The 57,671-nt window shown below is 65.0% G+C and carries 54 protein-coding genes and 1 pseudogene (1 of these 55 running past the window's edge); 31 read left to right on the top strand and 24 right to left on the bottom strand.

Annotated elements, in window-relative coordinates:
• The 5 genes from VJV41_RS11400 to VJV41_RS11380 all read right to left on the bottom strand — a co-directional run.
• Positions 1-856, bottom strand: the 5' portion of a protein-coding gene (locus VJV41_RS11400; RefSeq protein ID WP_325333699.1) for a hypothetical protein. The gene continues 350 nt to the left of window position 1, outside the view; 856 of the gene's 1,206 nt are visible here — the first part of the coding sequence; the start codon lies at positions 854-856; its stop codon lies beyond the left edge, outside the window.
• A 135-nt stretch (positions 857-991) separates the two neighbouring features.
• Positions 992-1,795: an alpha/beta fold hydrolase gene (locus VJV41_RS11395; protein WP_325333697.1), complete on the bottom strand. Its 804-nt coding sequence runs from the start codon at positions 1,793-1,795 to the stop codon at positions 992-994.
• Positions 1,779-3,041 carry an LLM class flavin-dependent oxidoreductase gene (locus VJV41_RS11390; RefSeq protein ID WP_325333695.1) on the bottom strand — a complete coding sequence of 421 codons (1,263 nt, stop codon included), beginning with the start codon at positions 3,039-3,041 and terminating at the stop codon, positions 1,779-1,781. The genes VJV41_RS11395 and VJV41_RS11390 overlap by 17 nt, the downstream gene beginning before the upstream one ends.
• Positions 2,927-3,700, bottom strand: coding sequence for a dienelactone hydrolase family protein (locus VJV41_RS11385; protein ID WP_325333693.1), 774 nt, complete (start codon positions 3,698-3,700; stop codon positions 2,927-2,929). The genes VJV41_RS11390 and VJV41_RS11385 overlap by 115 nt, the downstream gene beginning before the upstream one ends.
• 80 nt (positions 3,701-3,780) lie before the next feature.
• Complete coding sequence (locus VJV41_RS11380) at positions 3,781-4,284, bottom strand: flavin reductase family protein (protein WP_325333691.1); 504 nt, start codon at positions 4,282-4,284, stop codon at positions 3,781-3,783.
• A 400-nt stretch (positions 4,285-4,684) separates the two neighbouring features.
• Here VJV41_RS11380 and VJV41_RS11375 point away from each other — a divergent pair, with 400 nt between their 5' ends.
• From VJV41_RS11375 to VJV41_RS11340, 8 genes are read left to right on the top strand one after another with little or no spacing between them, the layout of a single operon-like run.
• A complete protein-coding gene (locus VJV41_RS11375) occupies positions 4,685-5,449 on the top strand; it encodes an ABC transporter permease (protein WP_325333741.1) in 765 nt (254 codons plus the stop codon).
• Positions 5,446-6,291 carry an ABC transporter permease gene (locus tag VJV41_RS11370; protein ID WP_325333690.1) on the top strand — a complete coding sequence of 282 codons (846 nt, stop codon included), beginning with the start codon at positions 5,446-5,448 and terminating at the stop codon, positions 6,289-6,291. Before VJV41_RS11375 ends, VJV41_RS11370 begins: the two co-directional genes overlap by 4 nt.
• 3 nt (positions 6,292-6,294) lie before the next feature.
• The gene (locus tag VJV41_RS11365; protein WP_325333689.1) at positions 6,295-7,680 is read left to right on the top strand and encodes an MCE family protein; all 1,386 of its coding nucleotides are present in this window, start codon (positions 6,295-6,297) and stop codon (positions 7,678-7,680) included.
• 28 nt (positions 7,681-7,708) lie between these two features.
• Positions 7,709-8,737, top strand: coding sequence for an MCE family protein (locus tag VJV41_RS11360; RefSeq protein WP_325333687.1), 1,029 nt, complete (start codon positions 7,709-7,711; stop codon positions 8,735-8,737).
• Positions 8,734-10,038, top strand: coding sequence for an MCE family protein (locus VJV41_RS11355; RefSeq protein ID WP_325333685.1), 1,305 nt, complete (start codon positions 8,734-8,736; stop codon positions 10,036-10,038). Before VJV41_RS11360 ends, VJV41_RS11355 begins: the two co-directional genes overlap by 4 nt.
• Positions 10,035-11,375, top strand: a complete 1,341-nt coding sequence (locus tag VJV41_RS11350) for an MCE family protein (RefSeq protein ID WP_325333683.1) — start codon at positions 10,035-10,037, stop codon at positions 11,373-11,375. The genes VJV41_RS11355 and VJV41_RS11350 overlap by 4 nt, the downstream gene beginning before the upstream one ends.
• A complete protein-coding gene (locus VJV41_RS11345) occupies positions 11,372-12,505 on the top strand; it encodes an MCE family protein (protein ID WP_325333681.1) in 1,134 nt (377 codons plus the stop codon). Before VJV41_RS11350 ends, VJV41_RS11345 begins: the two co-directional genes overlap by 4 nt.
• Before the next feature lies 1 nt (position 12,506).
• Positions 12,507-13,964, top strand: a complete 1,458-nt coding sequence (locus tag VJV41_RS11340) for an MlaD family protein (RefSeq protein ID WP_325333678.1) — start codon at positions 12,507-12,509, stop codon at positions 13,962-13,964.
• A 610-nt stretch (positions 13,965-14,574) separates the two neighbouring features.
• Here VJV41_RS11340 and VJV41_RS11335 read toward each other — a convergent pair.
• The 3 genes from VJV41_RS11335 to VJV41_RS11325 all read right to left on the bottom strand — a co-directional run bounded on the left by VJV41_RS11335 (position 14,575) and on the right by VJV41_RS11325 (position 16,210).
• On the bottom strand, positions 14,575-14,790 hold the full coding sequence (locus VJV41_RS11335) for a hypothetical protein (RefSeq protein ID WP_325333676.1): 216 nt from the start codon (positions 14,788-14,790) through the stop codon (positions 14,575-14,577).
• A 10-nt stretch (positions 14,791-14,800) separates the two neighbouring features.
• Entirely contained in the window at positions 14,801-15,604 is an 804-nt protein-coding gene (locus VJV41_RS11330) for a hypothetical protein (protein ID WP_325333674.1), read from the bottom strand.
• A 123-nt stretch (positions 15,605-15,727) separates the two neighbouring features.
• Positions 15,728-16,210, bottom strand: a complete 483-nt coding sequence (locus VJV41_RS11325; RefSeq protein ID WP_325333672.1) for a hypothetical protein — start codon at positions 16,208-16,210, stop codon at positions 15,728-15,730.
• 162 nt (positions 16,211-16,372) lie between these two features.
• Here VJV41_RS11325 and VJV41_RS11320 point away from each other — a divergent pair, with 162 nt between their 5' ends.
• Both VJV41_RS11320 and VJV41_RS11315 read left to right on the top strand, forming a co-directional pair.
• Positions 16,373-17,017 carry a TetR/AcrR family transcriptional regulator gene (locus tag VJV41_RS11320; protein WP_325333670.1) on the top strand — a complete coding sequence of 215 codons (645 nt, stop codon included), beginning with the start codon at positions 16,373-16,375 and terminating at the stop codon, positions 17,015-17,017.
• Complete coding sequence (locus VJV41_RS11315; RefSeq protein WP_325333669.1) at positions 17,017-18,255, top strand: glycosyltransferase; 1,239 nt, start codon at positions 17,017-17,019, stop codon at positions 18,253-18,255. Before VJV41_RS11320 ends, VJV41_RS11315 begins: the two co-directional genes overlap by 1 nt.
• A 535-nt stretch (positions 18,256-18,790) precedes the next feature.
• Here the strand turns inward: VJV41_RS11315 and VJV41_RS11310 are convergent.
• A pseudogene (locus VJV41_RS11310) lies at positions 18,791-19,089 on the bottom strand (transposase); the annotation flags it as partial.
• A gap of 119 nt (positions 19,090-19,208) precedes the next feature.
• Here VJV41_RS11310 and VJV41_RS11305 point away from each other — a divergent pair.
• The 4 genes from VJV41_RS11305 to VJV41_RS11290 all read left to right on the top strand — a co-directional run bounded on the left by VJV41_RS11305 (position 19,209) and on the right by VJV41_RS11290 (position 22,575).
• Positions 19,209-20,168, top strand: coding sequence for a hypothetical protein (locus VJV41_RS11305; RefSeq protein ID WP_325333667.1), 960 nt, complete (start codon positions 19,209-19,211; stop codon positions 20,166-20,168).
• A gap of 38 nt (positions 20,169-20,206) precedes the next feature.
• Positions 20,207-20,518, top strand: a complete 312-nt coding sequence (locus VJV41_RS11300) for a DUF732 domain-containing protein (protein ID WP_325333665.1) — start codon at positions 20,207-20,209, stop codon at positions 20,516-20,518.
• Positions 20,519-20,581: 63 nt separating this feature from the next.
• Positions 20,582-21,376 (top strand): hypothetical protein, encoded by a 795-nt coding sequence (locus tag VJV41_RS11295; protein WP_325333663.1) that lies wholly within the window; start codon positions 20,582-20,584, stop codon positions 21,374-21,376.
• Positions 21,377-21,669: 293 nt separating this feature from the next.
• Positions 21,670-22,575, top strand: coding sequence for a hypothetical protein (locus tag VJV41_RS11290; protein WP_325333661.1), 906 nt, complete (start codon positions 21,670-21,672; stop codon positions 22,573-22,575).
• A gap of 408 nt (positions 22,576-22,983) precedes the next feature.
• On the opposite strand, the gene dnaB is transcribed toward VJV41_RS11290, so the two are convergent.
• From dnaB to VJV41_RS11245, 9 genes are all read right to left on the bottom strand, one after another.
• A complete protein-coding gene (dnaB, locus tag VJV41_RS11285) occupies positions 22,984-24,366 on the bottom strand; it encodes a replicative DNA helicase (protein ID WP_325333659.1) in 1,383 nt (460 codons plus the stop codon).
• 482 nt (positions 24,367-24,848) lie between these two features.
• Positions 24,849-25,304, bottom strand: coding sequence for a 50S ribosomal protein L9 (gene rplI / locus VJV41_RS11280; RefSeq protein WP_325333657.1), 456 nt, complete (start codon positions 25,302-25,304; stop codon positions 24,849-24,851).
• 16 nt (positions 25,305-25,320) lie between these two features.
• Entirely contained in the window at positions 25,321-25,575 is a 255-nt protein-coding gene (gene rpsR / locus VJV41_RS11275; protein ID WP_325333655.1) for a 30S ribosomal protein S18, read from the bottom strand.
• A 41-nt stretch (positions 25,576-25,616) separates the two neighbouring features.
• Positions 25,617-26,126: a single-stranded DNA-binding protein gene (locus tag VJV41_RS11270; RefSeq protein ID WP_325333653.1), complete on the bottom strand. Its 510-nt coding sequence runs from the start codon at positions 26,124-26,126 to the stop codon at positions 25,617-25,619.
• Positions 26,127-26,234: 108 nt separating this feature from the next.
• Positions 26,235-26,525, bottom strand: a complete 291-nt coding sequence (rpsF, locus tag VJV41_RS11265) for a 30S ribosomal protein S6 (protein WP_325333651.1) — start codon at positions 26,523-26,525, stop codon at positions 26,235-26,237.
• Between the two features lie 125 nt (positions 26,526-26,650).
• Complete coding sequence (locus tag VJV41_RS11260) at positions 26,651-27,289, bottom strand: DJ-1/PfpI family protein (RefSeq protein ID WP_325333649.1); 639 nt, start codon at positions 27,287-27,289, stop codon at positions 26,651-26,653.
• Between the two features lie 13 nt (positions 27,290-27,302).
• A complete protein-coding gene (locus VJV41_RS11255; RefSeq protein ID WP_325333739.1) occupies positions 27,303-28,958 on the bottom strand; it encodes a glycosyltransferase family 87 protein in 1,656 nt (551 codons plus the stop codon).
• Positions 28,959-28,978: 20 nt separating this feature from the next.
• Positions 28,979-31,309, bottom strand: a complete 2,331-nt coding sequence (locus VJV41_RS11250; RefSeq protein ID WP_325333647.1) for a transglycosylase domain-containing protein — start codon at positions 31,307-31,309, stop codon at positions 28,979-28,981.
• Between the two features lie 166 nt (positions 31,310-31,475).
• A complete protein-coding gene (locus VJV41_RS11245) occupies positions 31,476-31,901 on the bottom strand; it encodes a DUF5318 domain-containing protein (protein ID WP_325333645.1) in 426 nt (141 codons plus the stop codon).
• 112 nt (positions 31,902-32,013) lie between these two features.
• Here VJV41_RS11245 and VJV41_RS11240 point away from each other — a divergent pair, with 112 nt between their 5' ends.
• From VJV41_RS11240 to VJV41_RS11195, 10 genes are all read left to right on the top strand, one after another.
• Positions 32,014-32,871, top strand: coding sequence for a DUF1707 domain-containing protein (locus VJV41_RS11240; protein WP_325333643.1), 858 nt, complete (start codon positions 32,014-32,016; stop codon positions 32,869-32,871).
• Between the two features lie 123 nt (positions 32,872-32,994).
• Positions 32,995-33,540, top strand: coding sequence for a PadR family transcriptional regulator (locus tag VJV41_RS11235; protein ID WP_325333641.1), 546 nt, complete (start codon positions 32,995-32,997; stop codon positions 33,538-33,540).
• Between the two features lie 54 nt (positions 33,541-33,594).
• Complete coding sequence (locus VJV41_RS11230) at positions 33,595-34,671, top strand: inositol-3-phosphate synthase (RefSeq protein ID WP_325333639.1); 1,077 nt, start codon at positions 33,595-33,597, stop codon at positions 34,669-34,671.
• A 28-nt stretch (positions 34,672-34,699) separates the two neighbouring features.
• Positions 34,700-35,596, top strand: a complete 897-nt coding sequence (locus tag VJV41_RS11225) for an alpha/beta hydrolase (RefSeq protein WP_325333636.1) — start codon at positions 34,700-34,702, stop codon at positions 35,594-35,596.
• 55 nt (positions 35,597-35,651) lie between these two features.
• Positions 35,652-37,730, top strand: coding sequence for a PhoX family phosphatase (locus VJV41_RS11220; protein WP_325333634.1), 2,079 nt, complete (start codon positions 35,652-35,654; stop codon positions 37,728-37,730).
• Positions 37,731-37,740: 10 nt separating this feature from the next.
• Entirely contained in the window at positions 37,741-38,529 is a 789-nt protein-coding gene (locus VJV41_RS11215; protein ID WP_325333632.1) for an LLM class F420-dependent oxidoreductase, read from the top strand.
• A gap of 42 nt (positions 38,530-38,571) precedes the next feature.
• A complete protein-coding gene (locus tag VJV41_RS11210; protein WP_325333630.1) occupies positions 38,572-39,276 on the top strand; it encodes a GntR family transcriptional regulator in 705 nt (234 codons plus the stop codon).
• 49 nt (positions 39,277-39,325) lie between these two features.
• Positions 39,326-41,086 (top strand): ABC transporter substrate-binding protein/permease, encoded by a 1,761-nt coding sequence (locus tag VJV41_RS11205; RefSeq protein WP_325333628.1) that lies wholly within the window; start codon positions 39,326-39,328, stop codon positions 41,084-41,086.
• Positions 41,086-41,817: an amino acid ABC transporter ATP-binding protein gene (locus VJV41_RS11200; protein ID WP_325333626.1), complete on the top strand. Its 732-nt coding sequence runs from the start codon at positions 41,086-41,088 to the stop codon at positions 41,815-41,817. The genes VJV41_RS11205 and VJV41_RS11200 overlap by 1 nt, the downstream gene beginning before the upstream one ends.
• A gap of 56 nt (positions 41,818-41,873) precedes the next feature.
• Positions 41,874-42,317, top strand: coding sequence for a MarR family transcriptional regulator (locus tag VJV41_RS11195; protein ID WP_325333624.1), 444 nt, complete (start codon positions 41,874-41,876; stop codon positions 42,315-42,317).
• Here the strand turns inward: VJV41_RS11195 and ggh are convergent, their stop codons facing one another.
• Positions 42,318-43,655, bottom strand: coding sequence for a glucosylglycerate hydrolase (gene ggh, locus VJV41_RS11190; RefSeq protein ID WP_325333622.1), 1,338 nt, complete (start codon positions 43,653-43,655; stop codon positions 42,318-42,320).
• A gap of 53 nt (positions 43,656-43,708) precedes the next feature.
• On the opposite strand from ggh, the gene VJV41_RS11185 reads away from it, so the two are divergent.
• Positions 43,709-44,374 (top strand): SDR family oxidoreductase, encoded by a 666-nt coding sequence (locus VJV41_RS11185; protein WP_325333620.1) that lies wholly within the window; start codon positions 43,709-43,711, stop codon positions 44,372-44,374.
• 48 nt (positions 44,375-44,422) lie between these two features.
• Here the strand turns inward: VJV41_RS11185 and VJV41_RS11180 are convergent, their stop codons facing one another.
• The gene (locus VJV41_RS11180; protein ID WP_325333737.1) at positions 44,423-45,139 is read right to left on the bottom strand and encodes a glycoside hydrolase; all 717 of its coding nucleotides are present in this window, start codon (positions 45,137-45,139) and stop codon (positions 44,423-44,425) included.
• Positions 45,126-47,975 (bottom strand): leucine--tRNA ligase, encoded by a 2,850-nt coding sequence (gene leuS / locus VJV41_RS11175; RefSeq protein WP_325333619.1) that lies wholly within the window; start codon positions 47,973-47,975, stop codon positions 45,126-45,128. Before leuS ends, VJV41_RS11180 begins: the two co-directional genes overlap by 14 nt.
• A gap of 212 nt (positions 47,976-48,187) precedes the next feature.
• On the opposite strand from leuS, the gene VJV41_RS11170 reads away from it, so the two are divergent.
• Together VJV41_RS11170 and VJV41_RS11165 are read left to right on the top strand one after the other, a co-directional pair.
• Entirely contained in the window at positions 48,188-49,129 is a 942-nt protein-coding gene (locus VJV41_RS11170; RefSeq protein ID WP_325333618.1) for an LpqN/LpqT family lipoprotein, read from the top strand.
• An 81-nt stretch (positions 49,130-49,210) separates the two neighbouring features.
• Positions 49,211-49,552, top strand: coding sequence for a hypothetical protein (locus VJV41_RS11165; RefSeq protein WP_325333616.1), 342 nt, complete (start codon positions 49,211-49,213; stop codon positions 49,550-49,552).
• 18 nt (positions 49,553-49,570) lie between these two features.
• On the opposite strand, the gene VJV41_RS11160 is transcribed toward VJV41_RS11165, so the two are convergent.
• Positions 49,571-50,176 carry a YqgE/AlgH family protein gene (locus tag VJV41_RS11160; protein WP_325333614.1) on the bottom strand — a complete coding sequence of 202 codons (606 nt, stop codon included), beginning with the start codon at positions 50,174-50,176 and terminating at the stop codon, positions 49,571-49,573.
• A 130-nt stretch (positions 50,177-50,306) separates the two neighbouring features.
• Here VJV41_RS11160 and VJV41_RS11155 point away from each other — a divergent pair, with 130 nt between their 5' ends.
• Together VJV41_RS11155 and VJV41_RS11150 are read left to right on the top strand one after the other, a co-directional pair.
• Positions 50,307-51,596 carry an MFS transporter gene (locus VJV41_RS11155; RefSeq protein ID WP_325333612.1) on the top strand — a complete coding sequence of 430 codons (1,290 nt, stop codon included), beginning with the start codon at positions 50,307-50,309 and terminating at the stop codon, positions 51,594-51,596.
• Between the two features lie 10 nt (positions 51,597-51,606).
• On the top strand, positions 51,607-52,383 hold the full coding sequence (locus tag VJV41_RS11150; RefSeq protein ID WP_325333610.1) for a TIGR03084 family metal-binding protein: 777 nt from the start codon (positions 51,607-51,609) through the stop codon (positions 52,381-52,383).
• 1 nt (position 52,384) lies between these two features.
• Here VJV41_RS11150 and VJV41_RS11145 read toward each other — a convergent pair whose 3' ends face one another.
• Both VJV41_RS11145 and VJV41_RS11140 read right to left on the bottom strand, forming a co-directional pair.
• Positions 52,385-52,873 carry a pullulanase gene (locus VJV41_RS11145; protein WP_325333608.1) on the bottom strand — a complete coding sequence of 163 codons (489 nt, stop codon included), beginning with the start codon at positions 52,871-52,873 and terminating at the stop codon, positions 52,385-52,387.
• 18 nt (positions 52,874-52,891) lie between these two features.
• Complete coding sequence (locus tag VJV41_RS11140) at positions 52,892-54,328, bottom strand: CCA tRNA nucleotidyltransferase (RefSeq protein ID WP_325333606.1); 1,437 nt, start codon at positions 54,326-54,328, stop codon at positions 52,892-52,894.
• An 85-nt stretch (positions 54,329-54,413) separates the two neighbouring features.
• Between VJV41_RS11140 and VJV41_RS11135 the strand changes: the two genes are divergently transcribed.
• Together VJV41_RS11135 and VJV41_RS11130 are read left to right on the top strand one after the other, a co-directional pair.
• The gene (locus tag VJV41_RS11135; RefSeq protein WP_325333605.1) at positions 54,414-55,187 is read left to right on the top strand and encodes an NUDIX hydrolase; all 774 of its coding nucleotides are present in this window, start codon (positions 54,414-54,416) and stop codon (positions 55,185-55,187) included.
• Positions 55,132-57,671, top strand: a 2,540-nt coding sequence (locus tag VJV41_RS11130) for a DUF6049 family protein (RefSeq protein ID WP_414684935.1), incomplete at its 3' end; no start/stop codon positions are given. The genes VJV41_RS11135 and VJV41_RS11130, both read left to right, overlap by 56 nt.

Below are 57,671 nucleotides of genomic sequence, written 5' to 3'. Positions count from 1 at the left end.
CCGAAGCCTTCATCGTCGCTTCCCCCACCTGCAAATGGACGATCGGTGCTTCGGAGGCCCTCAAGTAGTCGGTGTGAGTGATCTTGCGGCCAGGAAGCTGCTCCACAAAAACCTCGAGCGCGCCATCGGCGACCCCGGAGGGAATGAGGGCCAAGAAGTTGCTAAAGACCATGTAGGGCGGGGGGCCATAGTAGGGATTGTTGGCCTGACGCTTTGATTCGTTCGCCGAATCTCCGCCAAACAAGTCGTTTCTATTCGACAGCAACCTATGGCTGGGTACGAAAATATCACCGCAGGTAACCGACCAACTTGCTGTGCCTCGGGCGCCTGTGACGTCCCAGTCGTTGACGAGTTCGAGGTCCGAGATGGGGAATGCGATCCACAGTCTGGTTTCGCTGCCATCGGGCTCGTCAACGACGGCGCCTAGCAAATCCCAGTCGCCATCCGGGCAACCACTGTTGAAGCCCCATCGGCCTCCGCCGACGATCTCGATGCCGCCGGACACGCGCTTGGCCCGCGCGCCGAAGGAGCCGAACACCGACGGGATCAACGCATTGGGGTTGTCACCAAAGATCTCGTCCTGGAGTTCGTCGCAGCAGCGCGCAACCAGCCAATTAATCGACGTAAGGGTGGTCGCCCATCCGATGCTTGGACACGCAGACACAATGGTGCGCAGTGTCTCGAAGACCGTCGGGAACGGGGTCTCGTATCCGCCATAGTATTTGGGCGTCATCATCTTCCAGACGCCTGCTTCCTTCAACGCGGCCAGGCTGCGCTCGGGGATTCGTTGGATGCGGTCGTTCTCGAGCGCGTCCGCACGCAGGAGTGGCTTGAGCTGTCGAACACGCTCGAGCACACCATCACCGGAGTCCGCGGCATCCGCCGCAGTCGTGGCGACTGTTGTCGTCATCGTTGGGTTTCTCCAATCTAGGAGCGCGGACACCACGACGGCTGTCGATGGGGCGCGGGCCCGCACAGGTTTCGTTACGGGTTACGGAAAGAGCAGCGATGACTCCTGCGCCACTGCGAACGCGGGGCCTCGGTCTAAGAAGTCGCCGATGATCTCGGCGCTAGCCTCGGGACGTTCAACCTCGATGCTGTGCCCCGCGTCGTACACGATGGCCAAGTACGCATCCGGCAGCAACTCGACATACAGCCGGCCGAGTTCGACGGGGGTGAGGCGGTCCACGTCGCCGAACAGGACAAGCGTCGGCGCCGAAAAAGTGGAGAGCCGCTTCTCCAGCTCAGAATCGCGCCCGGGCCCGAGAAGTTTCAGCAGCCAGGCATTCCTCTCGGCCGACTCCGGAGTGACTTCGGGTAGTTCATGCTGGTCGGGGTGAGCGAAAAACAGTGCCTTCAACTCTTCTGGGGAAGCCGCCGATGGCAACTGCGCACCCTCCGGCCGAATCGCTGCGGGACTAATCAGGACGAGCTTGTCAACGCGGCCGGGCGCCTGCGTCGCTACCCAGCCCGCGAGGGCTCCGCCGAACGATGTCCCCATGAGCGAGAATCGGTCGAGCTCCAGCGCATCGGCAATCGCGAGGACCGTCTGGGCCAGGTCGAGAAGCGAGCTGCTTCGATTACTGATCGATGACCCGCCGAATCCAGGAATCTCAATCGCAATGACCCTGTTCGTTGCCGCCAACAGATCATGCGTCCGGTTGTGCTGCAGTCCGCTGCCGCCGTGCAATACCAGCAGCGGGTTGCCCTGACCACCGTCGAGATAGCGGACCTCGAACCCATCGGCATCGATAGTTGCTTCCGTGAACACCACGGTCTTAGTCGGATGAGACACCAGCGACCTCCATCTTGTTGTTCGACGCGTCGATCGCGCGCACGGCGGGGATCACGTGCTCACCGAAGCGCCGCAGCGAGTCGAAGCATTCATCGCCGCGGAGACCACCGCCGTTGAACCCGATATCGAGAACACCGACCCCGGTCAACTCGGCGAAATCAACGATCTGATTGACCACCGTGTCGGCAGACCCTTGGAAAGCCAATGTGCCGAGCCCGAATCCTGAAGCGCTCTTGTCCTTTTGGTCGCTGTCGATCCGCTTCGGTGGGTTCGCGAAGCGCAGATCGCCGAGCGTGTGGCGTCCGCGGCCGGTAAAGCCCAGGAGAAAGGAGTTCCTTTTTCCGAAGAAGCGACTCGCTAGGTCCGCTGCATGCTCGTGGGTCTCACCGACGGCGCCAAAGCCGCGGTACGCGATCCAGTCGGAGCTCGGTTCCCAACCGAATCGCTCACATTCGGTCTTGTAGAACGCGACCAGATCAGCAACCAACTCCGGCGGATAGAACGAGATTGCCAGGCCGTAACGGTTCTGGGCGGCGAATGTCGCGGACTCAAGGCTGTTGCCCGAGGACATGATTGGGAATAGCGGCTTTTGCGTCACCGACGGCCACATCGACACGCTCCGGTATTTGTAGTAGCGCCCTTGCCAGGAAAAGGGTTGGGGCTCGGTCAGCGCGCGCTGAATCAAACCATAGGCCTCTTGTGTCCGATCCCTTGTTTCGTCTGCCCGGACACCGTAGACAAGAAACTCGTTGGGTGTTCCGCGCAGGAACAGACAGATAAGTCGTCCATTTGAAAACTGATCCAGCATCGCGCACTCCTCAGCAATACGGATCGGGTTGTTCATCGACACCAACGGACCCATCCACGCGAGCTTGACTCGCGTGGTGACCGCGGCAAATGCTCCGAGCAACACGGCTGCGTTCGGACTTTGCAGCATCGGCCACCCATGATGTTCCGAGACGGAGATCCAATCGAACTTGTCGTCGGCGTACCGCGCCATCTCGAGATGGTTCTCGAATGACTTGACACCAATTTCGGAGTCGTAGAACTTCAACGGGACCGGATAGTTGAGGCCGTTGTCGTCCAACAGCTTTGGATCCTCATATGTGTTCTGGCTCAAGAACGAAAAAATCATGCCGTTGTCTCCTTCGGGCGTTGTGGATGAAGATGACGCCCAAAGATCTCGAGCGTTTTGTTCCAAGACGAGACGGACGCGTCCGGGTCGTAGCCCGGCGTTTCTGGCCACATATACCCATGCCCCGCCATGAAGTGCATCTCTACGACCGCACGCGGGCCGAGTGCTCGAAGTTCATCGATCAGCGCCCCTTGTTCCATAAGTGGGGCCAGACGATCCTGGGCGCCAAATCCCGCGTAGATCTCGCCACAGATCTTCTTGACGAACAGGTGTGGCGAGTCCGGGTCGTCAGTGATCATCATGCTCGGATGCAATAGTGAGCCCGCTGCGAACTCCTCGGGCATCTCGGCCATCGCCCGAACCACTGCTCGGGCCGAATGACAAAAGCCGATACAAGCTTTCGGTCCTTTGCGGGCAGCAGGTTCCGCATCGAGCGCCTGTACCAGAGCGCGGGTGTCCTCGACCATGAACTCGGGCGTGGTACTCACCATCGCGCTCATGACTCGCTCTGTTTCGGGCGAATTCGGATTGTTCGCCAGTTCCTCGCGGTCGAAGGTGATCAACTCACCAATTCGGTGATACAAGTCGGGAAGCGCCGTGTAGTAGCCTTCGCCAGCAAGTCGGCGAGCAGTCGAAAACATCAGTTCATCCAACCCAGGGCCGTGGTGATAGCAGACAACCACGGGAAATGGACCGTCGCCCTCGGGCTGAAAGACCACAGTCGTCATTGGCCCGTCATGTGTTTCGACGATCGAGCGCTTCTCGAGCATCCTTTACACCTCACTTCTGGCGCGAATGGTCTTTCTGATCAACGGATTTCGCGACGACCCCCGCACGTAGCTTGAGCCGCTCAGCGTGCGACCTCTACGGGGTAGGGCTGAAATGCGCGTCGGAAGTAGGAGATCGGACGCCTCTCCAATGGGCCCGCTTCGCCGTGGCGCACCAGACCGACCAGGACAATGTGGTCGCCCATCTCGATGTGTTGGTGGAGCGCGCACTCCGCCCAGGCCAGGGTGTGCTCATGCAGAACCGGGAATCCTGAAGGACTTTCGGTCCAGCAGACGCCGTTGAACTTTTCTTCGGCCTTGGACGCGAACAAGCAGCATATGTCCTCGCTGTTGTCGGCCATGAAGTTCACCACGAATGCGCCTGCCTCGATGAGCGCGGGTAGCGTCCGACTGTTCTTGTCGACGCACACCAGAAGGAGAGGTGGACTGGCCGAGGCGCTGGTCACCGCATTGCTGGTCAGACCACGCCGCGCACCGCTCCCGTCAACGGTCGTGATGACTGCGACGCCGGTCGGGAACGCGGTCATTATCTTGAGGAACGTTTCCCTATCGACGGGCGCCTCCATACTTACTTCCTCCCGTCTCCCACGGTCAGTGACCCTTCCTGTCGTCCATTTCGCCGATCCTCCGGCACCGGAAATCGGGTACGCGAACGACAGTAATGTATCACTGCTTATGAGTAAAACGTCAACAGGAAAGACTGGACGAGGCCTGCCCGACGGAACGTCGCCGCCGCGGCGGTCCATCTCCCGCTTCCGAAAGTTTCGACGCAGCCGAGCGGCACGTCAACATGCCTAAATCGGGATAAAGACCCAGCACAATGCCCGGACAAGTTGATGTATTAGACGGCCGTTCGTGATACAGCACTGTTGACTTTTAAGGTTGCGCCAGTGTGTACTCTGTCGCATGCAGCAGACAGTCGAGGCTGCCGGCCACCAACGGCGCCATCGATTTCCGACCCCCGCGATGAACGCGACGACCTTGAGTCGGCCGTTGCGCGGGGTGGGTGGGTTCTTCGCCATGTCGGTCGACACGCTGATGCTGGTGCCCCGCCGACCCTTCGCCTGGGAGGAATTTCTGCGGCAGTCGTGGTTCGTCGCGCGGGTGTCATTGCTACCGACGGTGCTGCTGGCTATCCCGTTCTCCGTGCTGCTGGCATTCACCTTCAACATCCTTCTCACCGATTTCGGCGCTGCTGACTTCTCCGGAACCGGCGCCGCCTACGGCGCTGTCACCCAAATCGGGCCAATGGTTACCGTGCTCGTCGTCGCCGGTGCCGGCGCGACCGCGATGTGTGCAGATCTCGGAGCGCGCACCATCCGCGAAGAAATCGACGCGATGCGAGTCATGGGCATCAACCCGTTGCAAGCACTGGTAGTCCCGCGCGTGCTTGCGGCGACGTTCATCGCGGTCATGCTGTCGTCGGTCGTCATCCTGGTGAGCCTGATCGGAAGTTTCGTCTTCACCGTCGTAATCCAGCACGTCACGCCCGGAGCATTCGTGGCTGGAATCACCGTGCTCACAGGAGTGGGTGATCTCGCCGTCGGCTTGATCAAGGCAGCATTGTTCGGCCTCAGCGCCGGGCTCATTGCCTGCTACAAGGGCCTGTTTGTCGGCGGAGGTCCCGCCGGGGTCGGCTACGCCGTCAACGAAACCGTCGTCTACACATTCATGGCCCTGTTCGCCATCAACATCCTCGCCTCAGCGGTCGGGATCGAGGTGCTGCGTTGAGTGCGGCAAGCCCCCCGTTTCGGTTGCAGCGCCACTTCTCCCAATGGGGAACGAGCCTTGACCGGCTTGGTCTGCAAACGCTGTTCTATGGCCATACCCTGCGTTCGAGTGGCGATGCCGTCCTGCACTATCGGACAGAGATCCTGCGACTGATCGCGGAGATGGGATTTGGCGTCGGCGCGCTCGCTGCCATCGGCGGCACGGTGGTCATCGTCAGCTTCCTTACGTTGTCTGTCGGCGCCTTGGTGGCGGTGCTCGGGTACAACCAGCTGTCCACCGTGGGGGTGGAGGCCCTGACCGGGTTCATCTCGGCTTTCTTCAACGTCCGCCTGATCGCGCCGCTGATCGCCGGGGTGGCCTTGGCCGCCACGATCGGCGCCGGTGCGACGGCCCAACTGGGCGCGATGCGGATCAACGAAGAAATCGACGCCCTGGAGGTCATGGGCGTGCGCGCGATCTCATACTTGGCCTCGAGTCGGCTGATCGCGGGTGTCATGGTGGTGATCCCTCTGTACTGCGTCGCGCTGATGAGCGGGTTCGTTTCCGCCAAGGTGGGGACCACGGTGTTTTACGGCCAATCCGCCGGCGTCTACAACCACTACTTCAACACGTTCCTGGACCCCGACAGCGTGATCTGGTCATTCCTGCTGGCCGTCACGATGGCGACCGTCATCATGCTGGTCCACACCTACTACGGGTTCAACGCCGCCGGCGGTCCCGCCGGGGTGGGGGAAGCGGTCGGCCGAGCGGTGCGCGCGTCGCTGGTGGCCGCGACCGTTATGACGATGTTCGTATCGCTGGCCATCTACGGCCAGTCCGGCAACTTCCACTACGCGGGCTAGCCGATGGATCGGTCCCGACATCGACGCCGCATCCGCCCCGCGTGGTGGTCACTCGCTTTATGCGCAGTGCTCGTAACCATCATGCTTGTGTGCTCTGGGTTCTTCGCCGGCACGTTCGGGGATTTCGTCCCAGTCACCTTGACCTCGAACCGGTCCGGCTTAGTTATGGAATCGGGTGCCAAGGTAAAGCTGCGTGGCGTCGAAGTCGGCCGAGTCGCCGGCGTCGAAGGCGGGCGCGAGCCTGTCAGCCTGAGGCTGCAGATCTTTCCCGATCAAATCAGCCACATTCCGGCCAATGTCGAAGCAGAGATCCGCTCCACAACGGTTTTCGGCGCGAAGTACGTGGACCTGATCGACCCCGAACACCCCAGTGCCGAGCGGCTGGCTGCCGGTGCGGTGCTCGTATCGCGCAACGTCAGCACCGAAGTCAACACGGTCTTTGAAAATCTCGTCGACCTGTTCCATCACATCGACCCAGCCAAACTCAACGCGGTGCTGACCGCGTGGGCTGATGCCCTTCGCGGGCGCGGCCAGCGCCTCGGCGAAGCCATCACCGCCTCCAATCAAGTGCTGCAGGCGGTCAATCCGCTGATGCCTGCGGCCCAACGGGATTGGCAGTCGCTGAGGGAATTCGCTGAGGCCTATGCCGACGCCGCACCGAACATTCTGGCGGCACTCGAAGCGGCCAGCACTACGAGCACCACGATCACCACACACGCCCGTGACTTGGATGCGTTGCTGCTCAGTGCGATTGGCTTTGCAGACGCCGGCATCAACCTCCTGGGGGCGACCCGTGACAGCTTCCCAGACGCAGTGAATGTGCTCGAACCCACCACTGCGCTGTTGTTGCAATACAACCCGGAATACACGTGCCTGTTGCAGGGGGGGAACTGGCTGCTCGACAACGGGTTGCGCGAGGCCTTTGGGGGCAACGGCAGGTCGATTGTGTTGGACGCCGGCCTGTTTTGGGCCTCCGATCAGTATCGCTATCCCGACAATCTGCCGATCGTTGCGGCGAAAGGCGGTGCCGACGGCAAGCCCAGCTGCGGGTCGCTGCCCGACGTAACAAAGAATTGGCCCGTACGCCAACTTATTTCGAACATCGGCTGGGGTACCGGCCTGGATTTCCGGCCCAATCCTGGCATCGCGCACCCATGGTGGGTGAACTTCCTTCCGGTCACCCGTGGTGTGCCCGAGCCGCCCAGTATCCGGGGTATGGGACCGCCGGCGATCGGTCCAGTGCCATATCCGGGCGCGCCGCCATATGGCGCTGCGCAGTACGGCCCGGACGGGGTCCCGCTGTACCCACCACCGCCGGGATCCCCGCCCGTTGCGGACGGGCCGACACCGCTGGTCCCGGAAAGCCCCGGGCCGCAACCCAACCCGTGATTCACGCCGCGTTGCAAAGGACCTGTCCATGAGAAGTGACCTGCCAGGCGTGGCCATCCGTCTGGGCGTCTTTACGGCCGCATGCGCGGCAGGGACGTTCGCGCTGATCATGGTGTTTGCTCAGCTCAGGTTCGCTCCGGCGACCACCTATAACGCCACGTTCGAAAATGTGAGTGGTCTCAAAGCCGGGCAGTTCGTTCGCGTCGCCGGTGTAGAGGTGGGCAAGGTTGGCCGGATCGTGGTCAACGACGACAACACCGCGACCGTCACGTTCACCGCGGACCAGTCGGTGCCGCTGAACGAGGGGACCCGCGCGTTGATCCGCTACGACAACCTCGTCGGCGATCGGTACCTGGAACTGCAGGAAGGCGCGGGCGGGGTGCGGCCGCTGCAGCCCGCCGACACGATCCCGGTGCAGCGAACGCAGCCTGCGCTGGACCTGGACGCGCTGATCGGTGGGTTCCGGCCGTTGTTTCGGGCGTTGAACCCCGACCAGGTCAACGCGCTGAGCTCCCAGCTGATCCAGGTGTTCCAGAACCAAGGAGCCACGATCAACTCCTTCCTGGCCCAAACCGCGCAGCTGACATCGACGCTGGCCGACCGCGATGAGCTGATCGGGCAGGTCATCACCAACCTCAACACTGTGCTCGGCACGCTGAGCGCTCAGAGCGACCAATTCGGTGGAGCGGTCACCTCTTTGTCACAACTAGTCGAGGGGTTGGCCGCCCGTAAGGCCGATATCAGCAATGCCGTGGCGCACTCCAACGCGGCGGCCGCGTCGATCACTGATCTGCTGCAACGAATCCGGCCGGCGTTTGCCAATACTGTCACTCAGTCCGACCGTGCGAACAGCATCGTGGTGGCAGACCACGACTACCTCGACAACCTGATCGCCACTCTTCCCGACACCTACAAGATCCTGGCGCGCCAGGGCCTTTACGGCGACTTCTTCTCCTACTACCTCTGCGAGATCGTGCTCAAAGTCAACGGGAAGGGCGGTCAGCCAGTGTATGTCCGGGTAGCGAATCAGGTCTCGGGGCGGTGCACGCCAAAATGAAGCCCCTCCTGGAGCGAAACCTCGCCGTGGTCGGTGCGGTCGGCGTCGGTGTGACTGCGGGTGTGGCATTGGCCGCGTTGCAGTACGACAAACTGCCGTTCTTCAACGGGGGGCGTACGTATTCGGCGTACTTCACCGAGGCCAGCGGCCTACAGGCAGGCGCCGATGTTCTGGTCGCCGGCTTCACGGTCGGTCACGTGTCCAGTGTCGACCTTGACGGCGCCCGGGTGCTGGTCACCTTCGACGTCGACAAGCACCTACGGATCGGCGACCGCACCGAGGCGGCGGTCAAAACCAAAAGTCTGCTCGGGGTGAAGGTTTTGGCGGTCACTCCACGCGGCGACAAAGAGTTGGCGCAAACGATTCCGACCGATCGGACGAGACCGGCCTACCAGCTGCCGGATGCCCTGGGAGACTTGTCGACAACCATTGCCAACCTCAACACCGATCGGCTCAACGCGTCGCTGACCACGCTGGCGCGCGAATTCGCCGACACCCCACCGGATCTGAAAGCCGCCATCGCAGGCGTGGCGCGATTCTCGACGACTCTCGGCGACCGCGACAAGCAACTGCGGGAGCTACTCGGCAACGCCAGAGCGGCCACCCACGTGTTGGCCGAACGCACCGATCAAGTCGTCAGCCTGATTGAGAACTCGAACGCGCTGCTGGCAGAGCTGCAGACCCAGAGCGCAGCGTTGGACACGATCTCGGGGAATATCTCCAGGCTGGCAAAACAACTGGCGGGCTTCATTGCCGACAACCGCACTGCGCTGCGCCCTTCATTGGACAAACTCGACGCCGTTCTGACCTTGCTGGATAACCGCAAAGACAAACTGCAGGAGTCCATCAAACTGTTGAACCCCTTTATGATGTCGCTCGGCGAGAGTCTGTCCTCCGGGCCGTTTTTCAAGCTTTACCTTGCCAATCTGCCTCCGGGGCAATTCATGCAGCCGTTCGTCGACGCCGCGTTCTCCGACTTGGGTCTCGACCCTCACGTCCTGCTGCCCTCACAACTGAGCGATCCCCAAACCGGTCAGTCCGCGACCCCGCCGTTGCCGGCCCCATACCCACGCACCGGTCAAGGCGGCGAACCCCCCTTGACCCTGCCCGACGCGATCACCGGTACACCCGGTGATCCGCGATATCCCTACCGCGAACCCCTGCCCGCCCCGCCACCGGGAGGTCCGCCACCGGGTCCGCCCGCCAACGTCCCGCCACCCCCCGCCCCGACGCCACTGTTGGTACCCGCCCCTGGTGAGGTACCGACGGGAGGTACACCACCGACGGGAGGTGCACCGTGACCCGCTCCCGCAGATTCAGGGTGGCCGTGGCACTGGTATTGGGAATCACCCTGGTCGCCGGCATCGGAATGGCGGCACGGCCCTGGTGGAGATCGGTGCTCAGCACCCACCTGGTCGCCTACTTCGACAACAGCACTGGGATCTATCCCGGCGATAGTGTGCTGATCCTCGGAGTGCGGGTGGGCAAGATCGAGAAGATCGATCCGGAGCCCCAGCGCGCACGGATCACCTTCACGGTAGATCGTAAGTACCGCATACCGGCCGACGCGCGCGCGGTCATCATCGCTCCGACCTTGGTGACGTCTCGCTCGATCCAACTCACTCCCGCCTATACCGGCGGTCCGACACTCGGCGACAACGCCGTCATCGCGCAAGACCGGACCGCCGTACCCGTCGAATACGACGACCTACGCGCCCAACTGCAGAAATTGAGCGAAAGTCTGGAGCCCACCGCGCCCGGTCAACCCAGCCCCCTAGGGGCCTTCATCAACACCGCCGCCGACAACCTGCGCGGCGAAGGCGACCAGATCCACGATGCAATCATCCGGCTGTCACAAGCCGCTTCCGCATTCGGCGACCATAGCGATGACATCTTCATCACCGTCAAGAACCTGTCGGTGCTCATCTCGGGGATGCAGTCCAGCACCACGTTGATGCGAGAACTCAACACCAACTTCGCCGCCGTGACGCGCGTGCTGGCCAACGACCCCGACGAGGTCGGCCACGCCGTCGCCGACATCGACGCCGTCGCCGCAGACATACAACACTTCGTCGCCGAGAACAAAGAACCCCTCGGCGTTGCCACTGACAAATTCAGCTCCCTGTCCACCGCCCTGGTCGAGAGCCGCGACGACATCAAACAGCTCCTGCACGTGGCACCCAACGCGCTGGGCAACCTCAACAACATCTACACACCAGCGACCGGCGCTGTGACGGGAGCGCTGGTGCTCAACCAGTTCGCCAACCCGATCAACTTCATTTGCGGCGCTATCCAGGCAGCATCCCGCCTAGGTTCCGAACAGGCAGCGAAACTGTGCGTGCAGTATCTCGCGCCCATCGTCAAAAATCGCCAGTACAACTTCCCGCCGATCGGCACCACGATCGGTCTGGCTGCACCCATCCCCGTCGTCGGTGCGATGGCACGACCTAACGAGGTCACGTACAGCGAGGACTCGATGCGCCCCGACTACCGGCCCACCCCACCACAGCCAACGGGGGCGCAAGCCGAGCCTGGGCCCCCGCTCGCCGCTGAAGCGCCGGCGCCGAATGCGGCGATCAGCACCGACCCCGCCGCCGGGCTGCCCGGCCTGATGGTCCCGCACGGTGATGGACAGTGACCGGCGTTCGCCGTGGGATCGCGGCAACGGTCGCCGTGCTGCTGATCACCGCCCTGTCGGGGTGTGGTTGGCGCGGTCTGAATTCGTTGCCGCTACCGGGCACCGCCGGTAGCGGACCGGGCGCGTACACCGTCACTGCGCAACTACCCGACGTCACCAACATCCAGCCCAATTCCCGCGTCCGCGTCGGTGACGTCACCGTTGGCAACGTCGTGAAGATCGAGCGGCAAGGCTGGCATGCATCGGTAACGATGAAGCTCGACGGTGACGTTGAACTCCCCGGTAACGCCACCGCAAGCGTCGGCCAAACCAGTCTGCTGGGCACCCTGCACGTCGAGCTTGCCCCGCCAACCAACGCGCCTCCGGTTGGCCGACTGCATGAGGGCTCACAAATCCCGCTATCCAACGCCCGCGCCTACCCGACGACCGAGCAGACATTGGCATCACTGGCACTGTTGTTCAACGGCGGCGGGATCGGCCAAATACAAGACATCACAGAGGCATTCAGCACGGCGCTGCGCGGCCGCGAACAAGACCTGCGAGGGTTCAATGACCAGATCAACCGCTTCGTGGGCCAACTCAATGGGCAACGCCAGGACATCATCGCCGCGACCGACAGCATGAACCGCCTCGTCGGCCAATTCAGTGTGCAGAAGCCGACTGTCGACAAGGCGCTGAAGACCATTCCTGACGCACTCGCTGTTCTCAAAGACGAGCGGGAGAACATGGCAAATGCTTTCGCCCAGTTCGGCAAGCTCAGCGCACTGACCACAGACACGCTCAACAAGAGCAAGGACAACCTGATCAAGGAGTTCGACGCCATCGGACCTGTATTCGAGTCGCTTGCTAACGCGGGACCGGCCCTGACCCGGTCGGCGAGCCTCTTCTCTTCCTTCGGGTTTCCTAAGGAGCAGGTCCCCGCGGCGTTTCGCGGTGACTACGGGAATAGCACGCTGGTTGTCGACCTGACGTTGAGCCGCTTGGACGCGGGATTGTTCACCGGCACTCGCTGGGAAGGCAACCTGACCGAACTCGAACTTCAGTGGGGTCGCACCATCGGCCAACTGCCCAGCCCCTATACCGCCGCCAATCCATTGCTCGCCCCCTACCACCCCCATCAAGGGCCGTAACATGCGTCTGAACCGGCGGATTCGAATCCAATTGGCGCTTTTCGCCATTGTGGCGCTCGGGGCCCCAGCGGTCTTGGGCCTGGGCTACCTCCACGCACCCGCGACGTGGTTCGGCGTCGGGCATTACACAGTGACCCTCGAACTGCCCGAAGCTGCCGGGCTTTACAAGACCGGAAACGTCCTCTACCGCGGCACGGAAGTTGGCCGCGTGCAGGATGTTCGACTCACCACCACCGGCGTCAAGGCCGTGCTGTCGCTGCGATCGGACACGCCCATTCCGGCCGATTTGGACGCCGCCGTCCACAGTGTCACCGCCATCGGAGAGCAATACGTGGCCCTCACACCGCGTTCGGATTCACCTCCTCTCCGCGACGGTGCTGTGATACCCCGAGACCGCGTATCCGTACCTCCCGATGTCAACGCGCTGCTCGAGAGCACCAACCGCGGCCTGCAGGCTATTCCGCACGACAACTTGGCCACAGTTGTCGACGAAAGTTACCGCGCCTTCGGTGGTTTGGGACCTGAGCTATCCCGAATCGTGGATGGATCGACGCGGCTGGCCATCGACTCTCGCAGGAATCTCGAGTCGTTGGTAACCCTCATCGACGGGTCAGCCCCGATCCTGGACACGCAGGTCGACACCTCCGATGAAATCCACGCGTGGTCGGCGCATGTCGCTGACATCGCCGGGCGACTCCAGACGCACGATGCGGCGGTGGCCGGTGTGCTCCAGAAGGCGGGCCCGGCCGCCGAGGAGGGCCGAGCGCTGTTCGAGCGGATTCAACCCACCCTTCCGGTGTTGTTGGCCAACCTTGTCACAGTTGGACAGATCGCCGTCACCTACCAACCTGCGCTCGAGCAACTGCTCGTGCTTCTCCCGCCGTATGTAGGAGGGCTCCAAGCCGGGATCGTAGCCAACAAGGACACCAAGTCGCCTTATCCAGGGGCCTACGTGAACTTGGGGCTCAACTTGAATCTGCCGCCCCCGTGCACCACCGGATTCCTGCCAACCCAGCAACGGCGCGTACCGACTCTGGTGGACGACCCCGACCGGCCGAGCGGTGACTTGTACTGCCGGGTCCCACAGGACTCGCCGTTCAACGTCCGCGGCGCACACAACTATCCATGTCTCACCGTGCCGGGCAAACGGGCACCCTCGGTCAAGATGTGCGAAAGCGACGAACAGTACGTCCCGCTGAACAACGGCTACAACTGGAAGGGCGACCCCAACGCGACTCTGTCGGGCCAGGACATACCGCAACTACCTCCCGGTTCCCCGCCGACACAGGCTCCACCGCCTCAAGCACCCGCGCCGCCTCCCATCGCAACGGCCCAATACGATCCGGCCACCGGTTCCTATGTCGGGCCCGACGGCCGCCTGTATACGCAATCCGACCTGTCGTATTCGGCCGCCGGTCAACGCACATGGCAGTCGCTACTGCTGCCTCCAGGAAACTGAGGCGAGCCAGTTAAACAACAGGGTGCCGCTTGCTTAATCTTCGCTGGATCTCAACAAATGTCGCTTCTCAAATCGCTCGTCATCTAGGGATTCTCTGACCTGCGACGACGCGAGTTGTCTCACATCATGTCATCGGCCATTTGTCTCACTTTCGTGTCATTTTTCAGAACGCCGCTACCGATTCTCGGGTGACATACCCCATCGCTGGGGGACGCGGACGAGCCAGTCAGAAGATTCCGTCACGTGACGGCAATCCCAGAGTTGGCTCTCCGGCTCCCCAGTCTCGGTGGGAGATGAATAGTCCAGTAGCACAGTTCATTGGGTATCAACGACCGTGGATCGTCTCTCCCAATCCACGAACCCGATGCGCTGTACCAACAGCAGACCGCCCGCGGCGGCCTGGCATAACGTCGACTATCGCCAGTTAACTACGGCGAGTTGCATTGAGTGAAAGTGCTCGCACCCCTTGGTGATTGGATGATCTACGCTGCTCAACGCGTGAATTGATCCTCTGTACGCCGGTCTCGCCCATCGGCGCACTGTGCGATTCAGTCGACGCAGCGGAATCCGGCGGCGGCGTCCAACCCCGATACGACCTGACCGGGCAGAGCTATTCGAGCACCCGCCGGCCTGATCCGCGTGTCGGTGCGCTCATCGACGACGCGCTGCGCGGCATGGCGACCGTGGCCAACATCGGAGTGGAACCGGTTCTTATGAGCCAGCCAGCACTGTCATTTCGGTCGAACCCAGCCGGGTCATGATCGCGCAGCGCCGGCCCGGTCCTGCGCCGGCCGTGCGGGCCGTCGTCGGCGCCGGGTTCGGTCACCCGGTCGAGGCTATTTGCAGGTGAAGAACTCGTTGACGCCCCAGTCGGTCGAACTGCCGTCGTCGCCGGTGACGGTGCCACGCAGTGTTCCGTCGGATGGGTCGAAGGTGCCGACGTATTCGTCGTTCCTCCAGTGTCTATTTCGCTCGTCGAACCAGCTGATGCCGAAGTCGACCTTATCGCCGTCCCCGGTGGAGTAGAGGATGTCGCCATGATCGAGTAACACGGTGCTGTTCGGCGCATACATGCGGAAGGGGCCAGCGGGGGCGTTACCCTGCCAGGATCCGAAGGTGAAACGAAGATCCCTGCCGCGCATGATGTTTCCGCCTCCGCTGAGACTCCACCTGCACGGCGTCTTCACCGGTGCCGGTCCGGCGTCGTCGGCCGTGTCGAGGCGCACCGTGCCACCCCACGCGATCAGAACGCCGGTATTGCAGCCACCTTCGACGCCTCGGGCGGCGACGCTCAAGACGTGGTCGCCGGGATGGGTGCCAACTTTGACGGTGATCGTCTGGCCCGGACTGTTTCTGATCCAATCGGTCTGCGGATAGTTGTCGACGTTGAAGCGGAACAACGCATCCGAGCATCCGTTCGCGTTGGACGTGTACTGCAACTCGATGAGTTTCTGGTCGCCGGTGAACTTCACCTGCGGCATCTGCGGACAGTCCTGGCCCGTAGCCGGCTGGCACTGCACTTCGACGTACTGCTCGAGATGCAGCCCGGCGGCTGCCGGCGGAGCGAGTGCGACGCCGAGGCCGCCGACGACGGACAGCACCGTCGTCACGACGAAGGGGATGAACGTGCGCTGAAACATGGCCGCTCCAGTTGTGTGCGTCGTTGACCGTGAGCCCACGGATGACGGCCCGGCGAAGAAATCAGGGATTCCCTACACTTTGTGCGCTGTTGAGCCCGCGATGCCGAGTTCTCGGTCGACGCGTTAGCCGGACACATCCTGTGAGGTGTTGCCGAATTCAATGTCTTGGCCGTTCCACGTGCCGTGGCATGACACTGTCGCGTGGTAGGTAGTCAACGGCGGAGGAGCCAAATAGGTGCGGTTCACCGTGTCATGCCCACTGATGGGAAAGTCGTCGGACACGCCGGGCAGCAGTCCGTTGACGTCCTGCGCGTCATAGTGACATTGACCGGAAATCGACTGGGTGTTGCTGAAAGCTGCGTGCACGCTTAACCCGTTCTTGTTCAGAGTCATCGAGACGGAGTTGTGCGGCGTCGGCTTGATGCCAAGCACAGCCAAGGGAACGCAGAAATCTCCATGACTACCGTCAGGCTGCTCGAAGTTATCTGTTCCCGGCGGGCAATCCGGGCCCTGCACATAGGGCGCAGCCCCGGCAGGGACGGCTATCCCCAGCGTCGCTCCGGCCAGGACGATGGCGATTGCCAGCCCCCGATTCATCGTGGTCACGTGCCGCCCCATCCGATGTTGAAGCAGCCCTGAGTTGGTGACCCCCACGAGGTCCGCGGCGGACTTACCTGATCGACCGTTCATGATCATCCCCGATTCATGTTAATAGTGTTAATGTCAAACGTACGCTTTTCGTGATAACGTTGTCAACATCAAATTCTGGTGGCCGTCACTGGGTCGGTCACCCCGCAGAGTCCGGAGTCGCACCGCACCATGAAGGCTCGTCGTTCCTATGACATGACCTCCCGGTCGGCCGCCGCCGCCGAGACCGCAGACCGGATCGTGGCCGCAGCGATGACGCTGCTGGAATCGGTGCCGATCACCGACATCACCTTGGGTGACATCGCCGCCAACGCCGGAGTCACCGTGCAGACCGTGCTGCGCCGCTTCGGCGACCGGGACTCGGTGTTCGCCGCGGCCATCGAACGATTCGCCCGCGAGGTGTTCGCCCAACGCGGCGCGGCCGAGCCCGGCGACCCCGCCGCAGCGGTGACAAATTTGATTGACCACTACGAGCGCTCCGGCGCCCTGGTGCTGAAGATGATCGCCGCGCAGGGCGCCTCCCCCGCACTGGGGGCCATGGTTGCAGGCGGCGCGGCATACCACCGGGACTGGTGCGCCAGGGTGTTCGCGGCGTCGCTGACCGATCTCACCCGCACTGCGCGGGCCCGTCGGCTGGCCCAGATCACCGCAGTCTGCGACGTGCGGACCTGGCAGCTGCTGCGCCACGACGGCTCACTGAGCCGCGCCCAAACCCACACCGCGATACTCGAACTGCTCGAGCCGCTCCTGAAACCCACCGGCTAGTGGCCACCATCCTGGCCTACACCTCACCGGCGCTGGGCCACGTCTACCCGATCACCGCGCTGCTGCAGGAACTGCGATCGCGCGGGCACCGAGTCGTGGTGCACACCTCGGCAGCCGCCGTCTCCCTGAGTCGGGCCGCCGGATTCGAGGCCGCCGCAGTCGATCCGCGCATCGAGCAGGTGACCCTGCGCGACTGGACGGCGGCAACCCCGCTCGGGGCACTCAAGCTCACCATGGAGGTGTTCGGCGCCCGGGGCATGCTCGAGGTCGACGACGCCCGCCACGCCATCGACGAAGTCGAACCCGACGCGCTGATCATCGACGCCAACTGCTGGGGCGCCGCCTCGGTGGCCGATGCCGCCGACCTCCCGTGGACAGCGTTTTGGCCCTACCCGCCGTTCCTGCGCTCACGCGGCGTACCGCCGTTCGGGCCGGGGTTGGCGCCGTGGCCGGGCCTGGCCGGGCGGCTGCGCGACGCCGCACTACGTCCGCTCACCACCGGTGCACTCGAACGCGCGATGCTCTCCGCACTTACCCGGGTGCGCAGCGCCGCCGGCGCCACCGCGGTAGACAGCGCCGACGAATTCGTCGCCCGCGCACCACTGCTGCTGCTGGCCAGCGCCGAGCCCTTCGAATACCCCCACCCCGACTGGCCGGCAACGGTGCACTTCATCGGCCCCTGTGACTACGACCCCGCTCCCGCCGCCGCCCCGACCTGGCTCACCGACATCGATCAACCCATCGTGCTGGTCACCAACTCCACCGAGTATCAAAACGATTCGGCGCTGCCCGTGGCCGCCATGCAGGCACTGGCCGACCATCGGGTGCACGTCGTGGCCACCTTCCCCTCCGGCGTCCCACGCGACGCGAACCCACCACCCAACGCCACCGTGGCCCAGACCGCCCCCCACGGCCTGATCCTCGATCGCGCTGTCTGCGCGATCACCCACGGCGGCATGGGATCAACCCAAAAGGCACTCGCCCGCGGCGTGCCAGTGTGCGTCGTGCCCTACGGACGCGACCAACTCGAAGTCGCGCGCCGCGTTGAAGTCGCCCAATGCGGCACCCGCCTGCCAGCCCGCAAACTCACCGTCGGGCGGCTACGTCGCGCAGTCGACCAAGCGCTGCTCATGACCGACGGCGCCCAACGCGTAGCCCAGGGCTACGCGGCCACCGGCGGCGTCACCACCGGCGCCGCACTCATCGAAGACCACCTCCTGGGCAGCAGACCGGCCTGACCACCCTCCGACCGATGCACCGGCCTGTCGCCCGTGACCGACAACCCAACCAGCAACCCATCAACTTTCGACCGGCGCCGTGAACTAACCGATTAGGCAAAATCTGTTCAGGCTTCCGTCCGCAGCGGTACAGCCGCAGTCCGATGGCGTCGCCTGAACGTCTAACGCCGGGGGGGCAGTCACACAGTCACGGCCCGGGTGCTTGCGTGGCATCGACACAACGACGTTGGCTCGGGAGGTTTCGTGCGTGAGTTCGGTGATCACCGCCGAGAGCGTTCTGGTCTTGGTTCGCGGTTTGCACGCGGCCACGCATCGTTTGAAGTCACCGCCGAGTCGCAACGGAGATCACCGCCCACGAGGCGTGCCCCCCTGACTGCAGCGCGAATGTCGCCAAAACTGTGATCCCGCAACAGAACTGAAAGACAACTATGTCCGGCGCACCCGACACCATCGCCACCTACTCCAAAGCCTTGCAATGGCAACCCGTAGGTCCGCTCGACGAAAACGGGAAGGGAATCTTGGTCTCCCTGATGTATGGCGACCTCGCCCAGTCGTTCATCTCCTCGATCACCTTGTCGGTGATCCGGCTGCTCGTCTCTTTGGAGACTGAGGCGCCCGTAGATCTCGGCGAAATGCGCCGAGATCTCGCCGGTGGTCGAGCCTTTGGCATACAGCGACAGCACCACCTCATCCACACCGGACAGCCGCCGCTGGCGCTTTGATGATCTGGGGCTCAAAGGTGGCCACCCGGTCTCGTGGCATGTCGAGCTCCGCAGGACCGGTGGTATCGGTGAGCACCGTCTTGGCCCGCGTGCCGTTGCGGATGTTGCCCGTTCCCGCATGATGCGGTGCGAGTCCGGTCTTGCGGGGTGACCGACCCAGTGACGATCACCAGAATTTGATGTTGACAGCGTTATCACGAAAAGCGTACCTTTGATTTTAACGTTATTAACATGAATCGGGGGATGGTCATGCAGGATCAATCGGCTAAGCCCGCCGCGGACCTCGTTGGGGTCACAAACTCAGGGCTGATTGAACATCCGATGGGGCGCCATGGGGAAGCCGCTGCCAACCACGCGACATCGCGCCAGCGCAAACGCCAACCCGGCCGGGCGCATGCCGCCACCGCGGCGATGACCCTACTCACCGTGCTTGGCTCGTTGAGCGGCCCTGCCCCGGCCCAAGCGCAGCCAGTAGCGCCGCTTCTACCACCACCGCTTGCCCCCGCATGCACCTCGTGGCAGTTCCCGGGCGGTCCAGTCACTTTGCTTTACCCGCCCATCGGCAAGACCGTCTTCGGCGTCCCCGCCGGCACGCACGTCGATGCATCCGGCCAAACGATCGGGGACAACGGCAGTCCCCCGTTGCCAGTGCACGTCGTCGGCGACATCCTCGGGCACAGTTTCACGCTCACGGTGAACAGGGACAACTTCGAGCCGTTGAACTTCATCGGACAGATCCGCGACGACAACAAAGCCCACGGCTTCTACCAAATCGGCCAAACTGGCTCGGAGGTCAACTTTCAAACTGCGGAACCATTGGTCTGCCAGTCTGCCCCCGAGCCTCCCCTCGCCCCCGCTCCTGCGCCAGCCCCCGCTGCAGCTCCCGCTCCTGCCGAGCCGGCGAAGGTGGCGCCGACCAACGCGGTTCATCTGAGCTTCGACAGGGACCTGGTGACGTGGACGGCGAATGTGACGAACTCAGCGGATCTGGCCGGCAAATGCACCTACAAGGCGACTAATCCGCTACTGCCCGGAGTCAACAAGTCCTTCACCATCGACCCCAACGGGACGGCGAGTTTCCCCGTGCTCGCCCCTCCGGCCTTATCCACCTACCACGTCGTGGTGTCCTGCCACGGCACCTTCGACGGCAAGGACGTCGAATTCGGTCACGAAGAACAGGATGTGCCGTGACCTCCACGTACCCCGTCTGCCACCAGAAAGGAACGACCATGAATTCGATTCTTCGGAACACCGCGCTGCTCGCGGGTGCGCTGAGCGCTGCAGTGCTGGCGTGCGCCCCAATCGCGGCCGCCAGTACCGGGAGTTTTCTCGACGAGCTCAACACCAACAACGTCTGGTTGCCGCAGAAGTCGTCCGCCGAGGTGATCGACGCGGGCTACCAAACCTGCTCAGAACTGAAAGGTGGTACCTCGGTGCTCGATGAGATGACCGCCGTGGAGCAGAGGTACCACTTCGATCAGGGCACGTTATTCGTCAGCGCCGCAACAACACATCTGTGTCCCGACTTCGCCGCCGGATAGAAGCAGTCAGATGAACCCCCCACCCGTCCCGTTGACAGCGCCGAGGAAGCCGAGGAAAGAGTCGTGACCAGAACACGAGTATCCGCACCACTTACCATCCTGGCCACCATGATCGGCGCCGGAACATTGGCGATGCCAGCCGCACACGCCGATCCGCTCGACCCGATACGAGCCGCCGCCAACAACGCACGTAGTCAAACATCTTGCGCGGCGCTGAATTACAGCAGGGATCTCGAAGGCCAGGCGCAGCACGAGGCAGCGAATGCCCATCCCGGAGTGCCCCCGTTCGGCCAATACAAGGGCACCTTCATCGTCCTCAAAGCTCATGGCGATCACGAAGACGTGCAGATCCGTCGCGTCATCGACGATCCTGTGAGCAAAACCGCATTCAGCGACTGCGACTACAAGGACTTCGGCGTGGGCTTCGAGAGCGACTTGATTGGGGGCGATTCCTTCGACGTCGTCACCATCGTGTTGGGCAAACCTGCGCCGGCCCCCGCCCCGCCGCCAGAGCCTGTCCCCGACCCGGCGCCTGCGCCCGCTGCAGCTCCCGCTCCTGCCGACCCGGCGAAGGTGGCGCCGACCAACGCGGTTCATCTGAGCTTCGACAGGGACCTGGTGACGTGGACGGCGAATGTGACGAACTCAGCGGATCTGGCCGGCAAATGCACCTACAAGGCGACTAATCCGCTCCTGCCCGGAGTCAACAAGTCCTTCACCATCGACCCCAACGGGACGGCGAGTTTCCCCGTGCTCGCCCCTCCGGCCTTATCCACCTACCACGTCGTGGTGTCCTGCCACGGCACGTTCAACGGCAAGGACGTCGAATTCGGTCACGAAGAACAGGATGTGCCGTGACCGCCACGTACCCCGTCTGCTTGCCCACCGCGAAATCGTATCTTTGATATTAACGCCACTAAAATGAATCGAAGATGGTCATGCATGGTCGATCAGCTAAGTCCGCCACGGACCTCGTTGGGGTCACCAACTCAGGGCAGCTTCAACATCGGATGCGGCGGCACGTGACCACGATGGAAGACGGGTTCTGTCGACGGGGCTCGCGGGAGGGGTTCGGCCATGACGATCATTCACCGCGCCGTGGTGCCTGTCCTTAAGGACGCCGCGTTCAGCACGACGCCGGGGCAGCTGCGATGAGCGGGCAGGCGAAGTGGGACACGGACTGGAGTGATCTTCTTCGCGGGTTTGTGACCGCCGAACCTACGGCCACGTCGTGGGGACCGCTGCTGGATCCCGACGACTTGCACCATGTGCCGGGCCGCATCGACGTGTTCGTGCGCGGTGGAGACAACGCCCTCTACCAAAGCACATATGAGAAAACCGGCGGCAAGTACCAATGGCGGTCCTGGGAAACGCTTCACGGAACGTTGACGTCGGCTCCTGCGGCGGTGACCCCGTCGCGCGGGCGCATCGACGTGTTCGTCCGCGGCCATGATGACACGTTGTTTCAATTGACATTCGACGATGGCCGCTGGGGGGACTGGCAACCGCTGGGCATTTTGTGGCCCGGCGATCCGGCGGCCGCCTCATGGGGGCCGAATCGTTTCGACCTGTTTGGCCGGAACGGCGACAACACGTTGCTGCACCGCTGGTATGACGACGGCGACGACGGGTGGAATTTGCTTGGCGGAACGTTGACGTCGGACCCGGCGGCGGTGTCGTGGGCCCCTGGACGCATTGATGTCGTCGTCCGCAATGGCAAGAACGCGCTCTCGCATATCGCCTATGACGACGCCCAGGGCGGTTGGGGCCCGTGGGAAGACCTCGACGGCACCCTGACCTCCGACCCCGCTATCACGTCGTGGGGTGAGAACCGGCTCGACGTGTTCGTCCTGGGCCACGACAGCACGGTGTGGCACCTGCCCTATCAGGGCGGCTGGCAAAGCTGGGAGCCGCTGGGTGGGCATGGGACATCGGGTCCCTGCGCCACCTCGTGGGGACCCGACCGCATCGATGTCTTCGTCCGCGGTGGTCACGATAACCGGACCGAGAGCTCCAACTACGGGCTGTGGATGAAGACATACAGATCCGATTCGTAGCCGTCGAAGATGCTCGAGCCGCTGCTTGCGTCGGGCCTGGCATCCGCTCCCGAGCCTGCGACTTATCCACTCGAACGGGCGGCTGCGGCGATCGATCCCAACCCGGATAAGACCGCTGCCGTGTCACGGGCGACCTTTGGCGACAATCAACGGAAAGCGGCATCGGGTCCTCGCACCCAAACCATCGCGTGGAGCTATACCGACCGCCCGTCCGGCCACCGAACCCCGGCAGCAGCATTTCACCGACACACCGCTTCTTCCTCGAACTGCTCACCCAATTTCGAACCATTCACCAAATTTCGAACCATTCACCAAATTTCGAAAATCTCACTTTCATGTCCAATTGGACATCGAGTGGACATTTCGAATGAGAATTGGACATAAAGTTTGAGAAGCCACAACAAACAACTACGCCTTGGCCATGTTGGTGAACCGCGACAGGTGCAATTGATGCGCGACGGTGATGGTCTTGGTTGGGCCGTTGCGATGCTTGGCCAAGATTAGGTCCGCTTCGCCACCGCGCGGATCGTCTCGTTCGAACGCGTCAGGCCGGTGCAGCAGGATGACCATATCCGCATCTTGTTCGATCGCGCCCGACTCCCTCAGATCAGACAGCATTGGCTTCTTGTCGGTGCGTTGCTCCGGGCCGCGGTTCAGCTGGCTCATCGCCACCACGGGAACTTCCAGTTCCTTCGCCAGAAGCTTGAGCTGCCGGGAGAATTCAGACACTTCCTGTTGGCGCGACTCGACCTTCTTGCCGGATGTCATCAGCTGCAGATAGTCAATGACAATCAGGCTTAGGTTGGCCTTTTGCTTGAGTCGACGCGCCTTTGCCCGGATCTCCATCATCATCAGGTTCGGCGAATCATCGATATACAAAGGCGCTTCGCTTATTTCACTCATCCGCCGCGCGAGCCGGGTCCAATCATCGTCACTCATCCGGCCCGACCGCATGTCGGCCAACTTGATTCTCGCCTCGGCTGATAGCAGCCGCATCACGATCTCTGACTTGCTCATCTCCAGGCTGAAGATGACGCTCGACATTCGATTCTTGATCGAGCAGGACCGCAAGAAATCTAAGCCAAGCGTCGATTTGCCCATACCCGGCCGCGCCGCGATGACGATCATCTGGCCGGGGTGCAGGCCATTGGTTACCTCGTCAAGATCTGTGAAACCGGTTGGCACGCCACGGGCCAGGCCGCCGTTGGATGCGATGGCGTCGATCTCGTCCATCGTGGGCTGCAGCAGATCCTCGAGCGGCACGAAGTCTTCCGACGTGCGTCCCTCGGTGACGTCATAGATCTCGGCCTGCGCCCGGTCCACGATCTCAGTGACATCCGCGCCCTCAGCGCCCGCGTAGCCGTACTGCACGACGCGCGTGCCGGCCTCGACCAGCCGGCGCAGCAGCGCCTTCTCCGCCACGATGCCCGCATAGAACCCCGCATTCGCAGCGGTCGGCACGGTGGAGATCAGCGTATGCAGATACGGGGCACCACCGATACGGCGCAACAGGCCGCGGCGATCCAGCTCGGCGGCGACCGTCACCGCGTCGGCCGGCTCGCCGCGTCCGTACAGATCCAGGATCGCGTCGTAGACGTTCTGATGCGCCGGGCGGTAGAAGTCTGAGGGACGAAGCCGCTCGAGCACATCGGCGATCGCGTCCTTGCTGAGCAGCATGCCGCCCAGTACCGACATCTCCGCGGCGTTGTCCTGTGGGGGCTGCCGCCCGAAGTCCTCGCTGGGGGGCGGGACGTCCATACCCGAGTGGCCGAGGTCATCCACGACAGCCATGGCGCGTCCTGCCTCCTCCCTGGATCGAACGTACATTCGACAGTCTGACACCGCGACTGTAAGTCCCGCCACCGACAAGACGCTTCCGCAACTACCGGAATCTGTCCGCGACGGCCAACGCTAGACGTTGCTGGGGACCACGCAAGTGGGTCTTGTTAGTAGACCTGTGGATGGGGTGTGGATACCTCCGGCCACCCATGTTGAGTCGTTGGGGAGAACTTGTGCATGAATCGGCAGTTTTCGTGTATCCGCGCAGATAGTCGCACGATAAACGGCGTTGACTCTTGTGGATGACAATTCACTCGGCGTGTCGGGCCGGGTTGCGGTCCCGGGCGTGTTGTGTTGCGCGGGAGCGCCATGCAGGTTAACAGCTCGTTAGCTTCGCTGACGGCCGAATGGGGCGCAAAGTTCGCCAGCCCATACAGCAACAGCCGGGTGACGGCGGATCACCGCCCTCACCCGGCTTAATTGACGCTGTGGTACTACCCGGCGACGACGTTCAGCGACACCGCGGCGTCCACCTCGGGGTGCAGCCGCACCCCGATCGGGTGGGCACCCACCGACTTGATGTGCGCTTTTGGCAGCTGAACGGTGCGCTTGTCCAGATTCGGGCCGCCGGCCTTCTTGATCGCCGCGACGACGGCTGCCGGCGTCACCGAGCCGAACAGCTTTCCGGTGTCCGGCGCCGCCTTCACAGCCAGCTCGACCGGACCGAGTCCCTCGATCGCCGTCTTCAGCTCATTGGCATGCTCAAGACCCTTGACGCCCTTGAGCTCCTGGGCGCGACGGATTTCCTCAGCCTGCCGTTCGGCACCACGGGAGGCCACGATCGCCAGCCCACGGGGCAGCAAGAAGTTGCGCCCGTAGCCGTCCTTGACCTCAACCCTGTCACCGGCCGAACCCAGATGCTCGACCTCAGCAGTAAGAATCAGTTTCATCTCTTCAGGTCCTGTCTTAACGCGTCGACGCGCTGAACGGCAGCAGAGCGACCTCACGGGCGTTCTTGACCGCGATCGCGATGTCGCGCTGGTGCTGTACGCAATTGCCCGTCACGCGCCGCGCACGGATCTTGCCGCGCTCGCTGATGTAGGTGCGCAACAGCTGCGTGTCCTTGTAATCGATCGTCTGCCCCTTCTTGGAGCAGAACACGCACTTGCGCGTCTTGATCGGCTTCTCGGGCGCCGGGCGCCGCTTGGTGGCCTTGGCCATGTGTCTATCTCTTTCTGGAATTGCTGATCAAAAGTTGTTGTCTAGAAGGGCGGTTCGTCGTCGCCACCGCTGAACGAACCCGACGCGGGCGCGCTGCCCCAGGGGTCGTCCTGCTTGGCCTCGCCGCTGCCCGAGCCGCTGCCGCGCGAACCCCCGCCGCCGAATCCGCCGCCACCGCCGCCGCTGCGGCTCGCCTTGTTCACCTTGGCGGTCGCGTAGCGCAGCGAGGGTCCGATCTCGTCGACCTCGACCTCGAAGACAGTGCGCTTCTCGCCCTCACGGGTCTCGAACGAACGCTGCTTGAGCCGGCCCTGCACGATCACCCGCGAGCCGCGAGTGAGGCTTTCGGCCACGTTCTCGGCGGCCTCACGCCAGATGTTGCACCGCAGGAACAGCGCCTCGCCGTCCTTCCATTCCCCGCTCTGGCGGTCATAGATGCGCGGTGTCGACGCGACCGTGAAGTTGGCCACGGCCGCACCCGACGGGGTGAACCGCAGTTCCGGGTCGGCGGTCAGGTTTCCGACGACGGTGATGGTGGTGTCACCAGCCACGAGCTTCCTCCTGGGCAGATTGTTCGGCTCTTCGCGCAAGCGCTCATCGCTGCGGTTTGTTGCGCGCGAGCCTACGCAACGCGCACGACAGCCGACGCGTGTTCGGGACTAGTGCTTGTCCGTGCGCATCACCTTGGTGCGCAGCACCGACTCGTTCAGTGACAGCTGACGGTCCAGCTCGGACACCGTGGCCGAATTGGCCTTCACGTCGATCACCGCATAGATACCCTCGGCATGCTTGGCGATCTCGTACGCCAGCCGGCGCTTGCCCCAGATGTCGACCTTGTCGACAGTGCCGCCGTCCTTACGGACAACGTTGAGGAAAGCCTCCAGCGACGGTGCAACGGTGCGCTCGTCGAGAGTGGGGTCAAGAATGACCATGATTTCGTATGGACGCATGAGAACCACACCACCTCCTACGGTCTTGTTCGGCCACGGTCGATCCGTGGCAGGAGGGTTACCTGCGTCGGCAACCGGCCCAGGCTACAGGAATGCCCGCTGATCTGCGAAATCGCGCGGACACGTCAGGCCCGGTGTCGGTAGAACTCCTGTGCCAGCTCCCTGACTGCGTCCGAAGCCTTGGCCCAGTCGCCGGAGTCGAACGGCGGCCGCGGGTCGTATTCGATCATCAGCTGGCTGGCCTCGGCGGCCTCACGGTTGACCAGTAGCTCGACTAACCGCAGCGCCATATCGATGCCGCTGGACACCCCGGCCGCGGTGATGATCCGTTGCGGCAGATGCTCCACTACGCGCTGCGGCACGTACTGCGCCCCCAGCGAGTTGAACAGCTCTTGCACGCGCCAGTGCGTCGTGGCCGTGAGCCCCGTGAGTAGACCGGCCGCCGCGAGCACCAAGCCGCCCGTGCACACCGACGTGGTGAACACGGAATGCTCGTGCGCCTCGCGCACCCAATCGAGGACTTCGGCGTCGTTGATCAGCACGCGTGTGCCGATACCGCCGGGAAACACGACAACGTCGGGCTGTGTGAGTTCGGCGAACGACTTGTCGACCATCATGCCGAGCATGTCGTTGTCGCTACGGACCTCTCCACGCTGATGGCCGACGAAGACGACGTCGATCGATGGAATCCGTTGCAGCACTTCGTAAGGACCGATTGCGTCGAGCGCAGTGAATCGCTCGAACATTGGAATCGCAACCAACATCGGCGGCCTCTCGTCAGGTGCTTCGCGCCAGATCCGGTTCGGCCTCGGGCTCTGCGGCGACCGCCGGTGTGACAGTCGTCCGACCCGCGGCCGGGCGCAGCCAGTCGGGCAACCACCGCGGCGGAGCATCGGGCGCCCGATCAAACACTCCGCCCGACGGGTCGTCGACCTGCCCGCCGCACCTCACGAGGTCCAACTCCGGCCGATGGATCTGCCGAATCACCAACGCGCACAACGCTATGACCGCAATATCGCGGAGGAGCACCGCGGCCGTGAACCATTGTTCGGGCAGCCCACGGTTCTGCTCGCCATACAAGAACAGCATCCGTGGCACCCAGACCAGCATGTCGATCGTCATCCACGCCAACAGAATCCGGCGGTGCGGCAGCGCCAGCACGGCCAGCGGTACCAACCACAGCGAGAACTGCGGACTCCACACCTTGTTCGTCAGCAGGAACACAGCGACCACGAGGAAGGCCACCTGCGCCACCCGCGGTCGCTGTTTGGCGGTCAGCGTGATGTATGCGATTGCGACACAACACGATACGAACAAGGCAGCCGACACGGTGTTCAGCACTGTCGGCGGCTGCCAAAACCCAAGGTTCTGATCGAACCCCTGCCAGCCGGTGAACGACTTGACGACGTTGTACAGCGAGTCCATATCGTCACCGCGGCGGGTGTTGAGCCGGAAGAACTCCGACCATCCCCGCGGGAACAGCACCATCACCGGCAAATTCACCAACAGCCATGCCACCACCGTGGCGACCGCCGCCTTGCCCACCTCACGCAACCGACCGGTCCGCACACCGAGGAGTACCAGCGGCACGAAGAGCAGCAGCGGGTAGAGCTTGACCGCCACGCCCAGTCCGATCAGCACGCCCGCCAGCCACGGTTTTCGCCGCGCCCAGGCCAACAGTGCACCGGCCGCGAAAGCCGTTGCCAGCGCGTCGAAATTCGTAAAGATCTGAAAAATCAGAATCGGCGAACCAGCCACCAACGCCGCGTCCCAGATCCGTCGCGGACCGGCAAGTCTCGTGGTCGCCCACACCGTGACCAACCACGCCAGCGCCAATCCGAATGCAGCGATGTTGAAGAACATCACCACCTCGGCGATGACCGGTACCGAAATCAGTTTGGTCAGCGCCGTATACGTCTTGGCCAGCGCCATCGACACGTACTGGTAGATCCCGGTCAGTACCGGATACTCCATGTAGCGCACGGCGGTATTGCCGTCGTACTGAAGACGCGGCTTGCCGGTGCTGTCGGTCTCGACCCAGCTCGACTTGTAAGGAAACTTCCCGAGGTTCAACAATTCCGCGGTGTAAAGCGGCACCGTGTCGGAGTAGCACAGCTCGTAATACGCGCGTTGGTTCTCCCAGTTGCCCACCCGTTGGTCGGCCGGGCCGTGGCCGGTGGTCTGCAGGCACGCCGCTTTCGTCGAATACCCGAGCGCGAGAAAGACCAGAGCGATCATCAGCATCACGCGAAGCGGCGTCAGGAACCGCGCGCGGCCGATCAGCGCATGCCTCCCGACGGGCCCGCCGATCACTCCGGAAAGCGCGGCTCCGATCGTGTCGGTGCGACTTGGCAGGTCGCGGTTATCGAGGCTGCGCCGGTCTTCTGCGAGCGGAGCCGGCGATACAACACCAGCCAATGCCGTCGACGACACCGTCTCCCGGTCGGTCTCGGTCACGGGGGCGGCGGTGGCGGCGGGACCCCGGGAACGTCGCCTGGTCCCGGCGCGGGTCCGACCGGCGTCGGCGGAGCGAGGGGCACGGTGGTCGGTGGGCCGAGCGGAATCGTAATGCCCGGCGCCACTTCGATAGTCGGCTGGATGACCGTCTCCGACGGCGGAGCGGGCGCGGTTGTCGACGGGGGCGGCGGCGCCTGCGGCACACCCGCATAGCCGCCGATCTCGGTTGGCTTCGGGAAGGTCTCGTTGTCGGTGCCCTTCAGTGCGCCGTCCATCGTCGACTTCCAGATGTCCGACGGCAGCCCGGACCCGTACACCGGCGAGCCCGACTTGTTCTCCAGCGGCTTGGTGCCCTCGGTCGTGCCGACCCACACCGCTGTCGACAGCGACGGCGTGTAGCCGACCATCCACGCATCTCGGTTCGCGTCGGTGTCGCCGAGCTGGTTGGTGCCAGTCTTGGCCGCCGACACCCGTCCACCGGCGAGGTTGTGACCCCTGGAATAGCCGGCGATCGGCTGCATTGCCGACGTGACGTTGTCGGCCACTGCCTTATCGATGCGCTGCTCGCCCGAGTTGTCCTGTCCACTCGCGTCGAAGAGCACCTCGCCCTGCGAGTTGACCACCTTCTGCACGAAATGCGGCTTGTGATATACGCCTGATGCCGCCAGCGTTGCGTACGCCGATGCCATGTCTAGAACACGAGTTTGGTACTGGCCCAACACGACTCCGTTGTTCGGCGGTCCACCCTTGCCGTCCTCCGACAGCGTGTGATCTACGCCTGGAAAGCTTTCTGCGACGCCCGCTTTGTGCGCGGCGTCGGCCACGTCTTGCGGGCCATTCTTGAGCTTGAGCATCAGCCGGTAGTAACTGGTGTTCAGCGACCGCTTGAGCGCCTCGGCGATGGAACAGGTGCCGCAGCCCTCACCCTCGACGTTGGTGATCTTGATTCCGTTGACCGTTACGGGCGAGCTGTCCACCTGATAGCCCAGACCCATGCCTTGCTGCAGCGCGGCCACCAACGCGAACACCTTGAACGACGAGCCCGTCGGCAACCCGGCCTGCGCGAAGTCGAACCCGTTGGCGTCCGAACCACCGTAATAAGCCTTCACTGCACCGGTGCGCGGATCGATGGACACCACCGCCGCGCGCATGTCGGGATCCTGGCCCTCCATGTACTCCGACATCGCATCCTCGGCGGCCGTTTGCGCCTTGGGGTCGATGGTGGTGGTGATCTGCAGACCCTGGGTGTTCAGTGTCTGCTCATCGATGTTGAACAGGTCGAGCAGTTCCTTCGTGACCTGCCGTTCGATCAGGCCGTTCGGCCCGGTGGTCTGGTCCTGCGAACGCGCCTGCTCGGGCGGCACCGTCGGCGGGAACTGTTGTGCAGCACGGTCTTGCGGCGACAACGCGCCCATTCCGACCATGCCGTCGAGTACCCAATTCCAGCGTTCGGCCGCGCCTTCCGGGTTGATCGCGGGATCCAGCCCCGACGGCCGCTGGATGAGTGCCGCCAGCAGCGCGCCGTCCGCGACGGTCAGCTGCTCGACAGGCTTGTTGAAGTACGCCTTGGCTGCCGCGGCGATCCCGTACGAACCCCGGCCGAAGTAGATGATGTTCAGATACGACTGCAGCACTTGGTCTTTGGACCATTCGCCGGACATCTTCGTCGAGATGACCAGCTCCTTGGCCTTGCGGACCAGCCCGCCGACCCCCGAGCGCTCCGAGCCGACCAGTGCGTTTTTGACGTACTGCTGCGTGATCGTGGAGCCGCCCTGCAGGTCCCCGCCGAAGATGTTGTTCTTGATCGCCCGGGCGAAGCCGGAGAATGAGAAGCCCGGATTGGAGTAGAAGTCACGGTCCTCGGCCGCCATCACCGCATTGCGCACATGCACCGGGATCTGGTCGATGTTGACGTCGACGCGATTGCCTTCCGGCGGAACGATTTTCGCGAGCTCGCTGCCGTCGCCGGCGAGGATCGTCGAGACCTGGTTGGTCCGGATGTCACCCGGTTTTGGCACGTCGACGATGAGATAGGCCATCCCGAACGTGACCATCGGCAGCACGATCAGCACAGCCACCGTCGCGTACAGGCCGCGGCGTACCCACTTCCAGTTGATCTGCTCGCGAATGCTCGGCCGCGGGCCGGGTGGTCCAGCAGGCGGCCCACCGCCACCCGGTGGTCGGCGCGGCGGAGCGGGCGGCGGTTGCTTCGGTGGCGGTACGCCGTCCAGTGCCGCCTTGACGACGTCGATCGGATCGCGCAGATGCGGTGGTCTGGCATCGCGGATCGCCGGCAAAATCGCCGTGTGGCTGTCGTCATGCGGCATCGACGACGCACGGGGCCGGCGCGGCGCCTCGGGCCCTGGCGGGCGATGCCGACCGACGTCGGCCTGGCGGGGCGGCCCGTCGGGTCGGGGTTGCGGACGCGCGCCAACACCATCAGCCCCCTGCCCCGTGCGGACATCGCTGGCTGACCGGTCGTGGCGCCCTTCGTTATTCACTGGCCGTGCGCGCGCGTCCGCGCGCCGTCCGAGTGCCTCGCGACCCCTTGGGAGGTGGGACGGCGCCGAGCACATACGACTTGACCAGGTGATTCCAACTGCAGGTGCGGCATACCTCCACCACGTGTACGGAAAACTCGTCGTAACGCGTTGCCAGCAGAACCAACTCCTCGGCGGTGCGCGCCGAACCGGACACGGCGCCCAGGTGATCTCCGAAAACCCATGACACCAACGTGAGCTGTTCCTTGCGACAGATCGGGCATGTCACCGAACTCGGCTTGCCGTGATATTTCGCGGCCCGCAGCAGATACGGGTTGGCGTCACAGACCTCAGTAACCCCGGTACGTCCGGAATAAACCTCAGCGAGCAGCGAGCGGCGCCGAAGCGCGTAATCCACCACCTGTCGCTGCAGTCGCACGGAGACCAGAGTACGTCGGCCCCGCGACCGCCGAGGCGCGACGCCACCGCCTCCCCGCCGGGATCGCCATCTGGTCTGCGGCGATGGCAACCCTGCTCCTACGATCATCGTCGTGGCGACCAGGCAGACGGCAGGAACGCGGGCGAAGGACAGCGACCGCAACGACACCTGCAAGATCCTCGACAGTGCGTTGAGCGAGGGACAGCTGTCGATGGCCGAGCACGGCGACCGGGTCAAGGCCGCGACCAACGCCGCGACGCTGGGCCAGCTGCAGGATCTGGTTTCCGACCTTCAGAACTCAAACGCGCCCGTTCAGCTGCCAGATCTCAAGAAGCCGTCGCGGCTCGGCGGCGGCAATTGGAAGTTCGGCCTCGCCGTGTCCGTCGTGCTGGTGCTGTTGGGCATTGCGATCGGTTGGGGGCTGTACGGCAACACGTCATCGCCGCTGAGCTTCACCTCCGACCCGGGGGCCAAGTCCGACGGAATCCCGGCCAAGGTGCTGACGCCACCCAAGCAACTGCAATCGCTCGGCGGCCTGAACGGGTTGTTGGAGCAGATGAGGCAGCGCTTCGGCGACACCATGGGATACAGCCTCACCATCTACCCCGACTACGCCGTCCTGTCCCGCGCGGATCCCACAGACGATCGACGGAAGCTGAGTTATAGCTACCGCGGTGGCTTCGACGATCCGTCGACATCGGCGAAGGACGACGACGACGTGCTCGTGGACGTCGCTGCCTTCGACGTCAAGGCCGCTGTCGGCATTCTGCGGGGCGCGCCTGAGACGGTCGGCCTTCAACAGAAGGACGTCAAGCCGAACAGCACGTACCTGTCCATCGACCCGACCCGTGATCCGCTGACTCCCGGCGCGCTGGCGCTGAGGGCCAGCGTGTCCAGTGATTTCGGCAGCGGATCCATCACGTTCGCCGGCGACGGCACCATCAAGCGCATCGATTCGGCCATCGACTGAGGTTCGCCGCTCGTCAACGGTACGCAACCATTTGTTGGCACCGAATATATCGGCGCGATACTATTGCGCGAGGTGTCGAAGCGTCGTAGCGAATGAGCTGCGTTTCTTGGGGAGGTGATTCGATTGCTGGAACTGGCCATCCTGGGGCTCCTGCTCGAATCGCCCATGCACGGCTACGAGCTGCGCAAGCGACTGACCGGCTTGCTCGGCGCCTTTCGGGCGTTCTCCTACGGCTCGTTGTACCCGGCGCTGCGGCGCATGCAGACCGACGGCCTGATCGTCGAGGACGCCGCGCCCGAGGGAATCCCGAAGATGCGCCGCGCGCGGCGCGTCTACCAGCTCACCGATGCCGGTAAGCAGCGCTTCACCGAACTGGTCGCCGATACCGGCCCGCAGAACTTCTCCGATGACGGATTCGGCGTTCACCTCGCGTTTTTCAACCGCACTCCGGCCGAGGCCAGGATGCGGATACTCGAGGGGCGTCGCCGTCAGGTGGAGGAGCGTCGTGAGGGCCTGCGTGAAGCTGTATCGCGGGCCAGCAGCTCGATTGATCGCTACACCCGGCAGTTGCACCAGCTCGGGTTGGAATCCAGCGAGCGTGAAGTCAAGTGGCTCAACGAGTTGATAGCCGCCGAACGGTTGGCGCAGGGGCGCGCCGAGCAGCCGTGAGTAAGACCAAAAGCGTGAGTAAGACCAAAAGTTAGTGAGAGGGAGAACGTCGTCATGACTGAGAACACCGACATCCGGGTCGCCATCGTCGGCGTGGGCAACTGCGCGTCCTCGTTGGTGCAGGGCGTGCAGTATTACCAGGACGCTGACGAGACGGCCACGGTGCCCGGTCTCATGCACGTGCGTCTAGGCCCGTATCACGTCCGGGACGTCAAGTTCGTCGCCGCCTTCGACGTCGACGCCAAGAAGGTCGGCTTCGACCTGTCGGAGGCGATCTTCGCGTCGGAGAACAACACCATCAAGATCGCCGACGTGCCGCCCACCAACGTCACGGTGCAGCGCGGTCCGACGCTCGACGGCATCGGCAAGTACTACGCCGACACCATCGAGGTGTCTGACGTCGATCCGGTCGACGTGGTCAAGGTGCTGCGCGATAACGAGGTCGACGTGTTGGTGTCCTACCTGCCGGTGGGCTCCGAGGAGGCCGACAAGTTCTACGCCCAGTGCTGCATCGACGCCGGTGTGGCGTTCGTCAACGCGCTGCCGGTGTTCATCGCCAGCGACCCGGTGTGGGCCAAGAAGTTCGAGGACGCCGGTGTGCCGATCGTCGGCGACGACATCAAGAGCCAGGTCGGCGCGACCATCACCCACCGCGTGATGGCCAAGCTTTTCGAGGACCGCGGCGTGCAGCTCGACCGCACGATGCAGCTCAACGTCGGCGGCAACATGGACTTCCTGAACATGCTCGAGCGCGAGCGGCTGGAGTCCAAGAAGATCTCCAAGACTCAGGCCGTCACGTCGAACCTGCAGCGCGAGTTCAAGACCAAGGACGTGCACATCGGCCCGTCCGATCACGTCGGCTGGCTCGACGACCGCAAGTGGGCCTACGTGCGGCTCGAGGGCCGCGCCTTCGGTGACGTGCCGCTGAACCTGGAGTACAAGCTCGAGGTGTGGGACTCGCCCAACTCGGCCGGCGTCATCATCGACGCGGTGCGCGCGGCGAAGATCGCCAAGGACCGCGGCATCGGCGGCCCGGTGGTGGCCGCGTCGGCGTACCTGATGAAGAGCCCGCCGAAGCAGCTGCCCGACGACATCGCGCGGACGCAGCTCGAAGACTTCATCGAGGGCTAGGAGTTCGGCGTTTTGTAGGGTCAACGGCGTGAGTGAGATCTCCGCCGACGACGAACTGGCCTCGCTGGGGGAGTTCACCTTCCTGCAGGAGAACGCCCGGCAGGCCGGCGTCGACGAGGTGCCGCCTGTACAGCGGATCGATTCCGGTCCGCTCAGCGCGCTGAAGTTTGGGGATGCGCCGCCGCGGGTCGTGTTCCTGCATGGCGGCGGCCAAAACGCCCACACGTGGGACACGGTGGTCATCGGGCTCGGTGAGCCGGCGCTGTCCATCGACCTGCCCGGCCACGGGCGTTCGGCGTGGCGCGAAGACGGTGACTACGGACCGAAGCTCAACGCCGTCGCAGTGGAACCGGTGGTGCGCGAGTTCGCACCCGACGCCGATCTGGTCGTCGGTATGTCGCTAGGCGGACTGACAGCGATCCGGTTGGCGGTGTCCGCCCCGGACCTCGTGCGCAAGCTGGTGCTTGTCGATGTCACACCGTCGGCGCCGGAGCGGCACACGCAGATGACGGAGGAGCAGAAGGGCACGGTCGCGCTGGTGGAGGGCGAACGGACGTTTCCGAGCTTTCAGGCGATGTTTGACCTGACCATTGCAGCGGCGCCGCATCGGGATCGAGAGTCGTTGCGCCGCGGTGTCTTTCACAACTCCAAACGCCTCGACGACGGCAGCTGGTCGTGGCGCTACGACACGATGCGCAGGGGCGAGGGGTTCGACAGTCTTTGGGACGACGTGCCGCAGCTGACCGTGCCGACGACGCTCGTGCGCGGCGCGAATTCGGCCTTTGTGAACAACGAGGACGCCGACGAGTTCGCTCGCACCGCCCCCGGCTTCCAAGAAGTGCGAATGGTCGAGAACTCCGGGCATTCGGTACAGAGCGACCAACCGCTGGTGCTGATCGAGATTCTGCGCGAGATCCTCGGCTAGCCGCGCGTCGCCTACTGTTCACCTCCTGCTAGCCGCGCTGCCGTACGTTCCGGCTGTGGCCCTCGTTCCGTTGAATCTCCTTGTCACCCATCACGGAAAGTCGTCCCGGCAACATGTGACCTGCCGTTACCGCTGCGGCGACGCGTGCGCACAGCCACCCAGCAACACCAGCGACGGCGAGTACTTCGGCGACATGGTCAAGGCGGTATCCCGCCGTGACCTGCTGCGTGCGGGCGGCATCACCGTCCTGGCCGTCGGTGCCGGGTCCGCCCTGGCGGCTTGCTCGAACGCCGGGTCGACGACGGCAACGCCGACCTCCAGCGCCCCCAACCAACCGCCCGCCGGCATGAACTTCACCGCCGTTGCGCCAAACACCGAGGACGCTGTCGTCATCCCCGACGGCTACCAGCAGAAGGTCGTCATCCGCTGGGGCGATCCCGTCGTGCCAGGCGCGCCGCAGTTCGACGTCCGGGCGCAGACCGCCGCCGCACAGCGTCAACAATTCGGGTTCAACAACGACTTCGCCGGGCTGCTCCCGATCCCCGGCGCACAGCACCGCTACCTGCTCGTGGTCAACCATGAATACACCACCGAGCAGTTCATGTTTCCCGGCTACGACCCCGACAAGCCCACCCGCGACCAGTTCGACATCGGGATCGCCGCGCACGGCCTGACCGTCGTCGAAGTCGAAAAGCGCAACGGCACACTGACTCCCGTAATGGGCACCTACAACCGCCGTATCACCGCCGACAGCCCGTTCATGCTCACAGGCCCCGGCGCCGGCAGCGACTTCGTCAAGACGCCCGCCGACCCGACCGGCCGTACCGTCGCAGGCACGTTCGCCAACTGCTCCGGCGGCGTGACGCCCTGGGGCACCGTGCTCTCCGGCGAAGAGAACTTCTATTCGTACTTCGGCACCGCCAAGGACGCACCCGCCGCGGGAAACCCCGTCATCGCCGACCGCGAGGACCGTTACGGATTCGAGGCCAAACCGAGCGAGCGCAAATGGGAGACGTTCGACCCGCGGTTCGACTTCCGCAAGACGCCCAACGAAGCCAACCGGTTCGGCTACATCATCGAGCTGAACCCGTTCGACCCGAAATCCACACCGGTCAAGCACACGGCGCTCGGCCGGTTCCGGCACGAGGCCGCGACCGTCCACGTCACCGGTGACGGCACCGTGGTCGTCTACACCGGCGACGACGAACGCTTCGAATACATGTACAAGTTCGTCTCCGACAAGAAGATTCAGCCCGCCTGGGAAACCGGGGACCCCGCGGCCGTCGCGCACAACATGACACTCCTCGAGGAGGGCACCCTCTACGTCGCCAAGTTGTCCAGTGACATTCCGCCCGGCGATATCGACGGCTCCGGCAAGTTGCCGGCGAAGGGCTCGTTCACCGGCAGCGGCACGTGGATCCCGCTGCTGAAATCCGGACCGAACGGAACCGGTCAATCACTCGTGGACGGCATGACTGCGCAAGAGGTCTCGGTGTTCATCCGGTTCGCCGCCGACAAAGTGGGCGCGACGAAGATGGACCGGCCCGAGGATTTCGAGGCCAACCCGAAGACCGGCAAGGTCTACGTCGCGCTGACCAACAACGACAAGCGCGGCACCCAGGGCAAGCCGCCGGTCGACGCCGCCAATCCCCGCAACGAGAACAAGAACGGGCAGATCCTCGAGATCACCGACGACCACTCCGGCACCAGCTTCACCTGGGACCTGCTGCTGGTGTGCGGTGATCCCAAGGCCGCCGACACCTATTTCGCCGGGTTCGACAAGACCAAGGTCAGCCCGATTTCGTGCCCGGACAACCTCGCGTTCGACAGCCACGGCAACCTGTGGATCGCCACCGACGGCAACGCGCTCAAATCGAACGACGGGCTGTTCGCCGTCGCGCTCGACGGACCAAACCGCGGCGAGACCAAACAATTCCTCACCGTGCCGAAGGGTGCGGAGACCTGCGGGCCGGTCGTGACCGACGACCTCATCACGGTGTGCGTGCAGCATCCCGGTGAGGGCGACGACTACAGCATCGACAAGCCGTTGTCGCACTGGCCAGACGGTGGCGATGCGCCCGCACGGCCCTCGGTCGTCGCGGTGTGGAAGACCGACGGCCAAATCGGCGTCTAGGTTGGGATTCGTGCCCCATCCGATTCGTATCGGCGTGCAACTGCAGCCGCAACACTCACCGTCCTACGACAACATCCGCGACGCCGTCCGCCGCGCTGAAGACCTCGGCGTCGACGTCGCCTACAACTGGGATCACTTCTATCCCCTCTACGGCGAACCCGATGGTCCGCACTTCGAATGCTGGACGATGCTCGGCGCCTGGGCCGAGCAGACCTCGCGTATCGAGTTCGGCGCGCTGGTGACGTGCAACTCATACCGCAACCCCGAACTGCTGGCAGATATGGCGCGCACCACCGACCACATCTCCGGTGGGCGGCTGATCCTCGGCATCGGCTCCGGGTGGTTCGAGCGGGATTACGCCGAATACGGCTACGAGTTCGGCACTGCCGGTGGGCGGCTCAACGAGTTGGCCAAAGCGCTGCCGCGAATCAAATCCCGCTTCGCCAAGCTGAATCCTGCGCCCACCCGCGATATTCCGATCCTCATCGGCGGTACGGGCGAGAAGAAGACACTTCGCATGGTCGCCGAGTACGCCAGCACCTGGCACGGCTTCGTCGACCGCGAGAGCTACCCGCACAAGGCCCAGGTCCTAGCGGACCACTGCGAAGCGATTGGCCGTGACCCGGCAGAGATCGAACGGTCGGCGGGCCTACAGGGCGGGGGTGACGCGCTGCTGGCCGACGCCGACGCGCTGATCGAGCTTGGAGTGACGCAATTTACGGTCGGCGTCACCGGTCCCGACTACGACTTGAGCTCCGCCGAAGCGTTGTGCCGCTGGCGCGACAGCCGATCGTCGTAACCGCGCCCTAACGGGCGTGCGGCGTGAGACACTGTCGCCGCCATGCCCAAGAAGTATGGGGTCAAAGAAAAAGACCTCGTTGTCTCGCATGTCGTCAACCTGGTACTGACCGGCAAACTGCGCTCCGGAGATCGGGTGGACCGCAATGAGATAGCGCAGGAACTCGGGCTCAGCCGCGTGCCCATCCAGGAGGCTGTGGTCCAGCTCGAACACGACGGGATCCTGTCCACGCAGTATCACCGCGGCGCGTACGTCGAACGCTTCGACGAGTCGGTGGTGCGCGAACACCACGAGCTGTACGGGCTGCTGTGCGGAATCGCCTCTGCCCGCGCGGCGGTCGATGCGTCGCCCAGAACTGTGGCCCAGCTCGACGCGCTGATCGAAACCATGCGCGGCAGCAAAGAGTCCCGCGCCTTTCAGGAGACGGCATCGCAATTCCGTCGCGTCATCAACGACGAATTCGCGGGTCCGCGGTTGCAGGCCGCGATCCGCGCATCACAAACCTTCATCCCGCGCGGTTTCTGGATGGCCTACCTCAACAACCACGACGAGATGCTGCCGTTCTACGAGGCCGAGCTCGCCGCGATCCACCGCAGCGATGCGGACAGCGCGCGTCACGCGTGCGTCGAGCGCTCCGAGGTGATGGCCCGCATCATGCTTACCGAGCTGGTACGCCGCGGGGTGTTCCGACCGGCCGGAGCCGCCTGGCCGGCGACATCCAGCCCCGGCACGCCAGTTGCGTTCTGATTGAGCTGAAGCCGCTGACTTCACATTCACTGCTACTACGTTGCTTTGAATGCGGCTCGTGAAGGTTTTCGTCCTGACACTGACCGCGCTGCTGGTGTGCAGCATGGGCCTGGCCGCACCTGCCGGCGCCGACCAGTGCGCACCGCCGGGAGTCCAAAGCGCCAGCGCGCTGCCGACGAATCTCGCCAAGGCCTCAGGTCCCGGCGAGGACAAATACACGACCGCGACCGTCCAGCCGCTGAGCGCCGTCAACGTCAACGCGCTCGGATTGAGCGTCCCCGGCACGCTGACCGTCGGCACGCTGTCGGACGCGCCGCCGAGCATCTGCATCAACTCGGCCGGCCAGTTCACCGGATTCGACAACGAGCTGCTACGCGCGATCGCCGACAAGCTCGGGCTGAAGATCAACTTCGTCGGCACCGAATTCTCCGGACTGCTGGCGCAGGTGGCGTCGCGGCGCTTCGACGTGGGCTCGTCGTCGATCACCACCACCGATGCGCGCCGGAAAACGGTCGGCTTCACCAACGGCTACGACTTCGGCTATTTCTCGTTGGTGGTTCCAACCGGCTCGCCGATCACCGGATTCGACAAGCTGGCGGAGGGTCAACGCATCGGCGTCGTGCAGGGCACCGTGCAGGAGGCATACGTCATCGACACGCTGCACCTGCAGCCCGTCAAGTTCCCCGATTACAACACCGTCTACGCCAGCCTGAAGACGCGCCAGATCGACGCGTGGGTGGCGCCGTCGCAGCAGGCGTCGGGCACAGTGCAGCCGGGCGATCCGGCTCAGATCATCGAAAACACCTTCAGCTTGGACAATTTCGTCGCCTGGGCTATCGCCAAGGAGAACCGGCCGCTGATCGATGCGCTCAACGCGGGGCTGGACGCGGTGATTGCCGACGGCACCTGGTCGCGGCTGTACACCGACTGGGTGCCGCGCGCGTTGCCGCCCGGCTGGAAGCCCGGCTCGAAAGCGGCTCCGGTGCCGCAGCTGCCCGACTTCAACGCGATCACGGCGCAACACCAGCAGCCTGCAGCGGGTCCGGCCGCACCGAAGTCGACACTGTCGCAACTAAAGGATTCGTTCCTCGACTGGAATCTCTACAAGCAGGCCATCCCGGATCTGTTCAAGACCGGCCTGCCCAACACGTTGATCCTGACAGTGAGCGCTTCGGTGATCGGCTTGGTGCTCGGTATGGCATTGGCCGTCGCCGGTATCTCGCGGGCGCGGTGGCTGCGCTGGCCGGCGCGGGTGTACACCGACATCTTCCGCGGGCTGCCCGAAGTGGTGATCATCCTGCTGATCGGCCTCGGCGTCGGCCCAGTGGTGGGCGGGCTGACCGGAAACAATCCGTATCCGCTTGGCATCGCCGCGCTAGGTCTGATGGCCGCCGCCTATGTCGGGGAGATCTTCCGGTCCGGCATCCAGAGCGTGGAGCCCGGGCAGCTTGAGGCGTCGCGGGCGTTGGGCTTTAGTTACGCCTCGTCGATGCGGTTGGTGGTGGTGCCGCAAGGTGTGCGGCGGGTACTGCCCGCGTTGATGAACCAGTTCATCTCGCTGTTGAAGGCGTCGTCGCTGGTGTACTTCCTCGGGTTGGTGGCCAACCAGCGCGAGCTGTTCCAGGTGGGCCGCGACCTCAACGCGCAGACCGGGAATTTGTCGCCCTTGGTGGCAGCGGGGCTGTTCTATCTGTTGTTGACGGTGCCGCTGACGCATCTGGTCAACTTCATCGACGCCCGGTTACGACGGGGGCGCCCGCCCGGCCAAGAGGATCCGCTCGACCTGTCCACGTCCCAGGAGATGATCTGATGGCTGATCCAGTCTCGTTGGCGGCCAAGGAGATTCATTTGTCATTCGGTCCCAACGCGGTGCTGCGCGGTGTGGACATCGACGTGCCCGCCGGCACCACCGCTGCGGTGATCGGACCGTCGGGCTCGGGTAAGTCAACGCTGCTGCGGACGCTGAACCGGCTCTACGAGCCCGACCGGGGCGACATCTTGCTCGACGGCCGCTCGGTGCTCACCGACAACCCCGATCAATTGCGTCAGCGCATCGGGATGGTGTTTCAACACTTCAATCTGTTCCCGCATCGCAGCGTGCTGGACAACGTGACGATGGCTCCGCGCAGGCTCAAGAAGCTCGACGCCGGCGAAGCCCGGGAGCTGGGCCTGGCCCAGTTGGACCGAGTCGGGCTGCGGCACAAGGCCGATGTGCGGCCGGGCACGCTGTCGGGAGGTCAGCAGCAGCGGGTCGCGATCGCCAGGGCGCTGGCGATGTCACCACAGGTGATGTTCTTCGACGAGGCCACCTCGGCGCTGGACCCGGAATTGGTCAAGGGCATCCTGTCGCTGATCGCCGATCTCGGGTCCGACGGTATGACGATGGTCGTCGTCACCCATGAGATGGGGTTCGCGCGATCGACGTCGGATGCGGTGGTGTTCATGGACCACGGACAGGTGGTCGAATCGGGTCCGCCGGAGCAAATATTCGACGCCGCCGAAACCGATCGACTGCGCCGATTCTTATCGCAGGTTCTTTGAGATTAATTGACGCGCATTCGCATGTGGCAGCCCCCGACAGGTTAGACTGGCGAATTATGGTGGAGGCCGAATCGCAGGTCAGCGAGCTCGCCGGCGAGCTGCAGCGCGTACTCTCCAAAGTCTTTTCCGTCCTCCGCCGGGGCGATACCAACCGCCCGGACGCGGGCGATCTGACGTTGGCTCAGCTGTCGATTCTGCTGACGTTGCTCGACCAGGGCCCGATCCGGATGACGGAACTCGCCGCGCACGAACGCGTGCGCACGCCCACCACGACGGTGGCGATCCGGCGGCTGGAAAAGCTGGGTCTCGTCAAGCGCTCCCGCGACCCATCGGATCTGCGCGCCGTCCTGGTCGACATCACCCCGAAAGGCCTGGCGCAGCATCGCGAAGCGCTGGCCGCCCGACGGGCTCACCTCGCCACGCTGATGGCCAAGCTCAGCCCAGAAGACATCGAGACGCTGACCAAGGCGCTGGTCCCGCTCGAGCGTCTGGCTGAGTAGTCAGCCCAGCCAGTCCAGCACCGCCGCGGCGGTCCACGACTGCTGCATGCTGCCCAACGGTTCACCGGTGAATGGCTCGTAGTACTCCGCGAAGGTGCCGTCGCTGACCTGCCGCAGGCCTTCACGCTTGAGCATCAGCGCACGTTCAGCCCAGCCGCGGCGCGCGAAGCACCACGAGAACAGCCACGTCATGACAGGCCACACCGGCCCGCGCCAGTACTCGCGCGCCCGGAAGTCGCGCGATACCGGGGACGTCGACGGGATCAGCGCGTACTTGAGATCGGGGTGCCCGCAGAACCGCGGCCCTTCGAGCAACCGCAGTAACGCGCGTTCGCGGTCGTGGGGCAATCCGCCACACAGCAGCGGAGCGAACTGTGCGACCGTCTCAGTGGCCACCCATCGCTCAGCGCGCACGTCGAAATCCCTTGCAGCGCCGCTGCGTTCGTCGGTGGTCTCGACGACGCCGGCTCGGAACCGCTGACCCCACCCATAGAGGTCTCTGACGTCGGCGTGCGGCCGCTTGTAGTCCTCCCCGATCTCGGCCAGCACGTCGCAGGCCACCGAGAAGATCCCCGAAACGAACACGTCCTCGACGGCGAAACTCATCACCTTGGGCAGCAGCTCGTCGTCGTAGCGGGCGGCCTTCATCTCCTCGACGAGCCAGAGATAGCGGTCGTACTCGACATCGCTTGGACGCTGGCTGGCGTCGGTGACGATGGCGTTGTCTTCGCGTTGATACTCCGGAACGTTGCCCGGAATCACGTTGGCGTAGGCGCTATCCCACCGCGGCGAGTTGTCCATACCGGACTCCCAGCCGTGATACAGCGTGATGCGGCCGTGCTCGCTTTGGTCACGTCCTTCGGCAAGCCACCGATGCCAGCGGACGAGGTCGGCCCAGCGGCGGTCCAGGAACGCCTCGGCGACGGCGCGGGTAGACCTGCCGCGGGTGCGCGCGTGGTCGAGGATGCGCTGCACCGCGATCGCATGAACGGGCGGCTGGGTGATTCCGGACGTGTGCCGGGTCCGCGGCGCGTTGGCCGCCAACGCCGAGGTGGCCCATCGTGCGGGCCCGGGGAAGTACCCGTCGACGCCGTTGGCGAAGACGATGTGCGGGATCATTCCGTTGGTCCACTGCGCGCTGAGCAGGGTGTCGAGTTCGACGACCGCTCGCTCGACGCTCAGCGGAGCCAGACCGATCGCCACGAACGCCGCGTCCCAGCTCCACATATGCGGATACAGCAACGGCGCCGCTGTGGTCATCACACCCAGGTCGTTGCCGCGCAGCAGATATGCGGCGCGGGCTGCGAGCTGTGTCGGGGCGAAGCTGTGGTCGGGCATTGTGTCCATCATGCGACGGGTCGGCATTCCTCGCAGGTCGGTAGGGTTGCGACATGCCGAGCGCGATGATCACCGGGGCTTCCCGCGGCCTTGGTGAGGCCATCGCTGCCGCGCTCGCGCCAACTCACACTCTGTTCTTGGCAGGCCGCCCGTCGGCCCACCTCGACGAGGTCGCCTCGCGGTTCGGCGCGACAACCTGGCCGGTGGACTTCGACGACATCGACGCCATCCCCGCCGTCGTCGAGCCGATCGTCGAGCTCGACGTGCTGATTCACAACGCCGGCGTGGCGTATCCGGGACGCGTAGCCGAGTCGACGGTCGACGAGTGGAGCTCCACCATGCAGGTGAATGTCATTGGGGCCGTGGCACTTACACTCGGACTTTTGCCTGCGCTGCGCGCCGCCGGTGGACACGTCGTGTTCATAAACTCCGGCTCTGGGATCAACGTCTCACCAGGGTTGGCGTCGTACTCCGCGAGCAAGTTCGCGCTGCGCGGGTTCGCCGACTCGCTGCGCAACGACGAGCGGTCGCTGCGAGTGACGTCGGTCCATCCCGGCCGGATCGCAACCGAGATGCAAGAAGGCCTGGTCGCGCACGCAGGCGGGGACTACGACCCGTCGCGCTTTCTGCAGCCGGAGACCGTCGCGAAGGTGGTCGCCGATGCGGTGAGCGCACCCGCCGACGCACACATTCACGAGGTCATCGTCCGCCCGCGGTGATTTGTGGAGCGGCGCCGGCGGTGAGCGCCGGTCCGGCTCCACAAATCGCTAGGACGTCATGGAGCCGAGGTAGTAGTTTTCACGCCCGGTCGGGTAGCCGCCGCCGTCGGTGGCGATGTGGACGTGGTCCATGTGGTTGGCGGTTTCATTGCCGTAGTTCGCGGTCCAACTCGGCGCGCCGATGCCTGGGTAGAACCCCTGCCTCCAGATCACATGGATGACGCCCCAGCGTTTCGCGTTCGCCAAGGCCAGGCCGGCGATCTGGTTGCCCAGATCGATGCCCTCTTGGCTGTGATAATTCGGGATCATCACGTCGATGGCCAACCCGTTGGGATGCCACGGCAACGGATCCTGCCGGTACCCGCCGATGGTGGTGATCTCGGGAAACATCACACTGACGGCACGGGCCACCCAGATGGTATGGATCTGCAACCCCTGCTCAGGCGCAATGCCGGCAGGTAATGCGAACTGGAAATCACGAGCAGCGAGGGGCGCGCTTGCCGCCAACAATTCCGCCGCGGGGGGACTCGGGACATCCGGTGCGGCGACAGGCGCAGATGCCTCGCCTGTTGGCGCTCCTGCGGGGACCTCAGCACAGCACGAACGCTCTGCGCCTTGGGCGTAGAGCATGGCGGCGGCTACGGCGACCGACACCGCCAGTGCCAACCAGCGGCCCCGCCCGTTAGCTAACAGGCCTTTGCCCACGAACAGCACCTTACTTTCGTGGCCGACGCAGTGTGGCAATCTTCGCCTAGACGACGAGATTCACCAGCCGGCCCGGGACGACGATGATCTTCTTCGGGGTGGCGCCGTTGAGGAAGGCCTGCACCTTCTCGTCGGCCAACGCCGCAGCCTCAAGCGCGTCGGCGTCAGCATCGGCCGCCACGGTGATCTTGCCGCGGACCTTGCCGTTGACCTGCACCGGAAATTCGACCGTGTCCTCGACGAGGTACTGCGGGTCGGCCACCGGGAACGGGCCGTGCGCCAGCGAGGTGTCGTGGCCGAGTCGCCGCCACAGCTCTTCGGCGAGATGCGGCGCCAGCGGCCCGACCATCAGCACCAGCGGCTCGAGCGCCGCGCGCGCCGTTATCCCCTGCTTGGTCAGGTGGTTCGTGTACTCGATGAGCTTGGCCGCGGCGGTGTTGTTGCGCAGCCCGGCATAGTCGTCCGACACCCCCGCGATCGTGCGGTGCAGTAGCCGCACCGTCTCGGTGTCCAGCATCTCGTGTTCGGTGGCGCGCTCCTCGCCGGTCTGCTCGTCCACAACCAGCCGCCACACCCGCTGCAGAAACCGGTGCGCTCCGACAACGTCCTTGGTGGCCCACGGCCGCGACGCCTCCAGAGGCCCCATCGACATCTCGTAGACGCGCAACGTGTCGGCGCCGTAGTTGTCGCAGATCTCGTCGGGCGACACCGAGTTCTTCAGGCTCTTGCCGATCTTGCCGAATTCCTGGAAGACCTCGAGTTCGCCGTCCGGGCCCGGCCAGTAGAACTTGCCGTCACGCTCGGTGACCTCGGCGGCCGGCACATACGCGCCACGCGTATCGGTGTAGGCGAACGCCTGGATGTAGCCCTGGTTCACCAGCCGCCGGTACGGCTCCTTCGAGCTGATGTGGCCGAGGTCGTAGAGCACCTTGTGCCAGAACCGCGCATACAGCAGATGCAGCACTGCGTGCTCGACGCCACCGACGTACAGGTCGACGCCGCCGGGGTCCTTCGCGCCGTGGATATCGGGCCGCGGCCCCATCCAGTAAGCCTCGTTCTCCTTGGCGCACAACTCTTCTGAATTGTTGGGATCGGTGTAGCGCAGCTCGTACCACGAGCTGCCTGCCCACTGCGGCATGACGTTGGTGTCGCGCGTGTAGGGCTTCAGCCCGTCGCCGAGGTCGAGTTCGACGTGCACCCAGTCGGTCGCCTTGCCCAGCGGCGGCGACGGCTCGCTGTCGGCGTCGTCGGGGTCTAAATGCACTGGCGCGTAGTCGGGTATGTCGGGCAGTTCGACCGGCAGCGCCGATTCGGGCAGTGGAAGGGCGCGGCCGTCGGCGTCGTAGACGATGGGGAACGGCTCGCCCCAGTACCGCTGCCGCGCGAACAGCCAGTCCCGCAGCTTGTATTCGACGCGGGCCTGTCCGCGGCCGTCGGCCTCCAGGCGTCGAGTGATGGCCTCCTTCGCCGCGGCGACACTCAACCCGTCGAGGTAGTCGGAGTTGACCACCTCACCGTCGCCGCTGTACGCCCCCTGCGAAATATCGCCGCCGGCAACCGTTTCCACGATCGGCAGGCCGAACTCATGCGCGAAGTCCCAGTCTCGCTGGTCCCCACCGGGCACGGCCATGATCGCGCCGGTGCCGTAACCAAGCAGCACGTAGTCGGCGATGAACACCGGGATCTGTTGGCCGTTCACGGGATTCGTGGCGTAGCTGCCGAGGAAGACGCCGGTCTTGTCCTTGTTCTCCTGGCGCTCCAGGTCCGACTTGGCCGCGATCGTCGCGCGGTAGGCCCCGACGGCTTCCGTGGGCGTGGCCGCGCCGAACGTCCACCGCCGGTCGACACCGGCGGGCCACTGCGCCCCGGTCAGTTTGTCCACCAGGTCGTGCTCGGGCGCCAACACCATGTAGGTCGCGCCGAACAAGGTGTCGGGTCGTGTGGTGAACACCTCGATGTCCCCGGCCTCAGTGCCGAACAGCACCGATGCGCCCGTGGACCGGCCGATCCAATTGCGCTGCATGGCCTTGACCTTGTCTGGCCAATCCAGCAGTTCGAGGTCGTCCAGCAGCCGGTCCGAGTAGGCGGTGATGCGCATCATCCACTGCCGCAAGCGCTTCCGGAACACCGGGAAGTTGCCGCGCTCGCTGCGGCCGTCGGAGGTGACTTCCTCGTTGGCCAACACGGTGCCGAGGCCCGGACACCAGTTGACGATCGAGTCGGCCCTGTACACCAGGCGATACGCGTCGATCACGTCCGCGCGTTCATCGGCCGACAACTCCGGCCAAGACCGGCGGTCGTCGAGAGTCCTTGTGCCGGACTCGAATTCGGCGACTAGCTCGGCGATCGGCCGGGCCCTGTTGGCGGCGGGATCGAACCAAGCGTTGTAGATCTGCAGGAAGATCCACTGCGTCCACTTGTAGTAGTCGACGTCCGTCGTGGAAAAGCTGCGACGTGAGTCGTGTCCGAACCCCAGTCGGCCCAGCTGACGCCGGAAGTTGACGATATTGGCCTCGGTGCGGATGCGTGGATGCGTACCGGTCTGGATCGCGTACTGCTCGGCCGGCAGCCCGAACGCATCGAAGCCCAACGCATGCAACACATTGCGGCCCGTCATCCGGTAGTAGCGGGCGTACACGTCGGTGGCGATGTAGCCGAGCGGATGGCCGACGTGCAGGCCCTCGCCTGAGGGATACGGGAACATGTCCTGTACGAACATCTTGTCCGACGGCACCGGCGACCCGTCCGCCGGCGCCAACGAGCCCACCGGGTTGGGCACGTTGAACGTCCCCGCCTGGTCCCACGTCTGCTGCCAGGCACGCTCGATCTGCCCGGCCAGCTCCGCGGTGTAGCGGTGCTGCGGGGTATCGGCCTCGGCGGCGGCAGGCTCGGTCACGTGAACAGGGTATAAGCACGCTGTTGACCGCCCGCCCGCGAGCGGGCGATACACCCGCGTCGGCCACGGCTTGGTATCGGTTCCATTGCGGGCGGGTCAGGGGTTGGTCCCAGGTCGGTTCCAGCCCTGGTGGCTAATACTTCGGGCGGGATACGGTCAGCGCCTGACCAGGGCGTGACGAGCCCCGAACCGCTGGAGAAGGACCGACGTCGATGAACGAGATCGCCCGCCGCTGGCGGATTCTGGCAGGTGGCACGGCAGCCGGTATGGCCGCCGTCGTCGGTTTCGCCGGACCCACCGCTTCAGCTGAGCCGGTGTTCCCGCAACCGCCCGTCCCCGCGCCGGCGACTGTGACGCAGACCGTGACAGTGACACCGAACGCCGCGACAGCCCCACAGCTCGCGGGTCAACCGGCTGTGACGTCGGCCACTGGCGCGACAGCACCTCAGCTCACAGGCCAACCGGCTGTCATGCCGGTCACCGGAGCGGCGCCTGCGGGGATCTCGACACCGGCAGTGCCCGCGCAGCCGCCGGCCACCATCACTCCTGCCAGCTCGGGCACCCTGACCGACTTCTTCAAGGAGAAGGGCGTCAAGCTCGAGCCGCAGAACAGCCGCGACTTCAAGGCGCTCACCATCGTGCTGCCGATCCCGAAGGGCTGGGCCCAGATCCCCGATCCGAACGTCCCCGACGCATTCGCGGTGATCGCCGATCGGGTGGGCGGCAACGGGTTGTACTCGTCGAACGCGCAGCTGGTGGTGTACAAGCTGATCGGCGACTTCGACCCGAAGGAGGCCATCAGCCACGGGTTCGTCGACAGCCAGCAGCTGCCGGCCTGGCGGGCAACCGACGGATCGCTCGCCGATTTCGGCGGGATGCCTTCGTCGGTGATCGAGGGCACTTACCGCGAGAACTCCATGACGCTCAACACCTCGCGCCGCCACCTCATCGCGACGGCCGGCCCGGACAAATACCTCATCACACTGTCGGTGGCCACCAGCGTCGACCAAGTGGTCGCCGCTGCAGACGCCACCGATGCGATCGTCAACGGCTTCAAGGTCGGCGTCCCCGCACCCGCAACCCCTGCGCCCGCGCCGACACCAGGCACGCCGCAGGTACCAGGGGCGCCGCAGCTTCTCGGGCTACCGGGGTAAGCGTCGTCCCCCGGGCGAAGCCTGGCGCCCGGGGGACGCCCAACCCGACACGACCGGCGTTGGGCTCGTATTGTGTGGCCCATGCTGATCGCCGCGGTGCTCTGCTTGTGTGCCGCCATCGCGACCGCAGGGCTCGGCCTCTGGCTACTGAGCGGTCCCCGCTCGGCCGATCCGGTCCGGCAAGTTCTGCGCGCGGTGGCCCCGACTCAGCTGGCCGCGGCGGTGATGCTCGCCGCGGGCGGCGCAGTGGCGTTATCGACCCGGCCGGAGACGAGCCTGCTCGTGGTGATCGTGTGCGTCGTCGGCGCCGTCGCCACGGTCGCGGCCGGTTGTTGGCAGAGCGCGAAGGTCGTCGCACGCCAGGAAGCCGCCAGCGTGAGCTGTGGCGGTGCCTGTGCGACGTGCACGCTGTCGTGCAAGTAAGTTGCCGCTGACCGGCTTTCAGTTGCGGCTGATGTCGATCGGATGGGTGGCCAACAGCGACAGCGGCAACGGCTGACGTCGCAGCACCCTTGCCCACAGGTCGACATGCGGCTCGACAAGAACGTCGGATGGCAACGCGGACAGCACAATCCAGTCGTCGCGTTCGATTTCGCCCTCGAGTTGACCGATCGTCCAGCCTGAATAGCCGGCGAAGATACGCACGCCTTCGACCATGGGGGCGATCGCATCGGGGTCGGCGTCGAGGTCGACCATCGCCATCCTGCCCTGCACGTGCCGCAGCCCCGGCACGCCGTTGGGGTCGGTGCCGACGCGCAGCGTCGCCAGGCACAGCGCCGCGTCGCGCTTGACCGGGCCGCCGACGAACATCGTCTTCGGCTTGGAGGCCAGCTTGGCCCACTGCGGCAAGACGTTGTACACGGCGGTCTCGCTTGGCCGGTTGAGCACGACGCCGAGCGTGCCGCCGTCGTTGTGCTCGACGACGTAGATCACGCTGCGCCGAAACGTCGGCTCCAGCAGATCGGTATTGGCGAGCAGCAGCGTTCCCGCGCGTACCCGGTGCGCCGTTGGGGCGACGAAATCCTCCGGATCCTCTGACTGCGCCACCTCACCATGATGGCACCGGCAACCGGTCATGGTGGCGAACAAGCGCGGCCCGCCGGGATATTTGTAGTGTGGTCGGGTTGCCGATCGCCCCCGATCGTGAAGTACTGCCGTGAAACAGGACGTGATTTCCGTGGCCGACACTGGCGCGCCCATCGCCGTGTGGCGCTCGGTGCGTGCACTCGCCGAATTCCGGCGACTGCTCGAATTGCGCACCGTCAGCCAGTTCGGCGACGGCCTGTTCCAGGCCGGCCTTGCCGGCGCGATCCTGTTCAATCCCGAGCGGGCCGCCGAACCGTGGGCGATCGCCGGTGCGTTCGCGGTGTTGTTTCTGCCATATTCGATCCTCGGCCCGTTCGCCGGCGCACTGCTCGATCGGTGGGACCGGCGGCTTGTCCTGATCGCCGCCAACACGGGCCGGCTGCTGCTGGTACTCAGTGTCGCGGCCCTGCTCGCGGCCGGCACGAGTGATCTGCCAATCCTGTTTGGCGCGTTGATCGTCAACGGGTTCACCCGATTCGTGTCGTCCGGGCTGTCGGCGGCGCTGCCCGACGTGGTGCCGCGCGACCAGGTGGTGACGATGAACTCGGTGGCGACGGCCACCGGCGCCGCGGCGGCATTCATCGGCGCCAACTTCATGCTGCTGCCCCGCTGGGTGTTCGGCACAGGCGACACCGGTGCTGCCGCAATCATTTTGATCGTCGCGGTGCCGGTGACGATTGCGCTGCTGCTGTCGGTCCGATTCGCACCGCACGTCCTGGGTCCCCACGAAAGCAAGCGCGCGATCCATGGATCGGTCGCCTACGCGGTGGCGACGGGATGGGTGCACGGCGCGCGCACGGTCTGGGCCGTGCCGACCGTCGCAGCGACGCTGGCAGGGCTATCCGCGCATCGCATGGTGTTCGGCATCAACACCCTGCTCGTACTGGTGATGGTGCGGCACTCCGATAACCCCGACGTCGCGGGGCTGGGCCTGGGTACCGCGGTGATTTTCCTCGCCGCCACAGGCAGCGGATCGTTCCTTGCCACCGCCCTCACGCCGACGATCGTCCGCCGGTTGGGCCGGTACGCCGCGGCCAACTGGGCCCTGGTCTTCGCGGCGGTCGTTCAGCTCGGTGGATCAGGTCTGCAGCTTCCGGTCATGGTGGTGTGCGGGTTCCTGCTCGGCGCGGCCGGGCAGGTGGTGAAGCTGTGCGCGGACACCGCGATGCAGATCGACGTCGACGACGCGCTGCGCGGGCACGTGTTCACGGTCCAGGACTCGCTGTTCTGGATGTCGTTCATCATCGCGATCGCCGCGTCGGCGACCGTCATCCCTGAAAACGGCTACGAGCCGGCGCTGGCCATCGCGGGCGCGGGGGTTTACCTCGTCGGGCTGGCCGCACATGCCGCCATCGGCCGCCGCGCGACGCCGTCCGGCTAGGGTACGGGGCATGGCGACAGCCGGGCCGATGGTGGCCGATCTGCGAGCCGAAAGCGACGAGCTCGACGCGTTGGTCGCCGACCTTCCCTCCGCGCGCTGGGCAGAGGCGACGCCCGCGCCGGGCTGGACGATCGCCCATCAGATCGCGCACCTGCTGTGGACGGATCGCGTCGCGCTGATCGCAGTCACGGATGAAGCCGGTTTCGCGGCCGTGCTGGAACAAGCCGCAAAGAACCCGACCGGGTTCGTCGACGAGGGCGCGGAGGAGCTTGCGGCCGTTGCACCCGAGCAGCTGCTGACCGATTGGCGTGCGACCCGCGCCCGCCTGCACGACGGGCTGCTGGCGGTCGCCGACGGCCGCAAGCTGCCGTGGTTCGGCCCGCCGATGAGCGCGGCGTCGATGGCGACGGCCCGGCTGATGGAGACCTGGGCGCATGGGCTCGACGTGGCCGACACGCTCGGGGTGAAGCGGCCCGCAACCGCGCGGCTGCGCTCGATCGCACATATCGGCGTGCGCACCCGCGACTTCGCGTTCGCGATCAACGGGCTCGACGTGCCCGCCGAGCCGTTCCGGGTAGAGCTGCGCGCGCCCGACGGCTCGACATGGTCGTGGGGACCGGAGGACGCCGCACAGCGCGTCAGCGGATCGGCAGAAGACTTCTGCATGCTGGTCACGCAGCGGCGGCCGCGGGCGGGCCTGGACGTCCAAGCCGTCGGCGCGGACGCCGAGAAGTGGCTCGGCATTGCGCAGGCCTTCGCCGGGCCGCCGGGCACGGGTCGGGACTGAGCTACAGCTCCGTCGCGGCGTCGGCCCTACCGTCGCCATCGGTATCAGCGAGTTTCACGTCCCACTGTCCATCGTCGTCGGTGTCGACGAATGCCAACCCTGACGACAGCGCGCGGTCGGCGAGCCCGTCGCCGTCGATGTCGATCAATCGGTCATCGGCTTGCCCGTCGGCATCGACGTCGACAAGCGGGCCGCCGGCGTGCTCAACCCCATCCAGTCCGAACCAACGCAATTGCCCGCCGCGGTCGACGCTCACCGCCCACATGCCGGAGCCGTCGTCGGTGAAGGAGACCGCATCGGCGCCGTAATCGCGAACCAGGTGATCGGCGACCCCGTCGCCGTCGAAGTCGGCCATCGCGTCGTCGAGCAGACCGTCGCCGTCGAAATCCAGCCCGACGGCGTCCAGCCGGCCGTCGCCGTCCACATCGACGTTCGGTTCAGCGGTCCACATCGTCGCCGAACCGTCGCCATCCCCGAGGCAGTAGTCCATGCCGGTTCAGACGCGCGGCTACTGCCTGGCGTTCCACCACTTCTGCAGTTCCTCGACGGCGTCGTCGTGGCTGAGCGGGCCGCGGTCCAGCCGCAGCTCCTTGAGATACCGCCAGGCCTCCCCCACCCCCGGGCCTGCCGGGATGCCCAGGATCTGCATGATCTCGTTTCCGTCGAGGTCCGGCCGCACCCGTGCCAGATCCTCCTTCGCCGCCAGCTCGTCGATGCGCTGCTCGAGGTCGTCGTAATTGGCCTGCAGCCGCGCGGCCCGGCGCCGGTTTCGGGTGGTGCAGTCGGCCCGCACCAGCTTGTGCAGCTTGCCGAGCAGCGGGCCGGCGTCGGTGACGTACCGGCGTACCGCCGAGTCCGTCCACTTGCCGTCGCCATAACCGTGGAACCGCAGATGCAGGTACACCAACTGAGAGACGTCGTCGATCATCTGCTTCGAGTAGCGCAGCGCCCGCATCCGCTTGCGGGTCACCTTCGCGCCCACGACCTCGTGATGATGAAAGCTGACACCGCCGTCGGATTCGTGCTTGCGGGTGGCCGGCTTGCCGATGTCGTGCAGCAGCGCCGCCCACCGCAGCACCAAATCGGGTCCCTCGTCTTCGAGATCGATGGCTTGGCGCAGGACCGTCAGCGAATGCTGATAGACGTCCTTGTGTTGATGGTGTTCGTCGATCGCCATCCGCATCGCGCCCACCTCGGGCAGCACCACGTCGCCCAGCCCGGTCTGCACCATGAGGTCGATGCCCGCGACGGGATCCGCGCCCAGAAGGAGCTTGTCCAGCTCCGCTGCCACCCGTTCGGCGGTGATGCGGCCCAGCTGCGGCGCCATCTCGTGGAGCGCTTTGACCACCCGCGGCGCGACGGTGAACCCAAGCTGCGAGACGAACCGCGCCGCACGCAGCATCCGCAACGGATCATCACCGAACGACACCTCCGGCGCCGACGGTGTATCCAGCAAATTAGCGCGCAGCGCCGCCAAACCGCCTAGGGGATCGTGGAATTCGGCCGGCCCGTCGGGTGTGATGCGCACCGCCATCGCGTTGACGGTGAAATCGCGGCGCACCAGATCGTCGTCAAGGCGGTCACCGAAGCGCACCTCCGGATTGCGCGACACCTGATCGTAGGTGTCCGCGCGAAACGTGGTGATCTCCAACCGATCGCCCGCCTTGCCGACGCCGATGGTGCCGAATTCGATGCCGGTGTCCCACAGTGCCTCGGCCCACGGGCGCAGAATTCTCTGCATCTGCTCTGGCCGGGCGTCGGTGGTGAAATCCAGGTCATTGCCGAGCCGACCAAGCACCGAATCGCGGACGCTTCCGCCCACCAGGTAGAGCGCGTGTCCCGCGTCAGCGAATACTCGACCGATGTCACGCAACACGGCGCCGTGGCGGTTCAACGCAACTTGCGCGGCGGCAAGCAGTTCGGCGTCTGCAGCTGAATCGGGCACGTTCGATAACCCTAATGTGCAACAGGTCCGTCACGACCGGTGAGTGCGGCGGGAGCCAAAGTTCATGGCAGCTACTATCGCTTGGGTGTCGGACGGCGAACAGGCCAAACCAAGACGACGCCGGGGGCGGCGCCGCGGCCGACGCGCGGCCGGTCCGCCGGAAGCCACCGCCGAGCACCACAACAACACCGCGGTACATACCAAGAAGGACCAGTCGGCCGGGCAGAACAAGCCCCAAAAGTCCCGGCCGCGACGGCCACCGGACCGGCTACGTACGGTGCACGAAACCTCCGCAGGCGGGTTGGTCATCGACGGCATCGACGGCCCCAAGGACGGTCAGGTCGTCGCGCTGATCGGCCGCCTCGATCGCCGCGGCCGGATGCTGTGGTCGCTGCCGAAGGGCCACATCGAACTCGGTGAAACCGCTGAACAGACCGCGATCCGCGAAGTCGCCGAAGAAACCGGCATCCAGGGCAGCGTGCTGGCGGCGCTGGGAAGCATCGACTACTGGTTCGTCACCGAGGGCCGCCGCGTGCACAAGACCGTGCACCACTACTTGATGCGTTTCCTGGGCGGCGAGCTCTCCGACGAGGACGTCGAAGTCAGTGAGGTGGCCTGGGTGCCGCTCAAGGAACTGCCGTCACGGCTGGCCTACGCCGATGAACGCCGGCTGGCCGAAGTCGCCGGTGAGCTGATCGACAAGCTTCACACCGACGGGCCCGCCGGCCTGCCGCCCCTTCCGCGTACCGCGCCGCGGCGGCGTGCCCAAACGCATTCACACACCCGCAACCGTCGTACCGACGATGCCGCCCAACCGCAGTCCGGTCGGCGGACGAACGGCTGCGGACAAGGGCCGTGAAGTGGCAAAACTGCCGCGTCTGCTCGCCGCGCTCGCGCTGCTGACGCTGATCGCCTGGCCCGCCGCCGTCCCCCACGCCGCCGCGGGTGAGCCAGGAGCTACCCCGTTCCTCCAGGTGCGCGTCGACCGAGTCACTCCCGAAGTCGTCACCACCACCAGCGAGCCCATCGTCACAATCACCGGGTCGGTGCTCAACGTCGGCGACCGTCCTGTCCGCGACGTGATGGTGCGCCTCGAGCACACCGCCGCCGTCGCCGCGTCGGCGGGCCTGCGCACCAACCTCACCGGCAACGTCGACCAGTTCGAACCCGTCGCGGATTTCATCACCGTCGCGCCGGAACTGCTTCGCGGACAAGCTGTTCCGTTCACTCTCGCCTACCCGTTGCGCTCGGCGGAACTGCCGTCAATGCACATCGAGCGGCCCGGCGTCTATCCGGTGATGGTGAACGTCAACGGCACGCCCGACTACGGCGACCCTGCGCGCCTCGACGACGCTCGCTTCCTGCTGCCGGTGCTCGGTGTGCCGCCCGAGCCCGCCGCAGAGAGCACCGACGCGGTGACATCCGTCGTACCGCCCGACACCTCCAAACCGGTGCGGCTGACCATGCTGTGGCCGTTGGCCGATCGGCCGCGGCTGGCGGCCGGTGCACCCGGCGGCACCCTTCCGGTGCGGCTGCTCGACGACGAGCTTGCGACGTCGCTGGCGCCCAGCGGCCGGCTGGACACACTGCTGTCGGCGGTCGACTTCGCCACCAGCCCGCCAGTCGACCCCGGCGGTGAGGTGCGCAACGCGTTGTGCGTGGCCGTCGATCCCGACCTGCTGGTTACCGTCAACGCGATGACCGGCGGATACGTCGTCAACGATGCACCCGACGCCGGTCCGGCCACGCCGACGCATCCCGGCGCAGGCCAGGATGCCGCGGCCGGCTGGCTCAACCGGCTCAAGGCACTGGCACAGCGCATGTGCGTTACGCCGACGACCTACGCGCAGGCCGACCTCGACGCGCTCCACCGCGTCGGCGACGCCGAGCTGAGCGGCATCGCCACCAACAGAGCAGCCGACATCGTCGACCAGATCCTCGGCGTCGCGTCCGTGCGCGGCGCCACGATCGTCGGCGATGGGCCGCTGACCGGCCAGGCCGTCCAACTCCTGTCAGATCAGGGCAACGCCGTTGCGATCAGCGCCGCCCACTTCACGGCCCAAGACTCGGCCACGGGCGAGCCGGCAACCGCCGACGTGAACCCCGTCCGCTACACCCCGCAGGTCGTCGCCGCCCCATTCGACCCGACCGTCGGTGCCGCGCTCGCCGGAGCCGGGACCGAGCCGGCATCGCCGTCGTATCTGGATGGCTCGCTCGATATCCCTGTCAAGCACGACTCGCAGGCCGCGCGCCGCCAGGACGCGCTCGGCTCACTGTTGTGGCGCGGGCTGCATCCCGACACCGAGCCGCGCACTCAACTGCTGATGCCACCGCTCGCGTGGAACCTGAAGCCCGACGATGCGCAGTCCATACTCACCGCGGTGGCGAGCACCATTCATGCGGGCCTGGCGATCCCGCGGCCGCTCACCGCGGTGATCGCCGAAAGCAACGCCGTGCCGCCGCAGGACCTCGCGCCGTTGCCCGACAGCGTCATGGGCAATCCTCGCGGCCGGTTCGACGGCGGCGTCGTCGACGGCATCGCCTCGGTGACCGACCGACTGCGCGGTTTGTCGTCGGCGCTGACCACCGATGTGCGCACCGGCCTGACCGGTGGCCAGTACACCGCGCCGCTGCGCGAGGACATGCTGCGCGCGCTGAGCCAGTCGGTTCCGCCCGACGCTCGCAACGGTTTGGCTCAGCAGCGGCTGACAACCGTCGGCCGGACGGTCGACGACCTGTTCGGCGCGGTGACGATCGTCAATCCCGGCGGCTCCTACACCTTGGCGACCGAGCACAGCCCGCTGCCGCTGGCGCTGCGCAACGACCTTCCGGTGCCGATCCGGGTCCGGCTGCAAGTTGACGCACCACCCGGCATGTCGGTGACCGATATGGGTGAGATCGAGCTTCCGCCGGGTTACCTGCCGCTGCGGGTGCCGATCGAGGTGCACTTCACCCAACGCGTCGCTGTAGACGTCGCATTGCGGACCGCCGACGGTCTGCCCCTGGGCGAGCCGGTCCGGCTCTCCGTGCATTCCAATGCGTACGGCAAGGTGCTGTTCTTCATCACTCTCTCGGCGGGCGCAGTCTTGGTTTTCCTGGCCGGGCGCCGACTGTGGCACCGCTTCCGCGGCCAACCCGACCCCGCCGACCTCGACCGGCCCGATCCCATCGAAGTCGCGATGGCCTACGACCAGGACACCGACGACACGTCGCCACATGCGATCAGCCGCTCAGCCGGCGGAGAGGGTTTCGCCGGTTCAACCGGCCGAGAGGGTTTCGCCGGTTCAACCGGCCGAGAGGGTTTCGCCGGTTCAACCGGCCGAGAGGGTTTCGCCGGTTCAAC

The sequence above is a fragment of the Mycobacterium sp. genome, from assembly GCF_035274705.1.
In the GTDB taxonomy this organism is placed as follows: Bacteria; Actinomycetota; Actinomycetes; order Mycobacteriales; family Mycobacteriaceae; genus Mycobacterium.
The sequence above is the reverse complement of the archived record's forward strand: the minus strand, read 5'-3'. Positions and strand labels throughout refer to the sequence as shown.

What these genes read in the sequence shown, in the direction of transcription:
- VJV41_RS11195 (WP_325333624.1), top strand. Translation starts at nt 41,874, where the DNA reads ATGGTGGAGGCCGAATCGCAGGTCAGCGAGCTCGCCGGCGAGCTGCAG.
- rpsR (WP_325333655.1), bottom strand. Translation starts at nt 25,575, where the DNA reads ATGGCCAAGGCCACCAAGCGGCGCCCGGCGCCCGAGAAGCCGATCAAG.
- VJV41_RS11355 (WP_325333685.1), top strand. Translation starts at nt 8,734, where the DNA reads ATGAAGCCCCTCCTGGAGCGAAACCTCGCCGTGGTCGGTGCGGTCGGC.
- rpsF (WP_325333651.1), bottom strand. Translation starts at nt 26,525, where the DNA reads ATGCGTCCATACGAAATCATGGTCATTCTTGACCCCACTCTCGACGAG.
- VJV41_RS11145 (WP_325333608.1), bottom strand. Translation starts at nt 52,873, where the DNA reads ATGGACTACTGCCTCGGGGATGGCGACGGTTCGGCGACGATGTGGACC.
- VJV41_RS11210 (WP_325333630.1), top strand. Translation starts at nt 38,572, where the DNA reads ATGCCCAAGAAGTATGGGGTCAAAGAAAAAGACCTCGTTGTCTCGCAT.
- VJV41_RS11330 (WP_325333674.1), bottom strand. Translation starts at nt 15,604, where the DNA reads ATGTTTCAGCGCACGTTCATCCCCTTCGTCGTGACGACGGTGCTGTCC.
- VJV41_RS11340 (WP_325333678.1), top strand. Translation starts at nt 12,507, where the DNA reads ATGCGTCTGAACCGGCGGATTCGAATCCAATTGGCGCTTTTCGCCATT.
- VJV41_RS11230 (WP_325333639.1), top strand. Translation starts at nt 33,595, where the DNA reads ATGACTGAGAACACCGACATCCGGGTCGCCATCGTCGGCGTGGGCAAC.
- VJV41_RS11170 (WP_325333618.1), top strand. Translation starts at nt 48,188, where the DNA reads ATGAACGAGATCGCCCGCCGCTGGCGGATTCTGGCAGGTGGCACGGCA.
- VJV41_RS11290 (WP_325333661.1), top strand. Translation starts at nt 21,670, where the DNA reads ATGAGCGGGCAGGCGAAGTGGGACACGGACTGGAGTGATCTTCTTCGC.
- VJV41_RS11165 (WP_325333616.1), top strand. Translation starts at nt 49,211, where the DNA reads ATGCTGATCGCCGCGGTGCTCTGCTTGTGTGCCGCCATCGCGACCGCA.
- dnaB (WP_325333659.1), bottom strand. Translation starts at nt 24,366, where the DNA reads ATGGCTGTCGTGGATGACCTCGGCCACTCGGGTATGGACGTCCCGCCC.
- VJV41_RS11250 (WP_325333647.1), bottom strand. Translation starts at nt 31,309, where the DNA reads ATGCCGCATGACGACAGCCACACGGCGATTTTGCCGGCGATCCGCGAT.
- VJV41_RS11365 (WP_325333689.1), top strand. Translation starts at nt 6,295, where the DNA reads ATGGATCGGTCCCGACATCGACGCCGCATCCGCCCCGCGTGGTGGTCA.
- VJV41_RS11205 (WP_325333628.1), top strand. Translation starts at nt 39,326, where the DNA reads ATGCGGCTCGTGAAGGTTTTCGTCCTGACACTGACCGCGCTGCTGGTG.
- VJV41_RS11150 (WP_325333610.1), top strand. Translation starts at nt 51,607, where the DNA reads ATGGCGACAGCCGGGCCGATGGTGGCCGATCTGCGAGCCGAAAGCGAC.
- VJV41_RS11360 (WP_325333687.1), top strand. Translation starts at nt 7,709, where the DNA reads ATGAGAAGTGACCTGCCAGGCGTGGCCATCCGTCTGGGCGTCTTTACG.
- VJV41_RS11260 (WP_325333649.1), bottom strand. Translation starts at nt 27,289, where the DNA reads ATGTTGGTTGCGATTCCAATGTTCGAGCGATTCACTGCGCTCGACGCA.
- VJV41_RS11375 (WP_325333741.1), top strand. Translation starts at nt 4,685, where the DNA reads ATGAACGCGACGACCTTGAGTCGGCCGTTGCGCGGGGTGGGTGGGTTC.
- VJV41_RS11185 (WP_325333620.1), top strand. Translation starts at nt 43,709, where the DNA reads ATGCCGAGCGCGATGATCACCGGGGCTTCCCGCGGCCTTGGTGAGGCC.
- ggh (WP_325333622.1), bottom strand. Translation starts at nt 43,655, where the DNA reads ATGCCCGACCACAGCTTCGCCCCGACACAGCTCGCAGCCCGCGCCGCA.
- VJV41_RS11200 (WP_325333626.1), top strand. Translation starts at nt 41,086, where the DNA reads ATGGCTGATCCAGTCTCGTTGGCGGCCAAGGAGATTCATTTGTCATTC.
- VJV41_RS11385 (WP_325333693.1), bottom strand. Translation starts at nt 3,700, where the DNA reads ATGCTCGAGAAGCGCTCGATCGTCGAAACACATGACGGGCCAATGACG.
- VJV41_RS11380 (WP_325333691.1), bottom strand. Translation starts at nt 4,284, where the DNA reads ATGGAGGCGCCCGTCGATAGGGAAACGTTCCTCAAGATAATGACCGCG.
- VJV41_RS11300 (WP_325333665.1), top strand. Translation starts at nt 20,207, where the DNA reads ATGAATTCGATTCTTCGGAACACCGCGCTGCTCGCGGGTGCGCTGAGC.
- VJV41_RS11305 (WP_325333667.1), top strand. Translation starts at nt 19,209, where the DNA reads ATGAATCGGGGGATGGTCATGCAGGATCAATCGGCTAAGCCCGCCGCG.
- rplI (WP_325333657.1), bottom strand. Translation starts at nt 25,304, where the DNA reads ATGAAACTGATTCTTACTGCTGAGGTCGAGCATCTGGGTTCGGCCGGT.